Source organism: Ruegeria sp. YTSC106, assembly GCF_059609765.1.
In genome coordinates this window covers 56,581-112,344 of record NZ_JBXWMI010000008.1, presented here as the reverse complement: position 1 = coordinate 112,344, position 55,764 = coordinate 56,581, and the positions used below count along the sequence as shown (strand labels likewise).

The following is a 55,764-nucleotide window of genomic DNA, read 5'->3' as shown; positions in this document are numbered from 1 at the left end:
AATCAGCCGGGTTTTGGCCATGAGCCTGTGAAAACGGTTTGCGGATCGCAAGCAGCGGACTAGGATTCACCTCATGGTTCTGCGCGTATTCCTGTGTGCTCTTTTGTTGCTGCCCTCCTGCGGTCGTCAATTGACAAAGCAAGAGCGTGATTTTGCGGATGCCATTCAGGGCGAAACCCTTAATCTTGACAGCGTGCGATTGGTCCAAGGTGCGCCGGTTGCCAATGTGACGTATTTCCGCGAGGAGCGCCCACGTCTGGCCTGCCGCGAGCGTATCCTTCCTCCGGTGGAACCCGGGCCGGTGACAGGCAGGCCAGCAGCCGTGGCCCTGTTCAACAAGGTTTACTTTGCGCGCGACTGGTATCTGGAAGACTACATGTCTGATTTTCCGGATCAGATGAACCTGGTGGCCGCAATGTTACTGGCCCATGAACTGACGCATGTCTGGCAGTGGCAAAACCGCCGGACCACCGGTTACCACCCGCTGCGTGCTGCGGCGGAACATGGTGGGCGCAGCGATCCGTATCTTTTCGACCTCGAAACGTCGCCGGACTTCCTGTCCTACGGGTTTGAACAGCAGGGCGCCATCGTCGAGGAATACGTTTGCTGCCGTGCGCTGGACCCTCAGGCCACCCGAACCAAACGGCTGCACGCGATGCTGAGCGCGCATTTTGATCTGTCACCGCTTCCGCAAAAAGGGCGTGAGCGCGCAATCTTACTTCCCTGGAGCGAGGCCGAGATCGACGGAATTTGCAGCGGAACCTAGTTCTGCTGCAGTGTTTCAAGATAGGCCACCAGATCCACGATGGGCTGGCTCGTCAGAATAGGCTGACCTTGCGGCGTTTTCATGGATGTGTCCTGCCCGTCAAAATAAGGGCCATAAACCGGCATCGGGCTACCATGACTGACCAATGGGTCCCGACCATCAATGCGGGCGACAACGCTGGCAGTCGGGAACACGCCTTCTTCGTTGGACAAAGTGGTCAGATCGCTAGGTTGAACCACCAACACGGCTGCCATCGGACCCTGCCCCATTGCATCGATCCCATGGCAGGTTGCGCAATGGTGCAAATAAAGTTCTTCTCCGGTCTTCGCGTCTTGTGCCCAAGCGGCCTGCGAGGCAGCAGCCGAAACCCCAAGAACCAGTACTCCGATTGTTGCCTTTAACATCGTATCCTCCTGCCAAGATTGACATTTGCAGGGTTGCCCGATGGGCGTCTTGGCGCAATGATCCAGATCAACGAAAATGCTGCAGAGGGTTCGGGCAATGACACAATACGCCGCCATCATGCTGGCCGCCGGATTTGGAATTCCGATCCTGGCCGCGCTTAACGCGGCGCTGGGCAAAGTCATCGGGTCGCCAACGACGGCTGCTGTTGTGCTGTTTGCCATTGCCTTCATCGCCTCGGCGTTGATCATGGCGCTGTTTCCCGGATTTGCGGCCTTGTCCAAGGTTGCCCAGGCGCCGAAACACCTGTTGCTTGCAGGTGTCCTGATTGCTTTCTATGTCCTGTCGATCACCCACGTCGCACCACATTTTGGCGTGGGCAACGCTGTATTCTTTGTGCTGCTCGGGCAATTGATCAGCGCCGCAGCCATCGACCATTTCGGCCTGTTCGGCGCACAGGTCGAGCCGCTTACTTTCATGCGGATGGGCGGGATCGCTGTCATGGCCATTGGCGTTGCGATCACTCAACTGGCCTGAGGACCCCGCTCTCAAGCCGAACCATCCGGTCCATGCGCGCCGCCAGGTCAAGGTTGTGGGTAGCTATCAACGCCGACAACCCTTCGTCCCGTACCAGCTTCATCAATGTATCAAAGACCTGATCCGAGGTTTCGGGGTCCAGATTGCCCGTCGGTTCATCCGCCAACAAAACACGGGGCGCATTGGCCAATGCCCGGCAAAACGCCACCCGTTGTTGCTCCCCACCAGAGAGCGCTGCGGGGCGGTGGCTGGCGCGTGCGGCCACGCCGACACGGTCCAGCAGGTCCAGCGCTCGGGCCTGTGCGGCCTTGTCCGACACACCATTGGCCAGTTGCGGCAGAGTGATGTTCTCCAATGCCGTGAATTCCGGCAGCAAGTGGTGGAATTGATATACGAACCCGACATCCTGCCGACGCAGTGCGGTTCTGATCCGGTCGCCTTTGCCCGACACATTCCGCCCGCCGATTTCGACGGTTCCTTCGTCGGGCATGTCCAGCAGGCCAGCGATATGCAGAAGCGTTGATTTACCTGCCCCTGAGGGCGCAACCATCGCTACGGCCTCACCCGCGCGCAGATCCAGATCAACTCCGCGCAAGACCTGCACTTCGCCCGGTTTGCCTTTCAGATAGGTCTTGGTCAGACCCTTCAGACGCAATGTGACATCATTCATAGCGCAACGCCTCGACCGGGTTCAGCCGCGCCGCTCGACGGGCAGGAAAATAGGTGACGACAAAGGACAGGCCAAGCGACAGACCGATGGCCTTGAGCACATCGTTCAGGTGCAGCTCGGCGGGTAAAGCATAGATGCCCCGGATCGACGGATCCCAGACGCCGCCGCCCATCACGTAATTCACGAACGAAAAGATCGGATCGATATAGATCGCGAAGAGGCACCCAAGGATGACCCCCAAAGCCGTTCCGATCAGGCCGGCAAAAGCGCCGCAGATGAAAAAGACACGCAGAATCGATCCTTCGCTTAGGCCGATGGTGCGCAGGATGCCGATATCGCGGCCCTTGTTCTTGACTAGCATGATCAGGCCCGAGACGATATTCATCGCGGCGATCAGAACGAGGATCGAGAGGATGATGAACATTACGTTATCCTCGACTTCCAATGCCCGCAGGAACCCACCGGATGCATCCTGCCAGGTCCAGATCTGGCTGCGCTCGCCCGATGCCTCGAGGATGGAAATCAGAATCGGGCCCAGTTCTTCGGGCTTTTCCACCATCACTTCGATCTCATCCGCCACACCTTCGCGATTGAAAAAGCCCTGTGCCTGCGAAAACGGCATGTAGACACGCGTGCGGTCGATGTCATAGCGTCCGGCCGAGAACACATAGACAACGCGATAGGCATTCACGCGGGGCGAAGTACCGAAGGCGGTTTTTACCCCGTTGGGCGAGGTCAACTTGACGACGTCCCCCACGGCGGCGCCTATGCTGCGCGCCACGCCTGACCCAATTGCAATGACATCCTCACCCGTCTGAAATTCTGACAAGTCCCCCACAGCCTGCTCTGCCTGGGCAATACCCGGCAGATCGAGTAGATCGTCGGGGCGGATGCCAAACACTTCAACGCCGCTGCTGCGGTCGCGGTTGGTGATCAGCACCTGCCCCTTCACCAAAGGAGCCGCGCGTTGAACACTGGGCACTTGTGCGATACGGGCGGCGCGTTCCTCATAGTCGGCGATTGTGCGATCCACCCGCCCCTGGGCATCGATCTCGCCTGACGAATAGACCATCACATGCGCGTTGGCGCCCAGAATGGTGCCGACAAATTCCGAACGGAATCCGGACCGGACCGCCAGTGTCGCGATCAGGGCAAACACAGCCAGTGTGATCCCGATCAGGGAAATCCAGGTCATCACACTGACGCCGCCTTCGGCCCTGCGGGCCCGCAGATAACGCCAGGCTATTTTCCATTCAAAAGAGGCAAAGGGCGGGGGGGTCTTGGCCATACCTGCTCCGGGTGTTCTTGTTCGCGGGGACAGTTTCGGCATTTCACCCGATGGTCAAGCCGGTTGTCCCTCTGACCCGACTCCTCAGCCTGAATGAGCCGAATCAACTCGGTGTGCAACTGGAACGATTGAGCAAAACGGATGACTTCGGAAGTTGGCGCTACACCATGAGTTGTGAAGCGCATCACAGACAAACCGATATTGTTTCATGTATGAAGTTAATCATCGCGCTTTGTGAGCTCCTGAATCGAAAAGGCAACAATGGGCGCGAAATTTTATTACTCTTTTTGATTATTTTCAGAAACTTTGTCACCCTGTCTACGGGGGAACACATTTAAGGAGCGGGGGTCGCTCAATGAATTTTCAAATTTCAACCAACGGTGCGGGGGTTATTCCGTCCCGCCAAGCATCGACAGAACTGGATTGCGAGACAGCGGCGCTGCTGCGTGCGGCCATTCGGCCAATCTTTGCCAGCGCGGCAAGCTGGGGCAATCTGACGGATATTCTGAAAGACAAAGGGTACCGTCTGGTTTTCCGGCAAGGTCGTCTGTGTTTAACGGATCGAACCACGGACGCGCGGGTTTGCGGGTTGCAGTTTCTGGGCCTTGAGTTTCGCGAACTGGTCAGTCGACTGGGCCGACCGATCGTGGTGGCACGGGGCGACGGGGCCAATGGGGACATCCTGGCAAAGCGTCCGACAGCGGACCAAAGCTGAAGTCTGAACCGGGTGTCCTGGTCAGGCCGCGAGTGGCGGCCAGAGCAATATCATTGCCGCCTTCATGGATCAGGTCAGTTTAACGTGACAATCAGAGCAGGTACGGATGCTTGTGCTCAGGCAACCTGCTCGTAGATTTCAGCAACTTTGGCAACGGCGACCTCGGGGCTCAGTTCCTCGCTTTCGCCGGTCCGGCGGCAGGTCAGTTCAACAACACCATTCTTCAGACCACGCGGACCGACCGTGATCCGCCACGGCAGACCAATCAGATCCATGGTCGCAAACTTGCCCCCTGCCCGTTCGTTGCGATCATCATAGAGCGGTTCCAGCCCCAAGGCCGTCAGAGCGTTATAGATTTTGTCGCAGGCGGCGTCAGCTTCTTCATCACCTTGCTTCAGATTCACGATGCCACAATGGTACGGGGTCACACCCTCGGGCCATATGATGCCTTTGTCGTCATGGCTGGCCTCGATGATCGCGCCAACCAGACGACTGACGCCGATCCCGTGGCTGCCCATATGCACCGGAACCGGTTTTCCATCAGGGCCCTGCACAGTCGCGCCAAGCGGCTCGGAATACTTCGTGCCGAAGTAGAAGATCTGCCCAACTTCGATACCACGCGCCACGCGGCGGCGTTCTTCGGGGATCTGATTGAACAGCGCCTCGTCATGCGTTTCATCAGTGCGTGCATATTTCGAGGTGAACTCTTCCAGAATGGCCTGACACTGCTCGTGGCTGTCATAGTCAATCTCACGATCACCAAAGGTCAGGTCGGTGACGGCGCTGTCATAGAAGACCTCGGATTCACCGGTATCGGCCAGCACGAGGAACTCATGCGTATCATCGCCGCCAATGGGTCCGGAATCTGCACGCATCGGGATCGCCTGAAGGCCCATGCGCTCATAGGTGCGCAGATAGCTGACAAGATGGCGGTTATAGGCGTGCAGCGCGTCTTCCTTGGTGAGGTCGAAGTTATAGCCGTCCTTCATATAGAACTCACGGCCCCGCATCACGCCGAAACGCGGGCGGATTTCGTCACGGAACTTCCACTGAATCTGATAGAGCGTCAGCGGCAGGTCTTTGTAGCTGTTCACGTGGCCACGGAAGATATCAGTTACCAATTCTTCGGCTGTGGGTGTGAACAGCATGTCACGGTCATGTCGGTCCTTCATCCGCAGCATCTCCTGACCATAATCATCATACCGCCCGGATTCACGCCACAGATCCGCCGACTGGATGATGGGCATCTGAATCGCGATGTGACCGGCCCGCGCCTGTTCTTCGTGGACTATGTTTTCCAACTTGCGCAGCACTTTGAAACCCAGCGGCAGCCAGGAATATATCCCGGCAGAGGCCTGCTTGATCATCCCGGCACGCAGCATCAGCCGATGGCTGACGATCTGGGCCTCGGAAGGGTTTTCCTTGAGAACGGGCAGAAAGTAACGGCTGAGGCGCATGGGTTAACCTTCAAAGGTAAATTTCGACTTCAAAGGTGATTATGTCAAACCACCGCCGGGGGCAATCGGGCATTGGTGTTTTTGCGACTTCGCATCAGTCGGTTTTTTGATTGACCCACCAATCAGGAACTCCAATTGTGGCGCAAACTCAAAACCCATGAGGCCTTGATGCAGACCATTCAGGAACCCGCCCGCAGCATTCCCGTTATCCACTCTACAGACGTGCTGGTCGTCGGGTCCGGTCCTGCCGGTTTGGCCGCAGCACTGGCCGCAGCGCGGACCGGTGTGGACGTCTCGCTGGTTGACCGGTTCGGGTGCATGGGCGGCAACATCACCGCCGTCGGCGTCGAAGGATTCGCGTGGTACCGACACGAGCAAACCGTCGAGGCAGGCGGCATCGGGATGGAATTTGAAACCCGCGCCAAAGAGATGGGCGCGGCGGTGCCCGAAAGCCAGTCGCTCAGCTATGAACTCGACAGTGAGGGGTTCAAGCTGGTGGCGGACAAGCTGGTCGAAGAGGCGGGTGTTTACCCAATGCTGCACCGGCAATTCGTCGCCCCCATCATGGAAGGTGACCGGATCATCGGCATCATCACCGAATCCAAGGCCGGGCGTGAGGCGATACTGGCCAAGGTTTTAATCGATGCCACCGGCGACGCCGATGTGGCCCATCGCGCGGGGGCTCCGACGCATAAAACGCCACGGGAAGACATGATGGCCGCGTCTGTCATGTTCCACCTGGCGGGCGTCGACAAACGTGCCTTTATCGAGGGCGTCAAAGCAGACCCGCAGACCTACAAGGACTGGGGCGGCGGCGGTGAGTGGAATATCGAAACCAGCGGGAAAGAGGACGACATGTTCTCACCCTTCGTGCACAAGCCCTTCCAGCAGGCGATTGATGAAGGTCTGATCCCGCCGAATCTGAACACCATCGCCGGCACCTGGGGCGCGATGCATGACACAGGCGAACTCACCTACATGAACCTCATCCACCTGGCCGAGATCGATGGTACCGACCCCGACAGCCTGACGCGCGGTGAAATCGAAGGGCGCCGCCAATCGATGATGGCTATCGAAGCTTTGCGCCGGTTTATGCCCGGTTGCGAGAACGCGCGGCTGCGGAATTTCGGGATGACCATCGGTATTCGTGACACCCGCAAGATCGATGCGATGTACAACATGACCGAAAACGACGCCCGTCATCAGGGCCGGTTCGAGGACACGATCGGCATCTACCCCGAATTCATCGACGGGTATGGCATCCTGATCCTGCCGACCACGGGGCGGTATATGCAGGTCCCGTACCGCTCGATGCTGCCCAGGGGCATCAAAGGCCTGTTGGTTGCGGGACGGTCACACGGTGCCGACCGGGTGGCCCATGCTGCCACGCGAAACATGGCCTGCTGCGCAGTCATGGGTCAGGGCGCGGGCGTTGCAGCCGCGATGTCGCTGAAGGGCAATCAGGAACTGGATCAATTGAATCTGGCACCTGTACACACGGAACTAGAGCGTCAGGGGGTCAGGATTCACTGATGGACAACATTCCGACAATAGACATCTCGCCGCTGTACGATCATGGCACCGCAGCCTTTGATGCGACGGTACAAAGCATTATTGAAGCCTGCGCGGGGATCGGGTTTCTGTCCATCACCGGGACAGATGTGTCTCAGAAATGTGTGGATTACGTCCGTCAGACCACACGAGAGATCTTTGCCATCACAGACTCCCGCAAATGGGATCAGGCTATCACGCGCGAGAATTATCGCGGTTATATCCCGATGGGTTTTTTCACACCCAACGATGGATCCGGCAAAGCCGACAAATACGAGGGTTACAAACTGCACCACGAGGTTGCCGCCACCGATCCCGTGCGCGCTGAGTGTGCCCTGTACGGCCCGAACCTGTGGCCCGCTGAAGTCCCAGAGGCCAAAGAGGTCATCCTGAGTTATTGGAGTCAAATGGACCGTGTCACTGATCTGTTGCTGGGCGCATTGGAATCCGGCCTGGGCTTGACCTCTGGCATTTTGCGCGACGCGTTCCGAAACCCGATGACCAATATGACACTGCTACACTATCCCCCGCAGGCTGCGGATGAAGCGGGCTATGGCATCCATCCGCACAAGGATACGGACGCACTGACCATCATCGCGCCTGACCCGGTGGGCGGGCTCGAGGTGCAGACCCGCAGCGGCAAGTGGATTTCACCGGACTGCCCACTTGGCGGCTTTGTGGTGAATATCGGCGACATGCTGGAGCTGTGGTCAGGCGGGCGGTTGAAATCCACGCCACATCGGGTGGTGAACAGATCGGGCAAAGAGCGGTACTCGTTCCCCTATTTCGCCGTACCCCGCCATGACGTCATTGTTGAACCATTGTTGCCCGCCCTGCCCGGCTTCGACCGTCCGGCAGTTCATTGTGGTCACTGGTCGGCGGAAATCTGGCGCACCAACTGGCCCGATGAAACCGCGGAAGAAGGCACCCCGGAACTGGGGACGTTGCACGATTGAAGCCGGCAAAGCCCTTCCCAATGAAGCGCTTGCATCATGGGCTTTGATACGCCAAGAACACCGGCAAGGGCCTGAACAAGGGGATCGCCATGGCTTTGCCGGTAAAGGATCAGCTGAGATACTGGAGCGTCGCCGCTGCGGTCTTTGTGTTGATCCTCTGGGCCTTGGGGGATGTCCTGCTGCCCTTCGTCATTGGCGGAGCAATTGCATACTTCCTTGATCCCGTTGCGGATCGGCTGGAGCGGCTGGGCCTGTCGCGTATGGCCGCCACGGCAATTATCACCGTCGTAGGTGTTTTGGGATTTGTACTTGCAATTTTGATGGTGGTACCTGCTCTTATCACCCAGCTGCTGGATCTGATCGACGTTCTGCCCGATCTGTTCAAGCAATTGCGCGGGTTCATTGAAAAACAGTTCCCGTCCTTACTGGATCGAGAGTCGAACACGCATCAGATGCTTTTGTCCTTCGGCGAAACACTGAAATCCAAGACAGGGGATGTTCTGGAAACGGTTATTGCTTCACTTGGGTCTGCGATAAATATTGTTGTCCTTCTGGTGATCGTACCTGTCGTGGCTGTTTACCTGCTGCTGGACTGGGATCGCATGATCGCCCGCATCGGAGAGCTCCTGCCGCGTGACCATGCCCCCACCATCAGGCGGCTGGCCGGTGAGATTGACGCCGTGCTGGCCTCTTTCGTGCGCGGGATGGGAACGGTCTGCCTGATCCTTGGCACCTATTATGCGGTTGCCCTGATGCTTGCCGGTCTGCAATTTGGCCTGATTGTGGGTTTCATTGCGGGATTGGTCACGTTCATTCCTTATCTGGGCGCCCTGATCGGAGGCTCATTGGCCATCGGGCTGGCGCTGTTTCAGTTCTGGGGTGATTGGGCTCATATCGGGCTGATCGCGGGCATCTTTGCCATCGGACAGGTCACCGAGGGAAATTTCCTGACACCCAAGCTGGTGGGCAGCTCTGTCGGGCTGCACCCGGTCTGGCTGCTGCTGGCCCTGTCTGTCTTTGGGGCTTTGTTCGGGTTTGTCGGCATGCTTATCGCCGTGCCCGTGGCCGCAGCATTGGGCGTGCTGACCCGATTTGCCACATCGCTGTACCTGGACAGCCGACTTTATACCGGTCTTGAAGGTCAGGATCAGGAAACCGAGTAAATGGCCCGACAACTCAGCTTTGATCTGCCCGCCAAGACTGCGCTCGGGCGTGAGGATTTCTTTGTGTCGCCAGCCAATGCTTTGGCCGTGGCGATGATCTCGGCCACATCCTGGCCGGGAAACAAGCTCGTTCTGACCGGCCCGGCTGGCGCAGGGAAAACCCATCTGGCGCATGTCTGGGCCGCGGAAACCGGCGGACGCATCATTCAGGCCGCTGACCTGCGGTATGACGATGTGCCGGATCTGGCACGTAGGCCAATTGCCGTCGAAGACGTGCCCATGATCACCAACGATATCGACCAGCAGAAAACGCTGTTTCACTTGCACAACCTGGTTCTGGCCGAAGGGCACGCCTTGTTGATGACAGGTCGGCTTGCCCCGAAATTCTGGGAATTGCCGCTGGCGGACCTGCAAAGCCGGGTCGAAGGCGCCCATCACGTGGCGCTGGATCCGCCCGACGATGCGTTGCTGGGTGCGGTTCTGGCCAAACTGTTCGTAGATCGGCAGCTGAACCCCGGCCCCGAGGTAATCGCCTATCTGGTCAAACACATGGATCGGCGATTTGAAACTGCGGCCGACGTGGTTGCGCAGCTGGATCAATTGGCCCTCATGGAAAAGCGCGACATCACCCGCACTTTGGCCGTGCGGGTTCTGAACATGAGCCCGGAAAGGATCGAGACGGGTGATTGACCCGCACCCGCCAATTTCGCATCCTCACACAGCATTATCTGGAAGACACATGGATCAGACCGCTGCAACCGACATCCCTGATTGGGGGCCTTTCGGAAAGCCACTGTTCGACGAGCCTGGAACCCGGGCATTGTCGCGTGTCGGAGTTGTCGATGTCGGATCCAACTCGGTCCGAATGGTCATCTTTGACGGTGCGGCCCGATCGCCGGCCTATTTCTACAATGAAAAGGTCATGTGCGAATTGGGCGCGGGCCTGTCCGAGACCGGTCGACTGAATCCGCGTGGACGCGAACGTGCGCTGGCGGCGCTGCGACGGTTTCAGAATCTGGCGGTGGATCTGGAATTGCCGGGTCTGCATGTCGTGGCCACGGCAGCTGTACGCGAGGCCAAGGACGGACCGGATTTCTGCAATCAGGTGAAGGCGGAAACCGGGCTGCACGTGGAAGTCATCACCGGAGAAGAAGAAGCCCGTTTTTCAGCTCAGGGTGTGTTACTGGGATGGCCCGGCGCCTATGGCCTGATCTGCGACATCGGCGGATCTTCGATGGAGCTGGCCGAGATCGGGGACGGTCAGGTGGGCCGCCGCCTGACCTCGGCGCTCGGGCCACTGAAACTGCGAGATATCAAGGGCGGACGGCGTGCACGCAAGGCCCATATCAAAAGCACGATGGAAAAGCTGCGCGATGAGATGGGTCCGCAGCGGGATCGTCTGTTCCTGGTTGGCGGTAGCTGGCGGGCATTTGCCCGGCTGGACATGCTGCGGCGAGGCTATCCGCTGATCGTTCTGCATGAATACCGCATGACGACAAAACAGGTCCGCGAAACGATCAAGTTCATTGAAAAGAACGATCATGAAAAGCTGCGCAGCCAGGCCGGTGTATCCAGCTCGCGCATGTCGCTCATCCCCTACGCGATGGATGTTCTGGCCCGGCTGATCCGAACGTTCAAACCAAAGGATATCGCCATTTCCAGCTACGGTATCCGTGAAGGATTGCTGTATGAACAGATGTCGCAGGAATTACGCGACCGCGACCCGTTGATCGAAGCAAGCCTTTTTTCCGAATCCAAGGATGCCCGCCTGCCCGGATTTGGTCGCAACCTCTACGATTTCGTGATGCCGCTGTTCAAAACTGCCCCCCCCAGCAGCGTTCGACTGATCAAGGCTGCGTGCCTGCTGCACGATGTCAGCTGGCGTGCTCATCCCGACTACCGGGCTGAAGTCTGTTTCGACAACGTCACCCGCGCCAATCTGGGTGGTTTGAAGCATTCCGAACGTGTCTTTATCGGGCTGGCCTTGCAGCACCGGTATCGCAACAAACGCGAGGGCAACCGGTTTGCACCCTTGTATGATCTGCTGGACGAAAAAGGCCAGAAAGAGGCCGAGATCTTGGGCAAGGCGATGCGCTTTGGCGCGATGCTGTGGATGCATAATGACGCCAATATGGGGCGCCTGAAATTCTACCCCAAAAAGCGCGAGTTGGAGCTGTATTTGCCCGAAGCAGCGGCCCCCCTATTCAGCGAAGTTGCCGAAGCGCGCCTGAATTCTCTGGCAAACGCCCTGAAATCCGATACGCGCGTGATCATCAGGGGCTGACCATCGATCCGATCAGATATCAGTTGCCCCTTCGGGCAACTCTTCACCCTCGTTTTCAGGCTCTGGCGGTTCCTCGGCCTGCTTCCTGCGGATGATGATGTCGCCATTGGGCAATATCTCGGGCGCTTCATAAGCGCTCCAGTCCTTGATCTCAGCCCCCAGCTCGGCCAGTGCCGGGCCCATTTCCCGCAAGAACGACTGCATCGCCGGGCCAAACTCATCCGCGAGGCCCAGCAGCTCATCCAGCGCCGGTTCCATTTCCTTGCGCAGACCTTCAAAAAACAGTTCAGCCCCCTGCTCCATCAGGGATTTGCTGTTTTCCTCCTGCGACATGGCGGGTGCGGCAATGCCAGCCGTGATCATGCTGATCAGCAAAACGTGTTTCATACCTGATATATAGTCCCCCTGCCGCAGGCGTGAAAGGTCACAAGTCGATGTCCAGCGTGACCGGGAAATGATCCGACGCCGTCAACAGCGCCTGTCGCAGGTCCGGTGCGGACCAGCAGACCGCGTCGCGAAACGGATGCCAAATACGCCAGGCCAGACGGTTTGCACGCAGATCCTGGGTAATCATTATATAATCCAGAAGAGCCTCGAGAAACCTGCCTTCTTTCGGGCGGGCAAAGCGGGCCGTGGAGGGTATCGATCCGGGCCGAAATCCATGAGCAGTCACCGCGTGCGGGTCGAACAACCCCGCTTGCAGCAAAATCTCGACCGAAGACCGGCCGAACAGATGTTCGAACTCATCCAGCCCGGGACCGTCGTTCAGGTCTCCCAGCAAAATGACAGGTTCTTGGCTTGCAACGTGAATCTCGACCCGCCTGGCCAGCCAGACCGCCTGCGCCAGTTGCTTGCGGCGGTTGGCAATCGAGATACGGATCGCCTCATCCCGCGACTCAGCCCCATGCGGAGCCTTGGATTTCAAATGAGCGCCGATCAGCCGGACCTCGCGGCCCGATTGCGTGGTCACCGCCAATTCCATCGGTGGTTTGGAAAACCGCACAACATCCTCGGTCGCATCTATATCCAGATCGATCCTGAACTCGCTATCGAACCGGGGGGCCAACGGGTCGTCGATGTCACCCCTGGGATCATGGCGCGCGGTAAGAACGGTCCTGTCGTAAAGCAGCGCCAGCTCCTGATGCGTGTCGTTGGCAAACCCCATCACCGCGTCAGAGGTGCGCAGATCAAACGCCTCGGCAAAGGTTTGCAGGGCCCGCACCGTATTCTGGCGTTTACCGGTGTTCGGAGCCTCGACGATCAATACCGCGTCTGCATCAATCGCGGTCAGCACTTTGGCAATCGCCTCGACCTGCTGCGCCTTGGTGACGTCATGCCGACCGGACCAGGTGTCATCGACAATCAGACTGTCTTTTTGATCAAAAAGATTTGCGAACCATTCGATATTATAGGTCGCCAGCCGCATCCTGTCAGGCCCGCGCCCCGTTGATCTCATCCCAGGCGCGGTTGATATCGATCATCTTTTTCTCGGCCAGTCTGATCGCCTCTTCCGGGACACCGCGCGCCATCATGGCGTCCGGGTGCGTTTCGCGGACCAGTTGTCGCCAGACTTTGCGGATATCGGGCAATAGCATGTCCTGCGGCACACCCAGAACCGTGTAAGGATCTTTGGGAGCATCCGGCACAAATCGCGCCCGCAATGCTTTGAATTGAGCGTCGGTCTGCCCGAAGATCTTGCTCACTTCTTCCAAAAACGCGTTCTCATTGGGGTGGTAGAACCCATCGGCCATGGCGATGTGAAACAGCCCTTCCATCAGGTCGCAAAGCGTGGTGCTGTCTTCGGCAAACATCCGGGCGATCTTGCGGGCATAGTCCTGATACCCCGCCACATCCGTGCGGGCCATGTTGAAGACCCGCGCGGCACCTTCTTCGTCTTCACGCGCGATCTGAAACACATCGCGGAAGGCCGTAACCTCGTCTCGTGTCACCTGACCGTCTGCCTTGGCCATTTTTGCGCCCAGCGCAATCACTGCAATCGTGAACGCCACCGAACGTTCCGGGGGCGAACGCAGTTTTTCAAAAACTGCGGTCAGGCTTTCGCCTTGGGCCAGCGCACTGAGCGCTTCGGATATGCGGGTCCAGATCGACATGGGCATACACTAGCGTCACAATCCGGGACTGTCAGGTGCGACAGATCACTCAGGCGAAAGAATTTTCTGCATCAGCACAAGATCCAGCCGTTGACCCCATTTGAACCCTACTTCGGGCATTCGACCAACCTGCAAAAAGCCCAGCGCCGCGTGGAACGCCACAGCGCCCGGATTGGCCGAGGAGATGCCTGCAACCAACACATGCAGCCCGTCGGTTCGTGCGGCCTCCTCCAGCGCTTGCATCAAAGCACGCCCAACGCCCTTTCCGCGCCCGTCCGGTGACAGCTGGATCGAGTGTTCGCGCGTCTGCGCGTATCCGGGACCCGCACGAAACGGGGCATAGGTGGCAAAACCAACAACTTGCCCATCATGTTCGGCGACCAGAAATCCGGTGCCCCGCGCCGAGATGTCCTCAGTGATTTGCGTCGTGCTGCGCTCATCGGTCGTGAACGTGATCAAGGACTCGCGAATGATCGCATTGGTGATCCTGGCGATTGCGGGCGCATCCGCCCGCATGGCCGTGCGAATGATCATTCCAGCACCCGAATCCCATGAGGAGTCTCGAATTCCGCCCTGAGCGCGGCCGGGCCGGTGTCGAACACCACATGATCCAATGCACCCAGATGTTTGGCCAGCGTCAATGCATCCGGGTGGTACACAACCAAACGCCGCAGCCGACAGACGCTGTCTTGCAGCAAGTCGACCGGGTGAAGGTCGCCCTGCCATTCGATAAGTGCGGGAAACAGGTTGTCGAACGGCAAGCGCCCGGTTGGCGGAACCGCCATGCGCCATCGTAACGCCCCCCGGGTCAGGTCGATCGGTTTCCCGACACCATCGGGAAACATCGAAAGCGAGGCTTCGATATCCTCGACCCGGCAAATCCAGTTGGTCAGACGCGGGCTGCCCTCAAAGCGGTCCAGATCGAACCACCGCGTTCTGCCCGGAGTTTGCGCCTGCGGGTCGATCGCAATCGCTTCCAGATAGAGCCCTCCCCTGAGACCCAGCAACTTGTTGTATGTCCCGAACGTCTCGTGCTTGCCGCCGGGTTGCAGCGCAACGCCAAGCGCTTGTTCGATATGGGCAGTTGCGTCTTCCAGCGTTTCACCCGCGACGGCCAGATGATCCAGTAACATGCGCCACCTCCTGCAAGTTTTACGGCCAGATCCTTGCGGATCTGGCCGTATGTTTTCGCCAAAGAGGCGCGATCACAAGAGGTTTCGAAGAAAAACCTGACCTTCGTCAACCGCGCGCTTCGCTGATCAGGCGCAGGATGTCCTGAGCGGCCTCGGGAATGTTGGTGCCCGGACCAAAGATGGCCTTGACCCCATGATCGTATAGGAACTGGTAGTCCTGCTGCGGGATCACCCCGCCGCAGATCACGATGATGTCCTCGGCCCTGGCCTTTTTCAGCTCTTCCACCAGTTGCGGGGCCAATGTCTTGTGCCCTGCCGCCTGCGAGGAAATGCCGACCACATGCACGTCATTGTCGACCGCGTCCTGCGCAGCCTCAGCCGGTGTCTGGAACAAGGGGCCCACGTCCACGTCAAACCCGATATCGGCAAAAGCGGTCGCGATGACCTTGGCACCCCGGTCGTGTCCGTCCTGCCCCATCTTGACCACCAGAAGACGGGGGCGGCGGCCTTCGGCCTCGGCGAATTCCTCAATGGATTTCTGGATCGCGGCAAAGCCTTCGTCACCCTCATAGGCCGCGCCATAAACGCCGGCCAGGGTTTTCACCTCGGCGCGGTGGCGGCCGAATTCCTTCTCCATTGCCATGCTGATCTCTCCTACGGATGCGCGGGCACGGGCGGCCTCGACGGCGGCGGCCAGCAGGTTTCCTCCCTCGCGGGTGGTCGTGGTCAGTGCGTCCAGTGCCTGTTGACAGGCGGCCTCGTCCCGCGTTGCACGGATACGTTCCAGCCGTGCGACCTGAGCTTCGCGTACGGCCACGTTGTCGACGTCCAGGATATCGATCGGGTCTTCCTGTTCCTTACGGTACTTGTTGACCCCGACGATGACCTCTTCGCCCCGGTCGATCATGGCCTGACGGCGGGCCGCGCTTTCCTCGATCCGCAGCTTGGGCATACCCGAGGCCACGGCCTTGGTCATACCACCCATTTCCTCGACCTCTTCCATCAGGGCCCAGGCTTTTTCGACCAACTCATTGGTCAGGCTTTCGACATAGTAGGACCCGGCCAGCGGATCGACCACATCGGTTACACCGGTTTCTTCCTGAAGCACCAGTTGCGTGTTCCTTGCGATGCGGGCCGAGAAATCCGTGGGCAGGGCAATCGCCTCGTCCAGCGCGTTGGTGTGAAGCGACTGTGTGCCGCCCAGTACTGCACTCATGGCCTCATAGGCGGTACGGATGACGTTGTTGTAGGGGTCCTGTTCCTGCAAGCTGACACCCGAAGTCTGGCAGTGTGTCCGCAGCATCTTTGAGCGTTCGGACTTTGCTCCGAACTCGGTCATGACCCGGTGCCACAGCGTGCGTGCGGCACGCAGTTTGGCGATTTCCATGAAAAAGTTCATGCCGATGGCAAAGAAGAAGGAAAGGCGACCTGCAAACTTGTCGACGTCCATACCTGCTTCGGTCGCGGCCCGAACGTATTCGCGCCCATCGGCCAGCGTATAGGCCAGCTCCTGAACCAGGTTCGCCCCGGCCTCTTGCATGTGATAGCCCGAGATCGAGATCGAATTGAACTTGGGCATTTCATTCGAGGTGTATTCAATGATGTCCGAGATGATCTTCATCGACGGTTCGGGCGGATAGATATATGTGTTGCGCACCATGAACTCTTTCAGAATGTCGTTCTGAATGGTGCCGGACAGGACAGATTTGTCGTGACCCTGTTCTTCACCCGCAACGATGAAATTCGCCAGAATCGGGATCACCGCACCGTTCATGGTCATCGAGACCGAGACCTTATCGAGCGGGATGCCGTCGAACAGGATCTTCATGTCTTCGACACTGTCGATGGCCACGCCAGCCTTACCAACATCACCAACCACCCGGGGATGGTCGCTGTCATAGCCGCGATGCGTCGCCAGATCGAACGCGACCGAAACCCCCTGCTGACCGGCCGCAAGATTGCGACGGTAGAATGCGTTGGATTCTTCGGCGGTGGAAAAGCCCGCATATTGGCGGATCGTCCACGGACGGCCCGCATACATCGTGGCCTTCACGCCGCGTGTAAATGGACCAAAGCCCGGCAGCGAGCCCATATGCGGCAAAGCGGCGGTGTCTTCCTGCGTATAGAGCGGCTTGACCGCGATGCCTTCCAGAGTCTCTTTGGTCAGGTCGTCCAACGGACGTCCGCGCAGCTCTTTCTCGGCCAGCGCTTTCCAGTCCTTCGTGTCGGTCATTTCGGTTTCCTCTCGTCAATTCGGATGGCGGCAGTCGAAAGCTTCCGCATTGAGGTCTTGCACTTGGCCGTTTCATTCAGGCGCAAGCGCGACATTTTGAGTGTTTGGTACAAATCGTCGGTCGCAATCGGTGGCACAGAGGCTATATTCGAAGGAACAGGAGGCCACATGATACGCACGCTTGCCTTTGTTTTCTCGGCACTAATCCCGCTGTCCGTCTGGGCGGCGGATGGCACAGCGACGACGGATGACAGCTTTGTCCGCCCGGTAGGTGACAGCGAACTCAGCGATTTTCTCTGGGTCAGCCGCCCGATCGTGGTCTTTGCCGACACGCCGGCGGACCCGCGGTTCCAACAACAGATCGACATGTTGCTCGAAGGTGAGGCCGCCATGCGTGAACGCGACGTGGTGGTTCTGACCGATACCGATCCGTCGGCGCGGTCCCCGATCCGGTCACAGTTGCGGCCGCGTGGGTTCCAGATGGTATTCGTCGACAAGGACGGTGTGGTCAAACTGCGCAAACCTTCTCCGTGGAGCGTGCGCGAGATTGGCCGGTCCATCGACAAGACCCCCCTGCGCGAACGCGAAATCCGCGATCGCCGCGAAGGCGGCTGAACGCTTTCGCCACCCCGAAAGACCCCGGCACGGAATGCCGGAGGCTTTGACTGGTATGACAAACGCGCGATCATGATCACTCGAACTCGATGATCACTTCGTCCACAGCGAGGCTGTCGCCGGGGCCCGCATTGATCTTGGCAACGGTGCCCTTCTTCTCGGCGCGCAGGATGTTTTCCATCTTCATCGCCTCAATTGTGCACAGCGCCTGACCTTCCTGCACCTCTTGCCCCACTTCGACGTCGATCTTCACGACAAGGCCGGGCATCGGGCAAAGCAGCATTTTCGAGGTGTCGGGCGGCAGTTTTTCGGGCATCAGACGAGCCAGTTCGGCCTGACGCGGGGTACGTATCTGCACCTTGAGGTCCGCGCCGCGGTTACGGATGCGGAACCCACCCGAGACCTTGCCCACTTTCATGACCAGCGGCGCGCCGTCGACCATCATGGTGGCCAGCTGATCGCCCGGGGTCCAATCGCCCGTCACCCTCATTTCCTGACCATTGTCGAACCTGACCGTGGCCCCATCCTGATCCGCCATCACCTTGACAGGCCACTGGATCTCGCCCCCCAGGGTGACAACCCAATCAGTGCCGACCTTGCGTTCGTGATTGTCCATCCGGCCCGACACACGGGTCCGGCGAATTTCGGCAACGCGATGCATCGCCGCGCAGGACGCTGCAATCCGACGCAGGTCCGGCTCGGGAAGCTCCACGCCTTCGAACCCGTCCGGGTATTCTTCTCCAATGAACGCCGTGGTCATATCGCCGCTGATGAATTTCGGATGATCCATCACGGCGGACAGGAACGGCAGGTTGTGGCCAATGCCTTCAACCTCGAAACTGTCCAGCGCCACGCGCATCGCCTCGATCGCCTGCTCGCGGGTCGGAGCCCAGGTACACAGCTTGGCAATCATCGGGTCGTAATACATGCTGATCTCACCGCCTTCATAGACGCCGGTATCATTTCGAACGGCAACATCCCCTTCGGGCGCATCCCCTTGCCATTTGCCGTTGACCAGCATCGGTCCGGCTGCCGTCTCCTGTGGCGGGCGGTACCGGGTCAAACGGCCAATCGACGGCAAGAAGCCGCGATACGGATCCTCGGCGTACAGGCGGTTTTCGATCGCCCATCCGGTCAGCGCCACGTCATCCTGCGTGATTGAAAGCTTCTCACCCGCTGCGACGCGGATCATCTGTTCGACCAGATCAACGCCGGTGATCAATTCGGTAACAGGGTGTTCCACCTGCAAGCGCGTGTTCATTTCAAGGAAGTAGAAGTTCTTTTCACCGTCAACGATGAACTCGACTGTGCCCGCGCTGGAATAGCCCACGGCCTTGGCCAGAGACACGGCCTGTTCCCCCATGGCCTTGCGTGTCGCTGCGTCCAGAAACGGCGACGGTGCCTCTTCCACGACTTTCTGGTTCCGGCGCTGGATCGAGCATTCGCGCTCGCCCAGATAGATGCCGTTTCCATGACTGTCGCACAGAACCTGAATTTCGATGTGACGCGGTTGGGTCACAAATTTCTCGATGAAGATCCGGTCATCCCCGAACGAGCTTGCGGCTTCGTTCTTTGACGACTGAAAGCCCTCGCGCGCTTCGTCATCATTCCACGCGATCCGCATACCCTTGCCACCGCCCCCGGCGCTGGCCTTGATCATGACAGGATAGCCGATCTGGTTCGAGATTTTGACTGCCTCGTCGGCGTCTTCGATCAGCCCCATGTATCCGGGAACTGTCGATACGTTTGCCTCCTGAGCGATTTTCTTCGAGGTAATCTTGTCGCCCATCGCCTCGATCGCACCTTTCGGGGGACCGACAAAAGCCACGCCTTCGGCTTCCAGCGCTTCGGCAAACTTGGCGTTTTCGGACAGGAAGCCATAACCCGGATGGACCGCCTGCGCGCCGCTCTGGCGGATGGCGTCCAAGACCTTGTCGATCACGATGTAAGACTGGTTGGCAGGTGGCGGGCCGATATGAATGGCTTCATCCGCCATCGACACATGCAGCGCGTTCTTGTCCGCGTCGGAGAAAATGGCGACGGTGCCGATACCCATCTTGCGGGCAGTCTTGATAACCCGGCAGGCGATCTCGCCCCGGTTGGCGATCAGGATCTTATTGAACATGGAACGTCCTTTGGCTTGGTGTTCTGGAAACGCAAAACGCCGCCGCAGAGAACAATCCCCACGACGGCGTGATACGCGATGACGGGCGGGACGACACGCGCCCCGCAAAATATGCGTTAGTTACAGGTGTTCTGTGTTTTGCAGTAAAGCACGTTGCCCGCCGCACCGACTGCTGCGCCAAACAACGGGTCCGCGCTGAGGACCGCTGCCCCCACTGCCCCGGCACCTCCGCCGAGGATTGCCTGTTCGCCCGTGGTGTCTCCGCAGGCGGCCAGGCCCGCGCAGGTCGTCGCAACAAGGATGAAGCGTGAGAATCGCATAGTATCTGCCCTTTTTGGTTTCTTGGTCCTTTTCGGGTCAGATGCGCGAAACACGCATAGTTATTCAATATCAACGGACGCGCAGGCGAATTTTGTGCGGGATTTTGCCTCTTTTTGTCCGCTACAGGCAAAAAGAAAAACGCGGACAGGACTATGTGGGGAACACAAGCCTGCCCGCGCAAGGAAGGGGTACGGAATAGTAGGTGCATGTGCGGCGCAGGCAAAGTAGAGCCGCACGGCTCATCCAGTTTGCACAGCACAATATTGCCAGCAAACACAGTATTGTTTCCAATCGGGATTTCGGCTGGAATCTGCCCACACCGGGAAATGCCGCGCAACTTCGCGCCGATACCCGTTCGATACTGCTCGGGCATTTCAAGCTGCTTTGCCGTCACGGTTTCGTGACAGATCAAGCTGCTGTCAGCGCGTTTCGCAGTTGCAGCATCACGACCCTCTGTCAGCGTTGGGCATACAGAACCGCCTTGCGCCAATGAGTTATCCAAGCGGCTCAAGACGTCGTGTTTCAGCGCCGTGAAAAACACACATATGCTTGAAAAATCAAAGTCTTCACTTCCCATCCTCGTGATTTCCCAAGATTCGCACCTCGTGAAACGGTCCTTGTGCACACTCGCACTCAAAGGAACACCCACATGACGAAGACTAGAAAAAAAGCACTCCTGCTTGCTGCCTCTGCTCTCAGTGTGACCGGCACGCTTGGCTTTGCTCAGGATGCCCAAACCCAAGCCGAGCTTGACGCCTTGCGCGCCCGGGTCGAGGCGCTGGAATCTGGCAAGAGCAGCCCCGCCAACGGAGACTTCCGCATCGGTAACACCGTTCTGGATGTTTATGGCTACGTGAAGGCCGACTTCTTCTACGACTTCGATTTCGATCAGGGGGATACGGCGTTCGTGAATGTCATCGGGGAACCCTCGGCTGCGACCGATGGCACATTTGGTGCCACCGTCCGCCAATCGCGGATCGGCCTGCGCACCACCACCCCAAGCGGCATCGGCGATATCGGCGGGCAATTGGAACTTGATCTGTTTGGTTCGGGCGGAACAGCCGAACTGCGTGTACGCCACGCCAATATCACCATCGGTGACAACTGGCTGATCGGTCAGACCTGGACCAACTTCATGCCGCTGGATACCTACCCGACCTCGGTGGAGTTCAACGGCCCTGTTGGCATTCCCTTCGCACGGGTTCCGCAGGTTCGCTATACCAACTCTTTCGGAACGAACACGTCCTTCGCAGTTTCGATCGAAGAGAATGTCAGCGGTTCGAATTCGGATGATCCGGTTTTGACCGCATCCGCCGAGTACAATGACGGGACGTATATCGCGCGTGTGTCCGGCCTCTACGGCAAGGCGCAATCCGGCAATGTCGAAGTTGATCAAACCGGGTTCACGATATCCGGCTCTGTTCGCCCATGGCAGGGCGGTCTGTTCCAGGTCAACTATGTAAACGGTGAGGCACTCGGCCCGTACCTGATCGGCCTTGGTGATCCCATCGTGAATGGCCTGGCCAACGACGTGGATGGCTACACCATCGAATTCCGGCAGGATCTGAGCCCGAAATGGAATGTTGGCATTGCATACGGAAAAGAAGACTATGACCTGCCGACTTCGACCGGAACCCTGTCGTTTACCGAGCTGGAAACAATCCACGTCAACGCATTTTACAAGGCAACTGAGGATCTGACACTCAGCGCCGAGTACATCTAGGGCGAACGGAACGACGCGCCGACCGGCAGAACCTTTGACGGAAGCCGCGTTCAGCTCGCCGCTCAGTTGAACTTCTGATTCCGCACACGGATCCTGCCCGGCTTCGGGCAGGGTCATCCCGAAACCGGTCTTAAAGGGCTGATATGCGGCGGTTTGAATCACAATCAGCCTGTCCCGTCGATTATGTCCGGAAAAGACGCACGTGCAGCGTTCACATCGATCACCAGTATTGCGTCATAACTTGCGGGATCAAATGGGTCTTCCGCCGGAATGACTTCGCGCCCGAACAACCAGCTGAGACGCCCCGCATCCAGATTGCCCCGCTCGAACGGCTGATCGCCGAAATGGGCCCACAAAGCTTCCATGAACGCGATATCTGCGCGCTTGTCCGCTGGTTTCCGGTCCCGGAATCGTTCCCGCCGTGTCAGCGGTGTAACGCCTTTGGGATTGGCGCGCCGAATTGTGAACTGATAATCGGTGCCCGAAAGACGACCGGGGAACCCGCGATGTTTTAGCATGGCGACACTCCACAGCTGTTTGTCGCAGACAATAATAGTTCGAACCCGAACTGGGATGGGATCATGTTGCGCACCTCCAAAGCCGTACCGTTGGTCTGAGATGCTTTGGAGTCATGACAGCGTAAGTACATGGTCAAAGCCCCTCCCAGATACACCGGGACTGCTCCAGCCGGTAGGCTTCAAAATACTGTGTCGCGTCTGGAGCGGTGTCACCAAATTCCACCGGGCGATCAGACAGAGAAATGACAACTCTAGATGGCTGCAATTCGTGCTGAGCCACATAGGGAACGGCAAGAATCTGGCACAGATGCTCCATGTCCTTCGACGCTACATCATAGCCAATCCGCCCCACTGATGCTCCGATTTTCGGGGCGACAAATCGGAAGCGCACCCAAAGCTCACCCGGGTTGTTGTCCAGCAGGACATCGCTCAGCTGAACCGGCTGACCGGACGGCACTGGCAATGAACTATCTGCCTGGGCAAAAACGGAAGTGCCGAGCGCGCACAACACCAGACACATGGCACGATCCCGGACCCGCCGAAGGCAGGCTCCTCCTTCCGGGATCGCGCGCGCAGTGCTTTTGGCCTGCGCGGTTCTATGTCTGACGGGTCGGATCATTCAACCATTTGTCGCTTTTTGTCAATTCCGCCGCATATTTGAGCATTTTTTGCCTGGAATTGGGTTGCTAGGGCCAAACAAACCGGGACGAACAACACCGCCCCGAATGGTTCAAAGCGGAATATTGTCGTGTTTTTTCCAAGGGTTCTTAAGCTGTTTGCCGCGCAAACTGGCAAAGGCGCGGGACACACGCCGGCGGGTCGAGTGCGGCATGATCACCTCGTCGACAAACCCGCGCTCGGCGGCGACAAATGGGTTCGCAAACCTATCTTCGTAATCTGCGACATGCTGTGCGGTCTTTTCTGCATCATGCAGATCCGCCCGGTGGATGATCTCGGTTGCACCCCTGGCACCCATCACCGCGATTTCGGCGGTCGGCCAGGCATAGTTGAAATCACCACGCAGGTGTTTGGATGCCATAACCACATAGGCACCGCCATAGGCCTTGCGCGTGATCACGGTGACCTTTGGCACAGTCGCCTCACCATATGCATAAAGCAGCTTTGCTCCGTGCTTGATCACACCGCTGTATTCCTGCTGCGTACCTGGCAGGAAGCCCGGAACATCGACAAGAGTCAGGATCGGGATTTCAAAGCAGTCGCAGAACCGTACGAACCGCGCCGCCTTGCGCGAACTGTCGATGTCCAGACATCCCGCCAGTACCATCGGTTGGTTGGCCACGACGCCGACGGTCTGACCTTCCAGCCGGACAAAGCCGGTGATGATATTCTTGGCGAAATCTTCCTGGATTTCGTAAAAATCACCTTCATCCGCTATTTTGGTGATGAGTTCCTTCATGTCGTAGGGCGTATTGGGATTATCCGGAACCAAGGTGTCCAGCGAAGCCTCGATCCGGTGAGGGTCATCAAAGAAAGGGCGGACCGGGGGTTTCTCGCGGTTATTGAGCGGCAGGAAATCAACCAATCGACGCACTTCGGCCAGCGCCTCGACATCGTTTTCGAACGCGGCATCGGCGACCGAGGATTTCCTGGTGTGGGTAGAGGCACCGCCCAGTTCCTCGGCTGTGACGACTTCGTTGGTCACGGTTTTGACCACATCCGGGCCCGTCACGAACATGTAAGAGGTGTCTTTAACCATAAAAATGAAGTCAGTCATCGCCGGGCTGTAGACCGCCCCTCCTGCGCATGGGCCCATGATCACACTGATCTGTGGTACTACGCCGGACGCAGTGATGTTGCGCTGAAACACTTCGGCATAACCCGCCAGAGATGCCACACCTTCCTGGATTCGCGCACCGCCCGAGTCGTTGATTCCGACAATCGGAGCACCGTTTTGGACCGCCATATCCATAATCTTGCAGATCTTCTGGGCGTGCGTCTCGGACAGCGACCCACCAAAGACTGTAAAGTCCTGGCTGAACACATAGACCATACGCCCGTTGATGGTGCCCCAGCCCGTGACAACGCCATCACCGGCAGGCTTTTGATTTTCCATTCCGAATTCAGTGCATCGATGGCTGACGAACATGTCGAATTCTTCAAAGCTTCCCTCATCCAGCAGCAACTCGATCCGCTCTCGCGCTGTCAGTTTTCCGCGCGCATGCTGGGCATCGATCCGCCTCTGCCCACCACCCAATCGTGCGTCGTTGCGGCGGTTTTCCAACTCGGAAAGGATGTCTTTCATGGCGATTATCCCTTGTAAAATTTGCCGGGACCCTACCCTTTCGGCCTTCTTATCCAAAGCCCTTTTCGGCAAATTTGCAAACTTTCAGCAACAACAATCTGGATAACTGTAAACTTGCTAAGTTTTGCGATGGATTTGATGGATGGCTGGCAATCCAAAATTCCGTGACTATACATGTGAACTATGCAGTTCAGCTCTCGCGCGGTTCACCGCACACCACCCACATTGGCGACACTTGTATTGCTCGCGGGCTTGTCCGCGCTAAGCATGAACCTGTTTCTGCCCAGCCTGCCGAATATGGCAGTGTATTTTGACACCGATTACAAGATCATGCAGCTGTCGATCGCGCTGTATCTTCTGGTCAATGCAGTTCTTCAAATCCTGATCGGACCGCTTGCAGACAAGGCTGGTCGCAGGCCAGTTCTGCTGTGGGGGATTGGTTTGTTCCTGCTGGCTACTCTGGGATGCATCTATGCCCCCAACGCTGAAATCTTTCTGGCCTTCAGAATGTGCCAGGCGGTCGTCGTTGTAGGCATGGTTCTCAGCCGTGCCGCTGTCCGGGACATGTACGATCAGGATCAGGCCGCATCCATGATCGGTTACGTAACAATGGGAATGGCCGTGGTTCCGATGATCGGCCCGGCGATCGGTGGACTTCTGGAGGAAAGCTTTGGCTGGAAAGCAAACTTCTGGCTGCCTTTTGCCATCGGGGCTTTGACGCTTGCCTTGACGTTCGCGGATTTCGGAGAAACATCAGCCAAAAGCGGCAAGACCCTGGTTCAGCAATTCAAGGAATACCCCGAGCTTCTGACATCGCCACGTTTTTGGGGCTATTCGTTGTCCTGCGCCTTTTCGTCAGGCACCTTCTTTGCCTATCTCGGCGGCGCACCCTTTATCGGAACCGAATTGTTTGGACTAAGCGCGGCGCAGGTAGGCATTTATTTCGGCGCCCCCGCAGTCGGCTACTTTGTTGGCAACTTTCTTAGCGGTCGTTTTTCCATGCAGATTGGCATCAACCGAATGGTGCTGTGGGGCAGCTTGCTGAACGCGTTGGGCGTTGCGCTTTCAGCATCTTTGTTTCTCACAGGTCAGGGCACCGCACTCAGCTTTTTCAGCTTGATGACCTTTGTAGGCGTCGGAAACGGCATGGCCATCCCCAATGCAACTTCCGGCGCACTGTCGGTTCGTCCGCATCTGGCGGCAACCGCCTCGGGGTTGAGCGGAGCGATCATGCTGGGTGGCGGAGCCGGGCTAAGTGCATTGGCAGGCACCCTGCTGACCCGGGAAACCGGCGCCATGCCCTTGCTCTGGCTGATGCTCACATCCGCAGTTCTGGCGATTTTCGCAATTGGTTCCGTCATTCGGCGAGAGCGTCAATTGGGGCTGTAACGACTTGCCCCGAGAACTTTGCAAAGTTAGTCTTCCAAAATAGGAAACTTGCAAAGGCACCTCATGGCCACCCAAAAGCTCTATGCCGGCGCGAAACTGCGTGAAATGCGCACGCGACTGGCCCTGACACAACGCGAATTCGCGGCGAAACTGGGTGTTTCACTCCCCTATCTGAACCAGATGGAAAACAACAACAGGCCGATCTCGACGACGGTTGTGTTGGCTCTGGCGCAAGAGTTTGGCATGGATGTCACCGAGCTCAGCACCGGTGACAGCGAGCGGTTGGTGTCGGATATGCGCGAAGCTCTGGCCGACCCGGTTTTTGCGGATATTCTACCGCCACTCGCCGATTTACGCCTGACGGCATCAAACGCCCCGGCATTGGCCCGCGCATTTATCGAGCTGCACAAAACCTACCGGCAGACACATGAGCGTCTCGCCTCTCTGGACGAAGCCTTGGGACGGGAAGACGCCCGTATGCAGGCCAGCCCCTGGGAGGAGGTACGGGACTTCTTTCACTATTGCGACAACTATATCGACGCCGTGGACAGGGCGGCAGAACTGTTCGCCAACCGCGCTGAAGGGCCGGGCAATATCCGGCAAGCTGCTTTGAACAGCCTGACGGAGCGCGGCATTCAAGTAATGTTCTCTGACATCGCCCCCTTGCGCACATATGACGCCGAAAGCAAGGTCCTTCGCCTTTCGTCCCGCTCGGCTCCGCAAACGCAAGTGTTTCAGCTGCTGTTGCAAGTCGCACTGATCAGTCAGGACAAACTGCTGGAAGCGACTCTGGATTTTGCCAAGTTCCAAAGCGAAGAGGCGCGGTCCATCGCAAAGATCGGCCTTGCCAATTATTTCGCGGGCGCTTCTTTGATGCCCTATTCCGCGTTTCTGACGGCCGCTCAGGAAGAGCGCCACGATCTGGAGCTGCTCAGCAACCGGTTCGGCGCCTCGATCGAGCAGGTTGCACACCGACTGTCGACGCTGCAACGCCCCGGCGCAAAAGGTATCCCGTTCTTTTTCGTTCGCGTGGATCAGGCCGGGACGATCACTAAACGGCACTCGGCCACGCGCCTTCAATTTGCGCGGTTCGGTGGCGCTTGTCCCCTTTGGAACGTGCATCGGGCCTTTGAAACGCCGGGCCATTTCCTCAGGCAACTGGCAGAAACACCGGATGGTGTGCGTTACATCTCGCTGGCACGGGATGTGTCGAAATCAGGAGGCTCATTCGGCGCGCCGGTCAGACGGTACGCAATTGCGCTGGGGTGCGAGGTACGCCATGCCCCGGCGCTCGTGTATGCCGACAACCTCGACATAAACAACGCCAGCGCCTACGAGCCCATCGGCATTTCCTGCCGCATCTGCGAGCGACAAAACTGCCACCAGCGTTCGGTCCCGCCGCTGGAACGCCGCCTCAGCATCGACACCCATACGCGCGGTACCCTGCCCTACGAAGTCACCTGATCTTCACATGGCCAGAAGTGTGCCGGGGGAGCCCGACCCAGACCGGGACAGGGACAGTGCCCCCGGCACTGTTTTTTAAGCTTTGGACAAAATCGCCCAGATTTCATCTTTCAGAGCTGCCCGCTTCTTGCGCAAATCAACTTCGGCCAGTTCTTCCATTGGTTCGACATTGGTTTCGGCCCGATGCACAATGCGATTGACCTCGTGATACTCATCAGCCAGACGGGCAAAATGCGCGTCCGTTTGCTTGAGCTGGCTCATCAGTTCAACCTTGTCCGGAAACTCTTCGGCCAGTTCATGCGGGGTGTGGGACATGTCTGTTCGCTCCTTCATATGTCGTTGCATATCAGTGGTAGAAGCGTGACGCGTCGCCTTCTTTGACGCGGATCAATTTCATACAGGATTCTTGCAGAATTCAACGTCGCGCAGCACGCCACCCCGCGGCGCGTGCTTCGGCAGCAGAGCAGAACCATCGCTCGCCCTTGGCTGCACTGATCTGGGTCTTGGCATAGTACCTCTGGCCCGGTGCGTGAAAGATCTTTTCGCCCTTTGACGAAACATTTCCCTTGATAAGGCATGTTTCAGAGGATTTCGGCTTCTTGCGTGCCCTGTGCACCCAAGGCACCCGAATCTGTGTCTTGTGCAATCCCCTGTTTCCAATCCTCGCGACCCGCTCGGCGCCTGCATACGCGTCCGAATATTTGCGGTACGCAAAGGCCAATCCCTGCTCTACAATCTGGGCAGCGGCGTCTTCGTGTTCAACGCTGCACCGAGCAACGATGCGCCCGTAGCGATCTCGATCCAGCGGGACACATGTGGTCATCCGTCCTTGAAATTGTTCCTGAACCATATGAGTGACCCACGCCCCGCATGGCCAGCTTGATCCGTTGGAATCCTGACAGGTCTGATCCAGCTCGGGCGCATCAATGCCGTGCAGCCGAACGCGGACGCCGCCGACATCCCAGGTATCCGCATCAATGACATCAACCCGGCCTGTCAGTCGTTCTGCCGCGTGGGTCAGACCTGGCATGAGAAGAACAAAAGCTAGACAAATCCTTAACATGCCCCCGATATGCGCGGTATTCCGTGCGCATTCAACCGGGGGCCGTATGGAAAGGTTAACGTTGCGCCGTTGCCCAGCCGGGGTGGATCCACGGGCGGTCGTTGGCTTTGGGCAACGGATCTTTGCCCAAAAGCGAATCCGACACCTTTTCGCCCACCATGATCGACGGCGCATTCAGGTTGCCATTGGTGATCTGTGGAAAGATCGAACTGTCCGCAACGCGCAGCCCATCCACACCAATCACACGGCCTTCGGGATCGACCACCGCGTTCTTGTCATCCGCGCGCCCCATTCGGCAGGTGCCACAGGGGTGATAGGCGCTTTCCGCATGTTCCGCGATAAACGCATTCAGTTCTTCATCCGTTTGGACAGCGGCCCCCGGCTGAATCTCTTTGCCTGCATAGGGTTTGAAGGCGTCTTGCCCAAAGATTTCGCGTGTCAACCGGATGCAGGTGCGGAAGTCTTCCCAATCCTCTTCATGGCTCATGTAGTTGAACTTGATCACCGGCGCGTCTGCGGCTTGGGCAGACCGCAAGGTGACCGCCCCGCGTGACGGCGACCGCATCGGGCCAACATGCGCCTGGAACCCGTGTCCCTCGGCCGCTGCCTGCCCGTCGTATCGGACCGCAATGGGCAGGAAGTGGTACTGAATATCAGGGTATTCCACACCCGGTTTCGACCGGATGAAGGCCGCACTTTCGAACTGGTTCGATGCGCCCAAACCGGTCTTGGTAAACAGCCATTGCGCGCCGATCAGGCCCTTGCTGATCAGGTTCCAGTGCTTGTAGAGCGTGATCGGTTGCAGCGACGCCTGTTGAATATACAGTTCCAGATGGTCCTGCAGGTTGGCACCAACGCCCGGGCGATCCGCGACAATATCGATCCCATGCTCGGCCAGATGCGCCGCAGGGCCAATGCCCGACAACATCAGCAGCTTGGGCGAATTGATCGAGGACGCCGCCAGAACAACTTCGCGCCGGGCTTTGATGACTTCTTTCTTACCGCCACGGATCAATTCGACGCCAATGGCGCGACCGTTTTCCATGACAATCCGAGATGCCAGGCCGCGCACGATATCGCAATTGTCGCGCTTGAGCGCGGGCTTCAGATAGGCATTTGCCGCAGACCAGCGCCGTCCTTTCCAGACAGTTTGCTCCATCGGGCCGAAGCCTTCCTGCTTTTCGCCGTTATAGTCGCCGGTGACCTCGTATCCGGCCTGCTGGCCTGCGTCCACAAAGGCCTGAAACAGCGGGTTCTCGCGCGGGCCGCGCGACACATGCAGTGGGCCGTCGGTGCCGCGCCATACCGGATCGCCGCCATGACCCCCGTCATGCCAGGTCTCCATCCGTTTGTAATAGGGCAATACATCCGCAAAAGACCAACCGTCAGCCCCCATCCCGGCCCAGGTATCGAAGTCGAGTGCGTGACCGCGAACATAGACCATGCCATTGATCGAGGATGACCCCCCGATCACCTTGCCGCGCGGACAGGCCAGGCGGCGATTGTTCAGGTGTGGCTCGGGCTCGGATTGATAGCCCCAGTCATAGCGCGACATGTTCATCGGATAGCTCAGTGCAGCCGGCATCTGAATGAACGGCCCCATATCGGTGCCGCCGTGTTCGATCACCAGAACCGAGGCCCCGGCCTCGCTCAGACGATATGCCATTGCGCAGCCTGCGGACCCTGCGCCGACGATGACAAAATCTGCTTCCATTTCCACAACTCCTGACCCGCCGAGACGTGATGTGTTCGACGGGAGTATTTTCAAATATATGAAGAGGTTATTCGCCGCGCGGGAACCGGGCGCTTTCCTCTACGGTGTTGAGATCCATGTGATTGCGCATGTAGCGTTCCGACGCCCTTTGCAGCGGTTGATAATCCCACGGATAGTATCCGCCCTGCCTCAGCGCTTCGTACACAACCCAGCGCCGCGCCTGGCTGGCGCGGACATCGGCGTCGAAGCGATCCAGATCCCAACGGGCCTCGGATTTGGCACGCAGAGTTTGCAGCGTGCCTGCGTGTTCGGGACTGCCTGCCAGATTGTTCAGCTCGTGCGGGTCGGCTTCAAGATCAAACAACTGATCTGGGTCCAATGCACAGCGGTTGTACTTCCACTTGCCATATCGCATCGAGACCAGCGGCGCGTAGGATGCCTCGGCCGCGTATTCCATGGCGACTGGCGCGGTTCGTTCCTCGCCTTGCGCCAGTGGCACGAGGTTTTCGCCGTCGGTCCAGGGGGCGATCTCGGCCATGTCTACACCTGCCAGGGCCCCCAGAGTCGGTGTCACGTCGATTGTTGATACCGGAGTATCAATCCGACCTGCTGGCAAATCAGGCGACGCGATCATAAGCGGTACACGTGCCGAGCCTTCATAGAAGTTCATCTTGAACCACAAGCCCCGTTCGCCCAGCATATCTCCGTGATCCGAAACGAACAGGATGATCGCCTCTTGCCGGGTCGTTTCCAGCACTTCGAGGATTTCCCCGATCTTGTCGTCCAGATAAGTGATATTGGCGAAATAGGCGCGGCGGGACTTGCGAATATCATCTTCGGTGATGTCGAAACTGCGCCAGTCATTGGCATCAAAAATCCGCTGAGCATGCGGGTCCTGATTGTCATAGCCGATGTCAGAAACCTCGGGCAGAAGATGCTCGCAATCCTCATACAGATCCCAGTACTTGCGACGGGCTACGTATGGGTCATGCGGATGCGTGAAGCTGACGGTCACGCACCATGGGCGGTCATCCTTGCCGCGTGCCAGATCATAAAGCTTGGCTTTGGCATTGTGGGCGACCTCGTCGTCATATTCCATCTGGTTTGAAATCTCGGCAATGCCAGCGCCGGTGACGGACCCCATGTTGTGATACCACCAGTCGATCCGTTCCCCCGGCTTGCGGTAGTCCGGGGTCCACCCGAAGTCGGCCGGGTAAATGTCTGTGGTCAGGCGATCTTCGAACCCGTGCATCTGGTCAGGTCCTACGAAATGCATCTTTCCGGACAAACAGGTGTAATACCCGGCCCGACGCAAGTGATGTGCGTATGTGGGGATATCGCTGCGAAACTCGGCTGCGTTGTCATAGACGCCGGTGCGCGACGGCAATTGACCGGACATGAAGCTGGCCCGCCCTGGCGCGCATAAGGGCGACGCCGTGTAAGCATTGGCAAACCGGGTTGACCGTTCCGCCAGTTTCTTCAGGTTCGGAGCGTGAAGCCAGTCAGCGGGACCGTCTGGAAAGAGAGTCCCGTTGAGCTGATCCACCATCAGGATCAGAATGTTCGGTTTTGTCATTTTTCAGCCTCGAGCAGAGTGTTGAGCACACGCATCGCGTGGTTCACGGCCAGTTGCGGTTCTTCAGGGGCGCTGAGTGCGGCGCGGATGTACAGACCGTCAATCAAGGCAACCATGTTCTCGGCCGCCTCCTGAGGGTCGGCCAACTTGTGCCGCAGGGCGTCAGTCAGGTTGGATTTGATCCGAGCCTGATAGATCTGCCACAGGCGCAGGGCGTCATCATTGGTCTGAGCCAGCACGTAGAAGGTCATCCAGGCCGCAATCACATCGGGTGTGAAACAAGAGGGCGCAAAACACGCCCTGACAATTGCCTGCGCCCTGTCGTCCGGCGCGGCTGCTTTCAGTTCGCCCCGCGCCTCTTTGCCGAAGTCCGACAGGATCTGCCGCATTGCAGCCAGAAAGATCTGATCCTTGCCGCCGAAGTAGTGGTGCGCCAGAGCGCTGGACATGCCCGCACGCTTGGCAATCTGACTGACTGTTACATCAAGGGATTTCTTCACGCCCAATTCAGCGATTGTCGCACGAACAATCGCATCCCGGCGGATTGGCTCCATTCCGACTTTTGGCATCGTTCTCCCCTTGAGCAGGCGTCACAGGACCACGCTAGGGGGTTTTTATTGACTCGTCAATTAATGAAAAATCGGGGAGCAGTGTCGTTACAGCTTCGGCGCAATACTCGGAGGCGTCAAGTCCCTGCGGTTCAGCACGAATTCGCGCCATGAGATAAAGCTTACGGCGGCAAGGATCAGTGTGCCGCCCGCGACAACCCACACGTCAACGCTTTCATGGAACACTGCAGCGCCCAAGATCGTGGCCCATATCAGCTGAAGAAACGTTACTGGCTGTGTAACGGCCACCGGTGCCGCCTGAAGCGCCAAGGTCATGAAATAGTGCCCAGCTGTCGCAAAGCTGGCCACCAGAAAAAGAACCCCGAGATCCCGCAGGCTTGGCTGCGTCCAAACGGCAATCGCAAAAGGTATCAGGGCAACGGTCACCCAGATCGACAGATGCGCCACGACGACGGATGGCGGTACATCACGCACCAGAAGCTTGGCCAACAAATACGACCCCCCCAGCGTCAGGGCCGTTCCCAGCATGGCCAGATGACCCGGTGACACTTCGCGAAACCCTGGTCGCAGAATGATCAGGACGCCACCCAGAGCGACCAGAATCGCCGCAATCCGGCGAAAGGCCAGCTTTTCGCCCAGAAACAGGGCTGCCCCCAGGGTCACGTAAACCGGCGTCATGTAATTCATAGCTGTGACCTCGGCCAATGGTATCTGTGTCATGGCAAAGAACCAGAGCATGACCGCAACCGCATGCACGACCCCTCGCAGACCGAACAGCGTCAACAGGCGGGGTGTCAGATGTGTCGCCATGATCGACCGCATGGCTGGCAAAAGAAACACCAAACCCAGCACATACCGCAGAAAGGCGGCCTGGATGGAATTCATCGATGTTCCCAGCGACTTCACCAGCGCGGTCATCACAACAAAGGACAAGCCGGCGGCAAACATCCAGAACATTCCGGCAAGCGGGCGAGACGATACGGCGAGTGTTGACATGGTTTAGGTTGAACACCGAAATCCAACCGGGAACAACCCTTCACATGATAACAAGTTTCAGTGCGATACCCAACATGACCACGCCGATCCCGGCGTCCAGAACCTGCCACGCCCGGGGACGCGCAAAAACCGGGGACAGAATACCCGCGCCGTAACCAAGCGAAAAGAAGAACACGAAGCTGGATGTCATCGCGCCAAGGGCGAAACCCAGCCGGTCGCCATATTGGGCCGAGATCGAGCCGATGAGCACGACCGTATCCAGATACACATGCGGATTCAGCCAGGTGAACGCGAATACCGTCAGCAGCGCAGCCTTGAGGCTGGTTCGCTCACCATTGCCGATTTCCATCACCGAACTACCCAGCCAGGACGACCGGAGGCTGCGCGCGCCGTACCAAATCAGAAATGCCGCCCCTCCGTATCGCATCACAGCCTCAAACCAGGGTGCAGCCTGTGCCAGAGTGCCAAAACCTGCCACGCCCGCTCCGATCAGAATGGCATCAGACACTGCACAAGTCAGGCACAGAATAAAAACGTGCTCGCGCCGCAAGCCCTGCCTCAGAATAAAGGCGTTCTGCGCCCCGATGGCGAGGATCAGGCTGAAACCCAGCGCAAAACCGGCGATCACGGATGTAGGCATGGTATCTCCTGCGTTGCCATTGCGTTGACTAATGGCCGCGATACGATCTATCAAATTAAAGATGTTTCCCTTGGTTAAGCTCTGCTAATGTTGCTGGACCCTCACCAATTGGCCGCTTTGTCAGCCATTCTGCGCCATGGCAGTTTTGATGCAGCGGCGGCGGAACTGGCCGTGACCCCGTCAGCGATATCCCAGCGGATAAAGGCGCTAGAGGATCGGGTGGGTGCCTCGCTCATACATCGGGGAACCCCTTGCACCGGAACGCCGGCAGGTCAGCGCATCGCGCGATACGCCGAAGATGTCGGGCTGCTGGAGGCACAACTGGCCCGTGAATTGGCGCTGGTACAAGAACCCGGGTCCGCGCGGGTTCGCATTGCGGTTCCCGCCGACATTCTGGCGACCTGGTTCATTGACGCGATGGCGCGTGTTCCCGACATGCTGTTCGACCTTGTGATCGACGATCAGGACCATTCGGCAGACTGGCTGAGGCGAGGCGAGGTCAGCGCCGCCGTCACCGTCGGCGGACAAACCATAAGCGGTTGTGACGCGATTGAACTGGGCGTGTTGAGGTATCTGCCAACCGCCAGCCCGGACTTTATCAATGCGTGGTTCAAGGACGGCGTGACCGAGAAGACGCTCAGCAAAGCACCTTGCCTTGTCTTCAACAGGAAAGACGGTCTGCAAAAAGCGTGGATCGCACATCGCAGCGGCAGTCGTCTTTCACCGCCTTCGCACTTCCTGCCATCTTCTCAAGGGTTCGTTGATGCCGCGATCGCTGGGATTGGCTGGGGCATGAACCCGGCAGCCCTTGTGCAAAACGCCATGGAGCGTGGACAGTTGCGCCCTATCGTTCCCAATGCGCCACTGGACGTCGCCCTTAGCTGGCAGGTCGGACGGGTTCTTGCGCCAGCGCTCAAACCCCTTACACAAGCGGTCCAGCATGCTGCGCAACGGGTTTTGCTCCCGTCGCAAGGCAAATAGTCAGACTCATTCGATCGGAGGAACCAATGCTCTCACGCGACGCCCTCAGTTATGACCCCATTCCCCTGCCCGACCGATGCGAGATCAGTGATGCAGACATGCTGGGCGCGGCCGTGGCTTTTTTTGAAAAGATGCGCCGGCGACATACCGTTCGGGATTTCTCCACGCGCCCGGTGGCTCGCGATGTGATCGAAACCTGCCTGCGCACCGCGGGAACAGCGCCGTCAGGTGCAAACCATCAACCCTGGCACTTTGCTGCCATCTCGGACCCAAAGCTGAAACTGCGCATCCGCGAGGAAGCCGAAGAAGAAGAGCGCCGGTTCTATGCGGGAGGGGCGGGCGATGAATGGATCAAGGCGTTGGAACCCATCGGGACCAACGCGGTCAAAGAGCACCTGACCACCGCCCCGTGGCTGATTGTGGTCTTTGCCCAACGCTGGGGGCAATTCGAAGACGGTACGCGGTACAAGAATTACTACGTGCCCGAGAGTGTGAACATTGCCATCGGCTTTCTGTTGGCCGCGCTACATCACGCCGGCCTCAGCACCCTGACCCATACCCCGAACCCGATGCGCTTTCTGAACGACTCACTGGACCGGCCCGCATCAGAGAAACCAACCATGATCATCGCAGTTGGTCATCCCTCGGAAACCGCGACCGTACCTTCTGTGGCAAAGCTAAAGAAGCCTTTGGAAGAGATTTCCTCGTTCTTCTGAATGTACCTGCATTAGCTCTGTGGCCGGGGAGAATCTTCCCGGTCGGGCGACATCGTTAGGTAGCACGTCACGCAAGCCATCAGACTGGCCGCGACTATGAACGCGACCGCCAAGGCAACCTCATGCATATGGGCGACTGCGGCCAGCGCTGCCGAAAGCAGCACCGCCAACAATCGAGTAAACGATTTGATAGCTGCGGATCCCTGAACGCGTTGCTCTTTGGGCGCGACGTCCAGGAAATAGAGCTTGCGCACGCTGCTGATCCCGGTCACCGCGACGGTGACAACAAACAGCGCTATCGCATGCAGGTGCACATCGTGATCGATACCCATGTAGTGGAATGCCAGCAGAACACCTCCGGTAGCGGCGACCATGAGTGTCCCGACCACCATGACGGCACGATGAGATTTCATGTTCACGACCTGCCACAACGGCCCCGAGACAAGATAGCCCGAAGCAGATGAAACAATCATCGCGGTCAGACCCCTGGCCGAGCCATGATGCGCCTCTGCCGCTATCAGCGCGAAGAACGGGACGGATAGCGACACAGCCACCAAAGGTATACGCATTACCATGTAACGCCGAAACCAGGTGTATTCGAACATGCCAAGGATACCCCGGGCATTGGCCGTGAACGACAGCTTGGGTTTGGTTCCAGTCTTTTTTACCGGTTCCGCAGAGCGGGTATTCTCTGTCATTGCCAGCATCAAAACTCCTGAAAGCATGAAAAACGCAACCGATACGCCGATCATGGTTGAATGGCGTGAAAAAGGTGGGTGTTCCTTGGTGATCTGATGCACCAGCAAGGCTAGACCGATGGCACAAAGGCCCCCGCCCCCAAGTTGCAGGTAACGCATGACCATGCGCGAACGCGAATGGACATGATCGCCCAACAGATCGGTGAGCATCAGGTTCTGAACTTCATCCACCAGGCCGATCACGAAAAAGACCGCCACGAAAACCACTGCGATCAACGGAACGTTCCCGGTCGCGGCAGCCACCATCGCCAGAACAAGACAGGCACCGATAACGGCTTCGGTCAGAGCAATGGCGCGCTTCTTTTGCGATTTCGCCGCTATGGGTTGCGCCAGGAAAAAGTCGGAAATCATGCTGCCAATCATCCGCACCGAAACCAGCGCTCCCGCCACGAACATCGGCAATTCGAATGACACGGCCAGAAATGGCAAAACCACCGATGGGCTGCCCAGAGTCCACGCAACCTGAGACACGATACTCTGCCCAGCAAGAACCGGCACGTTTCGCTTGGTCTTATCAGCAGTCACATCCGTCATGGATCTTTCGGTGGCATCGTCCCAGAACTTCCAAGTTGTACCAGCCTAAGCGTTTCGAAGGGTTCAGCCAACACCTCTTCGAAACTGTCCGAAAACGAAAAAACCCGGCCTGTTGAGCCGGGTCTCACAATCAGGTTCCGTAACAGCTCAGAGCTGCGCCATCACCTCATCAGTGGCTTCGAAGTTGGTCGTGACACGCTGTACGTCGTCATCGTCTTCCAGCGCATCCACCAGTTTCATCAGCTTTTGCATGTCTTCCAGACCCAGCTCGGTCGTGGTGGTCGGTTTCCAGACCAACTTGGTGGATTCCGATTCACCCAGCACAGCCTCCAACGCGTTCGAAACTTCGTTCAGATCCGTATCTGCACACCAGATGACGTGACCATCCTCTGAACTTTCGACATCTTCCGCGCCGGCCTCGATTGCGGCTTCGAAAATGGTGTCTGCGTCACCCGCAGTAGCCGGATAGAAAACTTCGCCCTTGCGTTCGAACATGAACCCGACCGAGCCCGTCTCACCCAGATTGCCGCCGTTCTTGGAAAAGGTCGAACGCACAGTCGAGGCGGTGCGATTGCGGTTGTCTGTCATGGTTTCAACGATCACGGCCACGCCGTTGGGGCCGTAGCCCTCATAGCGGATTTCTTCGTAATCGTCGCCTTCGCCTGCAACGGATTTCTTGATCGCGCGGTCAATCACGTCCTTGGGGACCGAGTTCGACTTGGCCTCTTTCACCGCCAGACGCAGGCGCGGGTTCTTTTCCGGATCCGGGTCGCCCATCTTGGCGGCAACGGTGATTTCTTTCGACAGTTTGGAAAACAGTTTGGACCGCGCGGCGTCCTGACGCCCCTTGCGGTGCTGGATGTTGGCCCATTTGGAGTGGCCTGCCATAATGCGTCCTCGTCATCGTGATTGCGTGTTCGGCGCTCATATAGACGTTTGCGGGGGGCAGGATCAAGAGAGTGGCTTGCGACGGCTTCACTGGCTTGTATGGTGACGGCATGACGACAGATCAGATCATTCTTTTTGCGCTTTTCATCACGGTCTTCGGAATGCTGCTTTGGGGTCGGTTTCGATACGACCTTGTGGCCTTTGCTGCGCTGATGATCGGCGTCGTGCTGGGCGTCGTGCCGGTGGATGATGCCTTTGCCGGGTTCGGCCATCCCGCCACCATCATCGTGGCCTTGGTGTTGGTAGTCTCTGCTGGTCTGGTCAGGTCGGGAGCCGTTTTCCTGATTACCCGCACTTTGGTTGATGCCTCGCGTGGCCTCGGCGCGCATATTGCGCTGATGGGCGGGATCGGCGCAGTGTTGTCTGCCTTCATGAACAATGTGGCAGCCCTTGCACTGCTGATGCCCGTGGACATTCAGACCGCACGCAAAGCAGGCCGGTCTGTGGGTCTGACCCTGATGCCGCTGAGCTTTGCGACCATTCTTGGGGGGATGGCCACGCTGATCGGGACCCCCCCGAACATCATCATCGCTTCGATCCGGCAGGAAACACTGGGCGAACCCTTCCACATGTTCGATTTCGCCCCTGTCGGTGGGCTGGCCGCGATCGCCGGCCTTGCCTTTGTCGCTCTGGTAGGATGGCGCCTGATCCCCAATCGCGGGCCGCAAGCCGAGACATCTGAGGCACTGGCCGAATACATCGCCGAACTGACCGTCCCACCCGACTCTGCTCATATCGGTAAACGGGTCAGCGAGCTTTATGAAGTTGCCGAGAAATCAGACGTGGCGATCATCGGCCTTATCCGCGATGGCAAACGTCGCTATGGCAGGTCGGCGCACGCCACTCTCAAAGAAGGTGATGCGCTGGTATTAGAAGCCCGTCCGGAAGCGTTGGATGAGTTTCGTGCCGCCCTCAACCTCGATTTCTCGGACACCCGACGGCAGGAACTGTTGACGGCCGAGGGCGATGGATTGGAGGTAATCGAGATCGTAGTCCCGGAAAACGCCCGCATCGCCGGACGCACGGCACAAGGTGTCGGGTTGGCTTGGCGCCAAAGCACCGTCCTGATGGGCATCTCTCGACAAGGGCGTCGCATTACCGAGCAGGTCCGCAAGACCGAGGTGGAGCCGGGCGATATCCTACTTTTGCTTTGCCCCCGAGATCGTTCTGCCGATGTGACCGATTGGCTTGGCTGCCTGCCGCTTGCTGAACGTGGGCTGAGCGTAACTGCAAATGAAAAGGCATGGTTGGCTATTGGTCTGTTTGCTGCGGCTGTTTTGGCGGCAAGTGTTGGGCTGATTTACCTGCCTGTCGCATTGGGGCTGGTCGTCATTGCCTATGTATTGACCAAGATCATGCCAATCGCTGACATCTACAATCATATCGAATGGCCTGTGGTCGTCTTGTTGGGCTCAATGATCCCGCTGGGCAGTGCACTTCAAACATCCGGCGGCACCGAACTGATCGCAAACGCTCTGATCCAATTGACCGACGGCTTGCCTGCCTGGGCCATTCTGACGGTACTGATGGTTGTCACGATGACGTTGTCGGACGTGTTGAACAACACCGCCACTGCCATTGTCGCCGCGCCGGTCGGGATACAAATGGCACGTACCCTTGAGGTATCGCCCGACCCGTTTCTGATGACCGTGGCCGTTGCGGCCTCGGCTGCGTTCCTGACCCCCATCGGGCACAAGAACAACACGCTGGTTCTGGGCCCCGGCGGCTATCGATTCGGTGACTACTGGCGCATGGGATTGCCGCTGGAGATGCTGATCATCGCCGTTTCTGTTCCTGCCATTCTTGTGTTCTGGCCGCTGTGACAGGTAAAGGCTGCGCATGAAACGCTTTTTGATCCTGCAACTGCGCCCCGAAACCGATGCGTCCGACGCCGAGTACGCCTCGATCCTGAACCGGAGCGGGTTGTCGCCCGATCAGACCCATCGCGTCCGTCTGGACTGCGAAAACCTACCCGAGGGGTTGGATGTCACGGACTACGCCGGTGTCATCGTAGGAGGCGGACCGGGATGCGTCAGTGACAACCCGGCGACCAAATCCCCGTTGGATGCCCGGATCGAGACGACGATCATGGGGTTGATGCCGCAGATCATCGCACGGGATCACCCGTTCATGGGTTGCTGCTATGGCCTTGGTATTCTGGCTGCGCATCTGGGCGGCGACGTCAGCAAGGCCCGATATGGCGAACCCGTCGGACCATCCACTTGCCATCTGACCCCGGAAGGCCAGCAGGACCCGTTGACCGCAGGGTTGGAGGCCACCTTTGACGCTTTCGTTGGTCACAAGGAAGCGGTTCAGGCTCTGCCGAAAGGGTGCGTGCACCTTGTCGCGTCAGACCCCTGCCCGTTCCAGATGATCCGCTGGGGGCAGAACGTATATGCCACGCAGTTCCATCCCGAAGCCGACGCCAGGGATTTTGAACAGCGCATCAATATCTACAAGAACCACGGCTATTTCCCGCCTGAAGACGCGCAGAAACTGATCGACCACTGCCATTCTGCCGATGTCACACAACCCGGCGAGATCCTGCGCCGGTTCGTCAGACGATACGAGTGACCCAACGGCGCGGTTGCCTGAGCCTTCCCGCCTCGCTTAGGCTGATCTGACGCAACTTTGGGAGGAGTTGTCCTTGGATCTGCTTATTAACGTCGGCCTGCCGGTTTCACTGGCCGTTATCATGCTGTCTCTGGGTATCGGACTGGAGGTCGCAGATTTCCGCCGTGTCCTGAGCCGACGTCGCGCCTTTGCCATCGGGGCGGCAAGTCAGGTTGTTCTATTGCCGGTGGCGGCCTTTGTGACGGTCAAAATTTTTGCTTTGCCGCCTGAAATCGCGGTTGGTTTCATGCTGCTCAGTTTTTGTCCAGGCGGCGTAACCAGCAATATCCTGTCAAAGCTCGCCAAGGCCGATGTCGCGCTTTCAGTCAGCCTGACCGCCGTGATCAGCCTTCTGTCGATCGTAACCGTACCAATATTGGCCGCCTGGTCGATCGCGCATTTCATGGGCGACGAAGCCCCTGACGTTTCCATCACCGGGCTGGCTGTTGCTCTGTTCCTGATCACTACGTTACCGGTGGCCATTGGTGTAGGGATTCGCAACTTTGCAACGGGGTTTGCAAACCGTGTGGAGCCGGGGTTGTCGGCGCTCGCGACCGTTTTGTTCGTGCTGATCGTTGCCGCTGCACTGGCCGGGAACTGGCAACTGTTCGTCGAAAATCTCGGCATCATGGGCGCCGGCTTGATTTCTCTGAATATCGTATTGCTTTTCTGTGGATTAGGGCTGGCGAGGATATCAAACCTGTCCTGGAATGAGTGCAAGACGATTTCAATCGAAACCGGAATTCAAAATTCCACGCTGGGCATTACACTGGCGGCGCTGATTACGAATACCGAAGGCGGGTTCAGCCCGCTGGCCCTGCCCTCGGCGGTTTATGGTATTACGATGTACGCCGTGGTTCTGCCGTTTCTTGTCTGGTTCCGCAGGCGCTGAAAGGACCGTTATGACAAACAACACTGCTGATGCGATCGTTGTCGGTGCTGGTCTGGCCGGATTGGCCGCCGCAGCTGAACTGGGCGACCGAGGTAAAAAGGTAATCATACTCGATCAGGAACCAGAAGGCTTTCTGGGCGGTCAGGCATTCTGGAGCCTGGGTGGCCTGTTTATGGTCAACACCCCGGAACAACGCCGTATGGGTATCCGCGACAGCCACGATCTGGCGTTGCGCGACTGGATGAGCAGCGCGCAGTTTGACCGGGAAGAAGATACCTGGCCTCGCAAATGGGCCGAAGCCTATATCGAGTTCGCAGCTGGCGAAATGCGCCCCTGGCTGCACGAGATGGGGCTGCGCTGGTTTCCGGTCGTAGGCTGGGCCGAGCGCGGCGGGTCCTACGCAAACGGGCACGGCAATTCTGTCCCGCGCTTTCACATCACGTGGGGCACCGGCCCCGGCGTGCTGGAACACTTCATCCGTCGCGTCCGCGACCATGCCAGTGCCGGGCTGATCCAGATGAAGTACCGTCATCAGGTCAGCCATATCATCATGCAGAATGGCACCGCCAAAGGCGTCTCCGGCGAGGTTCTGGCCGATGACACCGCCCAGCGCGGCGGCAAAACTAACCGCGACGAGGTCGGCGAGTTCGAGGCTTATGCGCCTTCTGTGATCGTCACCTCTGGCGGTATTGGTGGCAATTTTGAGTTGGTGCGCCAGAACTGGCCCAGGGATCGTCTAGGGGAACCGCCACAGGACATGGTGGCCGGGGTACCGTTTCACGTCGACGGTCGTATGATCGCTATCAGTGAAAAAGCAGGTGGCCATGTCATCAATGGTGACCGCATGTGGCATTACACCGAAGGCGTTCGCAACTGGGACCCGATCTGGCCCGCCCATGGCATTCGCATTCTGCCCGGCCCCAGCTCTATGTGGTTCGATGCACGCGGAAACCGGTTGCACCCCCCCTGCCTGCCCGGGTTCGATACGCTCGGGACACTGCGCGAAATCCTGAAAACCGGGTATGAATACAGTTGGTTTGTTCTGACCCAGAAAGTGATCAAGAAGGAATTCGCCCTCTCCGGGTCCGAACAGAACCCAGACTTCACGTCAGGCAGCTGGAAAGAGGTTATTCGTCAACGCATTCTGTCCGGGTCCAAAGCGACCGCCCCGGTCGAGGCATTCAAGGAGAAGGGCGAGGATTTTGTTGTTGCCAACACGTTGACCGAGTTGGTCAACGGAATGAACCATTTGGGTGGCGGGCTGATAGACGAGGCCCATTTGCGTGCCCAGATCGAAGCGCGGGATTCTCAGGTCGACAATCCCTTCTCAAAAGACGCGCAGATGATGGCGATCCTTGCAGCCCGCAATTATCGTGGAGACAAACTGATCCGCACCGCCAAACCTCACAAGTTCCTTGATCCGTCCAACGGCCCGTTGATCGCGGTCAAGCTGCATGTTCTGACACGCAAGACGCTGGGCGGTTTGCAGACCAATCTGGACAGTCAGTTGATCGGTGCCGACGGTCAAGTGGTGCCCGGCCTTTTCGCTGCCGGCGAAGTCGCCGGGTTCGGTGGCGGTGGCTATCACGGTTACAACGCGCTGGAGGGAACGTTCCTGGGTGGCTGCATCTTTTCAGGTCGCAACGCAGGGCGATCGAGGGCCGTCGCCTGACAACCCTGCCCTTTTACTTGCGTACCAGTTTGATCACCGGCTCACCCTGAGCATCCAGCAAGGCCAGCGCGTTGCCTTGCACCGCGAAGGTCGTGACACTTTGCATCGCTTTCAGAAACTGCCGCTCGACCTCATCCAGCGGGGGTGGGCACGCCATGAGCGTTGCGGCCATATTGTCCGGGAACTCGATCCGATTGGCAGAAATCTCGGCCTGGCCACTGAACCGGTTGCAACCGCCGTTTCCTGAAAAGGCCCCGCCCTGCCCGAAAGCAAGTTCAGGACGTTTCTCTGTCTCAATAGGCGCACCATTGAGGCCCGAGGCGTACCACTCGGTGTTTTCCAGCATCGCGGCACCTTGGTGTTGCACCTGTATCATCAGCAGGTCAGCTGAATTCTCGGCCCCATGTGTCAGAACCGGATAGACAGTATCGGTGGTGAACAACAGCTTTTGCCCCTGCATGACCGAAGCGCGCACGGCATAGCTGCGCCCGTCCTGAATCAACGCATCATCATAGGTCAGTTCAAACTGCGCCGGCACACCGGTCAGGGCATATCTCTGCGCGGCAAGCGTTTCGGCCGGCGCATCCGCCAATGAGATATCCTGAAGCTCGACGAACAAGGTCGTGTCGGGCGAGAGCGCAATACGCTCTCGGTAGGTTGCAGTTCCTTCGACGGTTCCAGCAAGCGATGTGCCGCTCAAAACGGTGGCGAAAGCAACCGCAGGAAACGTGGTGCGGACGAGTGTCAGCATAGCAGTACCCTTTAAATATCAGTTCTACAAAAGATTGCTGTTCATCCGACATTTACAAGTACGCCGCGAGCAAAGCGGCAAATCTGTGCCGATGTCATAACGGCCAGATCAATGGGATCAGCAGGGACGCCAACAATCCGACCGTCAGGTTCAGCGGCACGCCTACCTTCATGAAATCGGTGAACCTGTAGCCTCCGGGACCATAGACCATCATGTTTGTCTGGTATCCGATCGGTGTTGCAAACGATGCCGAGGCCGCCACCATAACCGCAACGACCAGCGGACGCGGATCTATCCCGACAGCCTGCGCCAGACCGATGGCGATCGGAGTGACGACAACCGCAACGGCGTTGTTGGAGACCAGTTCGGTCAGCACCGAGGTCAGCAGATAAATCGCCCAGATAATCAGGAATGGCGGCAAGGCACTGAGCCCCGGCGCAACAGCTTCGACGATCAGAGAAACCGCGCCAGAGCTGTCCAGCGCAGCCCCTATGCCCAGCATCGCGAAGATCAACGCCAACAGGCGGCCTTCAACAAAGGAAAACGCCTCATCCGCGTCGATACAGCGGGTCAGTAGAACCACGGCGCAGGCCACAATCGACAACAACAGGATGGGCGCAATGCCCAGCGCGGCGAGGACGACAATCCCTACAAGAGCACCAATCGCAATGGGTGCATGGCTTCGACGGAATGCTCGAGCCGATGGTTGTGTGACGTCCACCATGTCCATATCAGCCGCAAGCCGCTGGATATCCGCCGGGGCACCTTCCAAAAGCAACGTATCCCCAACCCTGACCACCAAATCATCCAACTGGCGACCAATGTTCTGGTTACGGCGGTGCACCGCCAGCACGTAAACGCCATAGCGACGCCGAAGCCGCATCATTCCAAGGGTCCGACCCACCAAACGGCACCCGGGTGTGATCAACACCTCAACCGTCTTGGTTTCAACGGCAGATACCTGATCCACACGTTTGAGTTCCCTGTTGCTCTGAAGGCTCAGAAGTTCGGTCATCTCGGTGCGTAAAACCACCCGATCGCCTACTTTCAGCTCGACGCCTTTCAGATTACGCCGCAACGACTCATCCCCCCGGATGACATCTATCAGGCGCACGCCGGGGCGTTTGAACAACTGCACACCGGTCACTTCGCGCCCGATCAGGTTGCTATCCGGCGGAATGACGGCCTCGGTAAAGAACTTCATCTTGGACCGGTCACTGAGCAGCGACGCCATGCTGTCCCGCTCGGGCAACAGTTTGGGCGCGATGAAGCGCAAATAAATCATGCCGTAGATCACCAGCGCGATCCCCAGAGGCGTGATTTCGAAAATCGTAAAGGCTTTCATCCCCTGCGCGCGAGCCACGCCATCCACCAGCAGGTTCGTGGACGTGCCGATCAACGTCAGCGTGCCGCCCAAAATGGCTGCGTAACTCAACGGAATCAGCAATTTGGATGCGGGAACATTCAGCGTGCGGGCAATTTGCACAAAGACCGGAATCATGACCACAACCACTGGCGTATTCGACACCACCGCCGAGGCCAGCACGACAAACCCCATAAGCAAAGCGATGGCAATACGCGGGTTTACCTGAGCCTGCTTCTGTGCGGTCGAAGTGAATGAGTCCAAGGCTCCGGTCCGCACCAAGGCCCCCATGATGATGAACATCGCGGCAATCGTCCAGGGTGCCGGGTTGGACAGAACCGCAAGCGCGCTTTGATAGGGCAGGATGCCAGTTACAAGCATCAGAGAGACACCGCCAAGGGCTACGACTTCGGTCGGATAAACCTCGCGCAGGAACATGATGAACATGCCCGCAACGATGAGCAGCGCCAGAACTGCGCTTCCTGTGTCTGTCAGTGAAAGGAAATTCATTCGTGGTATTCTGTCCGAACCCCGGCCCAAGCGCCTGATGACATGCAGTTTCACGCATTGCGCCCGACAGAGCAAGCCTAACGATGACTATTCGGGCCCGGCTTGTTCCAGACGCCCTCCGACCCGCACCATACGCACGGATTTGGCCTGTCCGTCACGGTCGTCGGTTTCCACGAACACGCCGCTCAGAGTGGCTTCACCGGTTGCGGGGGTAAAGCGTGCCTTGGGCATACCGGTGATGAACCGGCGCATAGGCTCCTGCTTGTCCATGCCGATGACCGAGTCGTAGTCTCCGCACATGCCCGCATCCGTCAGATACCCGGTGCCACCCGGCAAAATCTGGGAATCCGCCGTTGGCACATGGGTGTGCGTCCCCACCACAAGGCTTGCGCGCTTGTCACAATAATGGCCCATCGCCATCTTTTCGGACGTGGCCTCGCAATGCATATCCACGATAATGGCCTGCGCCTGCCCGCCTCTCGGGTGAGACTTCAGAATCGGCTCAATGGCTGAGAACGGGTCGTCAAACGGCCGTTTCATAAAGACCTGACCCAGCACCTGCACCACCAGAACCTTGCGTCCACCCGGCGCCGTGAACAGCCGATGACCCCGTCCCGGCGCGCCTTTGGCAAAGTTCACGGGCCGTACGATTCGCTGTTCTTTCTCGATAAATTGCAGCATGTCTTTCTGATCGAAGGCATGATCGCCCAGCGTCAGGCAATCTGCCCCGGCATCAAGCAACAGCCTGGCGTGATCCCCGCTCAGCCCCATGCCGTTGGACGCGTTTTCACCGTTGACCACAACAAAATCCAGCCGCCATTCGTCGCGCAGACGCGGCAAGTGCTGCTGAACGGCAGCGCGCCCCGCGCGCCCCATGACATCACCAAGAAACAAAATCCTCATGATCCGGGTCGTAGGGGCTGCGCAGGGCAATAACAAGGCGGAAGCATGAAATTTCCGGCAGGCTTCGGGGTTGAAATCAAATTCTGCCGCGGCAATGTTCCGAGACATCTCTTGAATACGGAAGGAATTCTTCGTGAAGTCTTCATTTGTTCTGACAGGCTGCTTTCTGGCGGCAACTGCTGCCGCGGCCGAAGGCACCAAGACATCCATGCCCAACCCCGCTGCGACCTTTTGCATTGAAAACGACGGGACCTACCAACTTCGAAAAAACGAAGACGGCAGCGTCTATGGCATCTGCATCCTGAAGGACGGCACCGAGGTGGAGGCCTGGGACTACTTGCGCAGCCATTTCGAGAAGTAGCAGCTAGAAGGTCAGCACGCGGCTTTCCGTGACAACCATATCCAGCGGTTGGTCGGTCAGCTCGAGCGGTAGGTCCGCTGCCTCTTGCGCATCAAAAGCAAAGCCGATGGCAAGCGTCGGGCGTTTGGCGCGCAGACCTTCCAGTGTCCGGTCGTAAAACCCGCCGCCATAACCCAGGCGACCACCATTTGCATCGAAGGCGACCAGCGGCACGATCAGAATTTCGGGGCCGAAATAGTCATCCACCTGGGGCACTTTTGCACCAAAGGGACCATCCCTGAGCGCGCCTTCTGGTGTCCAGCGAGAGAATTTCAGCGGCAGACCGGCTGCCTGAATGACAGGCACACCCACCGGGCCATAGGCCGACGCCTCGGCCATGGTGGGGACCGGGTCGATCTCGGTCCGGATCGGCATATAACCTGACAGGGGCACACCGCGATGGCCTGCCAGAACCTCGGACAAGCGCCCGGCTGCACCCGGCAAGCGGGCATCAAACGCGGCCTTGCGGCGGGCAAAGGCCGCTTTGCGCGCTGCGGCTTTGATTTCGGTCAGATCGGTCACAGTAGCACCACGCTGGCAAGCCCAAGAAAGATGAAGAACCCCATGACGTCCGTCGTGGTTGTCACAAAGGTCCCCGATGCAAGCGCCGGGTCGATGCCCAAGCGGTCAAGCACGACCGGTACTACCGTACCTGCAAACCCTGCGATGATCATGTTCACGACCAAGGCCGACCCGATCACGACACCCAGCCAAGGAGAATCGAACCACAGCATCCCCACGGTCCCCAGCACGATGGCAAAGCAGAGCCCGTTCAGCATGCCCACCAGCAGTTCCCGGCGAATAACGCGCATCACGTTTGCATTGGTCAGGTCGCGCGTCGCCAACGCGCGCACCGCAACGGTGAGGGATTGTGTTCCCGCATTGCCGCCCATCGACGCGACAATCGGCATCAGGATGGCCAGCGCGACCAGTTGATCAATCGCCGCTTCGAATTGCGAAATCACCAACGAGGCACAAATAGACGTGCACAGGTTCACCGCCAGCCACGGCAACCGCCGCCGGCTGGTCGCCGCCACGCTGTCGGACAGTGAGCTTTCGTCGCTCACACCGGCAAGGCGCAGGATGTCTTCTTCGTGCTCTTCGTCCAGAACCACCATCGCATCGTCGATTGTAATGACACCGACCAGACGCCCATCGGCATCCACCACCGGGGCCGAGATCAGGTGATACTGGTTAAAGGCATAAGCCACGTCTTCCTCGTCCTGATCGACGGGGATACTGTGGAATTCCTCTTCTGCCAGATCAAGCAGCGGCACCTCACGCCGTGTCGCCATCAGCTTGCCCAACGTCACCTGCGCCACCGGCTTCAGGCGCGGATCGACCAAAACAATGTGATAGAACTGTTCCGGCAGATCGTCATTGGCGCGCATGAAATCAATGGCTTGTCCAACGGTCCAATGCTCAGGCGCCATGACGACTTCGCGCTGCATGAGACGACCGGCAGAATTCTCGGGGTAGGACAGCGCCTGTTCGGCGGCGATCCTCTCGGAATCCTCCAACGCGTCCAGAATGGTTTCCTGCTGCGGCTCTTCAAGGTCTTCCAGCAGGTCAACGACATCGTCGCTTTCCATCTCGCGCACGGCTTCTGCCAGAACGTCCGGCTTCAGAACCGAGATTACCTCTTCACGAACCGATTCATCCAGTTCAGACAGGATATCGCCGTCAAATTCCTTGTCGTACAGGCGGATCAGGCGGGAACGGTCAAACGGGTTGATCTGCTCAAGAAGGTCAGCAATATCGGCCGAATGCAGCGGCTCCATCAACTCGATCAGCTTGTCGCGGTCGTCAATATCCACTGCATAAAGGATCGCGGCCACAGCCTTGGGATCGAGCGCATAGACGTCCTCATCCCGGGGCTGATCGTGTCCGGCTTCGTCACTGCCTGTCGTCATGCTCTGCCCCTTTTTTTCGATTTGCCCTTAAATAGAAGAAGCAGCTACCAGAAAACAATGACAATGCGCCGATTTACCCACTTCTTTCGTCCGCCTATGCTGGTGCGCGGTTCCAAACAGGTGGAGAACAGGGAAAATGGCGCAAAAGACGCTTTTGAAAGGGCGTGTTCTGAGTTTCACAGGCTCACCCTTTGACGGAGAGCCGACCGAGGCGACCCGGCTGGACGAAGCAGTCGTGGTCGAACACGGGCGAATTGCAGAGGTCGGCACCGTCGATACACTGAAAAAAGCCCACCCTGACGCAGTCACGAAGGATCACGGAACGCGCTTGATCATGGCTGGGTTCGTCGACCCGCATGTGCATTATCCACAGACGGCGATGATCGCCAGCTGGGGCAAACGGCTGATCGAGTGGCTGAACACCTACACCTTCCCGGAAGAGATGAAGTTCGGCGATTTCGACTATGCGACCGAGATAGCCAACCGGTATCTGGACCTGACGACCGCCCACGGCACCACGACCATGTGCAGTTTTTGCACGATCCACCCTGAAAGCGTGGATGCCTTTTTCACCGCGGCGCAACAGCGTGGGCAGCGTGTCGTCGCCGGCAAGACCTGCATGGACCGGAACGCGCCCGAAGGATTGCGCGACACCGCGCAGACGGCTTATGACCAATCCGCCGCCCTGCTGGAAAAATGGCATCGCGTCGATCGCTTGTTCTATGCGATCACGCCGCGCTTTTCACCGACCTCGACCCCGGAACAGCTCGAGGCCATGGGCGCGCTTTGGGCCGAGCATCCGCATTGTCTCATGCAAACTCATCTGAGCGAGCAAACGGATGAAATCGAATGGGTCCGGTCCCTGTTCCCTGATGCAAGGGATTATCTGGACACCTACGAGAAATTTGGCCTGTTGGGCCAGAACGGCCTGTATGGCCATGTCATCCATCTGGAAGACCGGGAACGGGATCGGCTGCGCGAGGTCGATGCCTCTTTGATTCATTGCCCCACGTCGAACACGTTCATCGGATCGGGATTGTTTGACATGAACGGGCTGATCCATGATGGCCACCGGATCGGTCTGGCCACGGATACCGGCGGCGGGTCCAGCTTTTCGATGCTGCGCACCATGGCCGCCGCCTATGAGATTGGCCAATTGCGCGGCCGCCCTCTGCACCCGGCTCAATTGCTGTGGTTGGGCACGGTCGGATCGGCCCGGAGCCTGCGTATGGACGACTGCATCGGAAACATCGCCCCGGGGATGGAGGCGGATTTGGTCGTGATCGACCTCGCCTCGACCCCCGCCATCGCCCAGCGCGAGGCCCACGCGGAAGATGTTTGGGAAGCGATCTTCCCGACGATCATGATGGGCGATGATCGGGCCGTGGCAGAGGTCTGGATCGGCGGGCGGCAGGCGGCTTAAGCCTGCAACGCCCGGGCAAGCATGTTTTGGCGTTCGATCACGCGGGGCAGATCAATGGTTGTTATGTACCCATCACGTACGATCTGGCGGCCTTCGACGAACAAGTGTTTCACAGACATCGGCCCCGCCAGAAGCAGGGCCGCCGGATCCCAACTGCCCGCGCTTTCGATGCCGCGGGTATCCCACACCGCAATATCGGCACGTTTTCCGGGCATCAGCCGTCCGCAATCGGGACGTCCCAACACATCCGCCCCGCCGCGCGTCGCAATCTCAAGCGCTTCGCGGGCCGACATGGCATCTGCACCATTGGCAACCCGTTGCAGCAACATGGCCTGGCGCGCCTCAAGCATGAGGTTGCCGTTGTCATTGCTGGCCGATCCATCCGCGCCGAGGCCAACCTTGATACCGGCATCCCGCATTGCCCGTACCGGAGCTATACCTGATCCGAGACGACAATTTGAACAGGGGCAATGGGCCACACCTGTTTTGGTGCGTGAAAACAGATCGATCTCGGCCCCGTCCAGCTTGACGCAATGGGCGTGCCAGACATCCGGGCCGGTCCAACCCAATTCCTCGGCATATTGCCCCGGGCGGCAGCCGAATTGCGCCTGCGAATAGGCGATATCCTCATCATTCTCGGCCAGATGGGTATGCAGCATCACGCCCTTGTCCCGCGCCAGCAACGCTGCATCCCGCATCAGGTCCCGGCTGACGGAAAACGGTGAACACGGAGCAAGGCCAACGCGGCACATTGAACCCTCGGATGAAACATGAAACGTATCAACAACCCGGATCATGTCGTCCAGAATGGCGGCTTCCTTTTCCACCAGACTGTCCGGTGGCAGGCCGCCGTCGCTTTCACCAATGCTCATCGCGCCACGCGTCGGATGGAACCGCATTCCCAACTCGGACGCGGCAGCGATCGTATCCCCAAGCCGCGCGCCATTGGGGTAGAGGTAAAGGTGATCGGAACTGAGCGTGCACCCCGACAGCGCCAGTTCTGCCAAACCGATCTGGGCCGAGGTGAACATTTCTTCCGGCCCAAAACGCGACCAGATCGGATAGAGCGTTTGCAGCCACCCAAACAGCAACGCATCCTGTCCGCCCGGCACCGCCCGTGTCAGAGTTTGATAGAGATGGTGGTGGGTATTTACCAGGCCGGGTGTCACCACACAGCCCGAGGCATCGTGCACCTCACCCTGTGTTTCCAGCCCCCGCCCGATCCGGGAAATCTGCCCGTCGCGGACCAGAACATCAGCCCGGGACAACTCTTGCCGGGACTCGTCCATCGTCAGGACCAGATCAGCATTCTTGAGTAGGATTTCCGTCATTTCGCGCTCCTGCATCTGCCCGTCTCATGCAAGAAGTGCGTCGACCGGTGGAAAACGGGCTCAAGAACCGGCCATCACAGGTTTAGTTGCCTTTGGCGCACTGGGCAACAGAATTCAGAACTGGCGGAGTATCTCAAGCGCTGCGGCATGAAGGTCAGCGTTTGCCGCAGCCAAGGCCCGGCCACCTTCATGAGCAGGGCCACCCTGCCAATCGGTTACAATACCGCCGGCCGCCTGAATAACGGCAATCGGCGCCTGAATATCATAAGAGTTCAAACCCGCCTCGATCACCAAATCCGCCTGCCCGGCAGCCAGAAGCGCATAGGCGTAGCAATCCATTCCATAGCGCGTCAGTTGCACCCGCTCGGACACGGCCTGAAACCCTGCGCGGTCCTTCGGGGTTCCAACCTCGGGGAAGGTGGTAAACAGAGTTGCCTGATCCAGCGTTCTGATCTTGCGCGTTTGCATTCTGCTGGTGCCCTGCGGACCGGTCAGGTGAGCACCGGAAGACGATCCAACAAAACGCTCTCCGATATAAGGCTGGTCGATCACCCCCATGAACGGCCCATCGTGATCGCTCAGCGCTATCAGAACGCCCCAGGTTGGCGTGCCACTGATAAACCCGCGAGTCCCATCGATGGGATCCAATACCCAAGTGCGGCCACTGGTGCCCTTATGCTCGCCGAACTCTTCGCCCAGAATACCGTCATCCGGGCGTTGCCGCGCCAGAACTTCCCGCATCGCTTGTTCAGCGGCCCGATCAGCCACGGTGACAGGGTCAAACCCGTCGGCCAGTTTGTTGGCAGTTTCTAGGTTTGTTTGACGAAAAAAAGGGAGTATGGCCGCTCGCGCTGCTTCGGCCATTTCTTCGGCAATTTCGATATCGCTCGGTGTCGTCGGTTGCATGCCCTTGAGGTGCGGGCAATCCGCGACAAAGTCAAGTCAGTCAGGCAACGTCGCTGAGAACCCGCGCCAGCTCGAAAAGGCGGCGACGCTGGTTTTCCGGAATCGCATAGTAAGAGCGCACCAGATCCAAAGCTTCTTTGTCACCCATCAGGTCAGCAGGGACAGATTTCTTGTCCGCGTCGCTTTTCTGGGCTTCTTCCAGACCTTCGAAGAAAAAGCTGACCGGAACATCCAACGCCTCGGCGATGTCCCACAGGCGGGATGCGCTGATTCGGTTGGCACCGGTCTCATATTTCTGGATTTGCTGAAACTTGATACCAACTTGCTGTGCCAACTGCTGCTGGGTCATCCCAATCAGCCAGCGGCGATGCCGAACGCGCTTGCCCACATGGACATCGACGTGATGAGTCATTGGTATTCTCCTATACTACACAAACATCTGCACGGGATTTTGCGACGTCCGATATCGCAATTCTAGAGAGCTCCCCTTAACCGCTCCCTAATACGGACTGTACCGCCCCCCCGTTTGCAGCACTGACTGTATATAATGCCGGTTTTGAGATTTTTTTCAAGCTGGTTGAGTCCAGCACACCTTACAGGGATTTGTGGTTGTATTACCTTGGGCCTTTGCGCATCTCTTTTTCGGCCACTTGATTTCGCCCCCCCCGGAAACTTCGGTCCTTTCCCTCGTCGAAGCAAACGGATTGACTTTTCTGACGGCGCACGCGCCTATGTCGCAAACTGTTGAGGAACCGTATGCGGGCCTATTGCATTCCATCCGACGGGGCGTCTGCCCAGCTTTGTGACGTGAATAAACCTGAGCCGGGAAAAGGCCAGGTGCGAGTCGCGATAAAAGCTTGTGGCCTGAACTTCGCTGACCTGCTGATGCAGAAGGGCTCGTATCAGGACACTCCACCTGCCCCGTTCACTCTGGGAATGGAGGTCGCCGGCGTCGTGGATACAGTCGGACCCGGAGTTTCAACGCTGAGGCCGGGCGACCGGATCGCGGTCTATTCAGGTCAGGGCGGGTTGGCGGAATACGGCGTTTTCGACGCGGACCGCGCGATCCTGCTGCCGGACAGCACCAGTTTCGAAGATGCCGCCGCCATCCAGATCGCATATGCGACAAGTCACATGGCCCTTGAACACAGGGCGCGTCTGCAACCCGACGAAACCCTTCTGGTCACGGGTGCTGCAGGTGGCGTTGGCCTGACCGCCGTCGAAATCGGTAAACTCATGGGCGCCACAGTTATCGCCCAGGCACGAGGCGAGAACAAGCTAGCCGTTGCCCGAGCTGCCGGTGCCGATCATCTGATCGATGCTTCCGAAGACTTGCGGGAACGGGTCAAGTCTCTGGGCGGCGCGGATGTCGTCTATGACGTCATCGGCGGAGATGTGTTCAAGGCCGCTTTCCGCGCCACCAACCCCGAGGGACGCTTGCTGCCCATCGGATTTGCCGGGGGTGACGTTCCGCAGATCCCCGCCAATCATCTGCTGGTCAAAAACCTGAGTGTGATCGGGGTTTATATCGGCGGATATCTGAAGTTCCGCCCCGAAGCTGTGCGCAACAGCTTTGAAACCCTGTTCACATGGCATTCAGAGGGCCGGATAAAACCGCACATCAGTCATGTCCTGCCACTTGAAGACGTCGCACACGGAATGCAGCTGTTGAAAGAGCGCAAATCGACAGGCAAGATCGTGATCACGCCCTGATCGCGATCACCCAACCACTGCCCGCAATTGGGTACCGCCCAGCAGTCTGAAGTTCTGACGTACCAACTGGGCCAGAGCCTCGACAACCGCATCCCGGCCCGGCTCCCCACCGTATAGATTGATCATATGCGCTGGCAAATCCGGCAGAGCACCGCCCGAGTCGATCTGTTCAAGATGTGCGGCCTCGGTCCCGTCCAGCATTGCGTGTACGGCAAGATCGGCACTGACCGTGGCTTCTATTGTACGGTCGTTTTCGGTTTCTACCGACAGTTCCCACGATATTCCGGCGGCATCCAGTGCTGAAATGACCTGCGGTCTGAACAGACAGCGCCGTCCAAGTGCCAGAGGCAACGGACGTTTGCGCCATGCAGATCCGCCCGGCGCACCAATCCAGCGCAACGGCAACTCTGCTATGGTCTCCGCGCCATCGGCCGAAGACGGTTCGGTCGTCAGGATCACATCACATTCGCCCCGCTTGTACATGTCTTTCAATTGCAGTGAATAGGACGACACCAACTGCACCCTGACACGGGGAAAATCGGCGTTGAACCGCTGTAGGACCCGAGGGATCGCGGGGTAGACGATGTCATGGGGAACGCCCAGAACCACCTCACCCTCAAAAGCCTGGTCGGTGAGTTTCGAGATAACTTCGTCATTCAAGGCGATCATACGGCGCGCGTAAGCCAACAGCTGCTCACCGGATGCGGTCAGGGCAATTGTTCTGCCGCTTCGGTCCAGCAACTCCAGGCCCAACAGCTCCTCCAGCCGTTTCAGCTGCATGGAAACCGCAGATTGCGTCAGGTGCAGAAATCCGGCAGCGCGGGTAACGCCGCCTTGATCCGAAACCGCCACAAAGGAGCGCAGGGTGGTAATGTCCAAGTTTCGCATCTTCACGATTCCTTATGTGTTCTATCAAAAATATTCGTTTTAAAAATATGTCATACTCACCCATATCAATCAAGGAAATTGATGACAACCGGCGAAACCATCGAGAATGCAGAAAGGACAAGTTATGACCCAACTCGCGATCCATCATCCTTGCAAACCAGCCAAACGTTCTTTTGTGACCCTGATCTCTCAAGCCTTCGAGCTGACCAGACAGCGGCGGAAGCTGGCACTGCTGGACGACGCCGTGCTGGAAGATATCGGCGTGACCCGGGAAGAAGCATCTGCAGAAGCAAATCGCTTTTTCTGG

General features: G+C 58.3%; 56 protein-coding genes (2 of these 56 cut by a window edge). 23 read left to right on the top strand and 33 right to left on the bottom strand.

The annotated features are described in order from the left end of the window. Both AC2FEB_RS12925 and AC2FEB_RS12920 read left to right on the top strand, forming a co-directional pair. A protein-coding gene (locus AC2FEB_RS12925; RefSeq protein ID WP_496675598.1) for a DNA-3-methyladenine glycosylase I crosses the window boundary here: on the top strand, positions 1–31 show its end. It extends 632 nt beyond the left edge of the window; 31 of the gene's 663 nt are visible here — the last part of the coding sequence; its start codon lies off the left edge, out of view; its stop codon occupies positions 29–31. Positions 32–73: 42 nt separating this feature from the next. Next, complete coding sequence (locus AC2FEB_RS12920) at positions 74–766, top strand: hypothetical protein (protein WP_117868293.1); 693 nt, start codon at positions 74–76, stop codon at positions 764–766. Here AC2FEB_RS12920 and AC2FEB_RS12915 read toward each other — a convergent pair. Further along, entirely contained in the window at positions 763–1,170 is a 408-nt protein-coding gene (locus tag AC2FEB_RS12915; protein ID WP_496675595.1) for a c-type cytochrome, read from the bottom strand. The two genes, AC2FEB_RS12920 and AC2FEB_RS12915, sit on opposite strands and share 4 nt — an antisense overlap. Before the next feature lie 97 nt (positions 1,171–1,267). On the opposite strand from AC2FEB_RS12915, the gene AC2FEB_RS12910 reads away from it, so the two are divergent. Next, the gene (locus tag AC2FEB_RS12910; protein WP_117868292.1) at positions 1,268–1,705 is read left to right on the top strand and encodes a DMT family transporter; all 438 of its coding nucleotides are present in this window, start codon (positions 1,268–1,270) and stop codon (positions 1,703–1,705) included. On the opposite strand, the gene AC2FEB_RS12905 is transcribed toward AC2FEB_RS12910, so the two are convergent. Further along, a complete protein-coding gene (locus tag AC2FEB_RS12905; RefSeq protein ID WP_496675593.1) occupies positions 1,689–2,375 on the bottom strand; it encodes an ABC transporter ATP-binding protein in 687 nt (228 codons plus the stop codon). The genes AC2FEB_RS12910 and AC2FEB_RS12905 overlap by 17 nt on opposite strands. Next, complete coding sequence (locus AC2FEB_RS12900) at positions 2,368–3,663, bottom strand: lipoprotein-releasing ABC transporter permease subunit (RefSeq protein WP_496884092.1); 1,296 nt, start codon at positions 3,661–3,663, stop codon at positions 2,368–2,370. The genes AC2FEB_RS12905 and AC2FEB_RS12900 overlap by 8 nt, the downstream gene beginning before the upstream one ends. Before the next feature lie 355 nt (positions 3,664–4,018). Between AC2FEB_RS12900 and AC2FEB_RS12895 the strand changes: the two genes are divergently transcribed. Further along, positions 4,019–4,378 carry a hypothetical protein gene (locus AC2FEB_RS12895; RefSeq protein ID WP_299641745.1) on the top strand — a complete coding sequence of 120 codons (360 nt, stop codon included), beginning with the start codon at positions 4,019–4,021 and terminating at the stop codon, positions 4,376–4,378. 116 nt (positions 4,379–4,494) lie between these two features. Here the strand turns inward: AC2FEB_RS12895 and proS are convergent, their stop codons facing one another. Beyond that, a complete protein-coding gene (gene proS, locus AC2FEB_RS12890) occupies positions 4,495–5,835 on the bottom strand; it encodes a proline--tRNA ligase (RefSeq protein ID WP_496884091.1) in 1,341 nt (446 codons plus the stop codon). Positions 5,836–6,003: 168 nt separating this feature from the next. Here proS and AC2FEB_RS12885 point away from each other — a divergent pair, with 168 nt between their 5' ends. From AC2FEB_RS12885 to AC2FEB_RS12865, 5 genes are all read left to right on the top strand, one after another. Further along, positions 6,004–7,368 carry an FAD-dependent oxidoreductase gene (locus tag AC2FEB_RS12885; RefSeq protein WP_496884090.1) on the top strand — a complete coding sequence of 455 codons (1,365 nt, stop codon included), beginning with the start codon at positions 6,004–6,006 and terminating at the stop codon, positions 7,366–7,368. Next, complete coding sequence (locus AC2FEB_RS12880) at positions 7,368–8,342, top strand: isopenicillin N synthase family dioxygenase (protein WP_496884089.1); 975 nt, start codon at positions 7,368–7,370, stop codon at positions 8,340–8,342. The genes AC2FEB_RS12885 and AC2FEB_RS12880 overlap by 1 nt, the downstream gene beginning before the upstream one ends. Positions 8,343–8,431: 89 nt before the next feature. Continuing rightward, on the top strand, positions 8,432–9,505 hold the full coding sequence (locus tag AC2FEB_RS12875; RefSeq protein WP_117868285.1) for an AI-2E family transporter: 1,074 nt from the start codon (positions 8,432–8,434) through the stop codon (positions 9,503–9,505). Further along, the gene (locus AC2FEB_RS12870; RefSeq protein WP_496884088.1) at positions 9,506–10,195 is read left to right on the top strand and encodes a P-loop NTPase family protein; all 690 of its coding nucleotides are present in this window, start codon (positions 9,506–9,508) and stop codon (positions 10,193–10,195) included. Positions 10,196–10,244: 49 nt separating this feature from the next. Beyond that, positions 10,245–11,789, top strand: a complete 1,545-nt coding sequence (locus AC2FEB_RS12865; protein WP_496675586.1) for a Ppx/GppA family phosphatase — start codon at positions 10,245–10,247, stop codon at positions 11,787–11,789. A gap of 12 nt (positions 11,790–11,801) precedes the next feature. Here AC2FEB_RS12865 and AC2FEB_RS12860 read toward each other — a convergent pair whose 3' ends face one another. The 6 genes from AC2FEB_RS12860 to scpA form a co-directional block, all read right to left on the bottom strand. Next, positions 11,802–12,176 (bottom strand): hypothetical protein, encoded by a 375-nt coding sequence (locus tag AC2FEB_RS12860; RefSeq protein WP_496675584.1) that lies wholly within the window; start codon positions 12,174–12,176, stop codon positions 11,802–11,804. 37 nt (positions 12,177–12,213) lie between these two features. Continuing rightward, positions 12,214–13,215 (bottom strand): endonuclease/exonuclease/phosphatase family protein, encoded by a 1,002-nt coding sequence (locus tag AC2FEB_RS12855; RefSeq protein WP_496675582.1) that lies wholly within the window; start codon positions 13,213–13,215, stop codon positions 12,214–12,216. A 4-nt stretch (positions 13,216–13,219) separates the two neighbouring features. Then, positions 13,220–13,900, bottom strand: coding sequence for a molecular chaperone DjiA (locus AC2FEB_RS12850; RefSeq protein ID WP_299894896.1), 681 nt, complete (start codon positions 13,898–13,900; stop codon positions 13,220–13,222). A 45-nt stretch (positions 13,901–13,945) separates the two neighbouring features. Continuing rightward, positions 13,946–14,434, bottom strand: coding sequence for a GNAT family N-acetyltransferase (locus tag AC2FEB_RS12845; protein WP_496675840.1), 489 nt, complete (start codon positions 14,432–14,434; stop codon positions 13,946–13,948). Continuing rightward, positions 14,431–15,033, bottom strand: a complete 603-nt coding sequence (locus AC2FEB_RS12840) for a VOC family protein (RefSeq protein ID WP_496675838.1) — start codon at positions 15,031–15,033, stop codon at positions 14,431–14,433. The genes AC2FEB_RS12845 and AC2FEB_RS12840 overlap by 4 nt, the downstream gene beginning before the upstream one ends. Before the next feature lie 106 nt (positions 15,034–15,139). Further along, the gene (gene scpA / locus AC2FEB_RS12835; protein WP_117868277.1) at positions 15,140–17,266 is read right to left on the bottom strand and encodes a methylmalonyl-CoA mutase; all 2,127 of its coding nucleotides are present in this window, start codon (positions 17,264–17,266) and stop codon (positions 15,140–15,142) included. 168 nt (positions 17,267–17,434) lie between these two features. On the opposite strand from scpA, the gene AC2FEB_RS12830 reads away from it, so the two are divergent. Then, positions 17,435–17,881 (top strand): DUF4174 domain-containing protein, encoded by a 447-nt coding sequence (locus AC2FEB_RS12830; protein ID WP_117872598.1) that lies wholly within the window; start codon positions 17,435–17,437, stop codon positions 17,879–17,881. A 76-nt stretch (positions 17,882–17,957) separates the two neighbouring features. Here the strand turns inward: AC2FEB_RS12830 and AC2FEB_RS12825 are convergent, their stop codons facing one another. Further along, complete coding sequence (locus AC2FEB_RS12825; RefSeq protein WP_496675834.1) at positions 17,958–20,006, bottom strand: acetyl-CoA carboxylase biotin carboxylase subunit; 2,049 nt, start codon at positions 20,004–20,006, stop codon at positions 17,958–17,960. A gap of 116 nt (positions 20,007–20,122) precedes the next feature. After that, the gene (locus AC2FEB_RS12820; RefSeq protein WP_117868275.1) at positions 20,123–20,326 is read right to left on the bottom strand and encodes a hypothetical protein; all 204 of its coding nucleotides are present in this window, start codon (positions 20,324–20,326) and stop codon (positions 20,123–20,125) included. 650 nt (positions 20,327–20,976) lie between these two features. On the opposite strand from AC2FEB_RS12820, the gene AC2FEB_RS12815 reads away from it, so the two are divergent. Then, positions 20,977–22,050, top strand: coding sequence for a DcaP family trimeric outer membrane transporter (locus tag AC2FEB_RS12815; RefSeq protein ID WP_496884087.1), 1,074 nt, complete (start codon positions 20,977–20,979; stop codon positions 22,048–22,050). Positions 22,051–22,214: 164 nt separating this feature from the next. Here the strand turns inward: AC2FEB_RS12815 and AC2FEB_RS12810 are convergent, their stop codons facing one another. The 3 genes from AC2FEB_RS12810 to AC2FEB_RS12800 form a co-directional block, all read right to left on the bottom strand. Continuing rightward, on the bottom strand, positions 22,215–22,568 hold the full coding sequence (locus tag AC2FEB_RS12810; RefSeq protein ID WP_496675829.1) for a hypothetical protein: 354 nt from the start codon (positions 22,566–22,568) through the stop codon (positions 22,215–22,217). A gap of 133 nt (positions 22,569–22,701) precedes the next feature. Then, positions 22,702–23,088 (bottom strand): DUF6497 family protein, encoded by a 387-nt coding sequence (locus AC2FEB_RS12805; RefSeq protein ID WP_496675826.1) that lies wholly within the window; start codon positions 23,086–23,088, stop codon positions 22,702–22,704. A 210-nt stretch (positions 23,089–23,298) separates the two neighbouring features. Beyond that, on the bottom strand, positions 23,299–24,831 hold the full coding sequence (locus tag AC2FEB_RS12800; RefSeq protein WP_299894919.1) for an acyl-CoA carboxylase subunit beta: 1,533 nt from the start codon (positions 24,829–24,831) through the stop codon (positions 23,299–23,301). A 183-nt stretch (positions 24,832–25,014) separates the two neighbouring features. On the opposite strand from AC2FEB_RS12800, the gene AC2FEB_RS12795 reads away from it, so the two are divergent. Both AC2FEB_RS12795 and AC2FEB_RS12790 read left to right on the top strand, forming a co-directional pair. Beyond that, complete coding sequence (locus tag AC2FEB_RS12795) at positions 25,015–26,220, top strand: multidrug effflux MFS transporter (RefSeq protein ID WP_496675824.1); 1,206 nt, start codon at positions 25,015–25,017, stop codon at positions 26,218–26,220. Between the two features lie 63 nt (positions 26,221–26,283). After that, positions 26,284–27,684 carry a helix-turn-helix domain-containing protein gene (locus tag AC2FEB_RS12790; RefSeq protein WP_299894925.1) on the top strand — a complete coding sequence of 467 codons (1,401 nt, stop codon included), beginning with the start codon at positions 26,284–26,286 and terminating at the stop codon, positions 27,682–27,684. 75 nt (positions 27,685–27,759) lie between these two features. On the opposite strand, the gene AC2FEB_RS12785 is transcribed toward AC2FEB_RS12790, so the two are convergent. The 7 genes from AC2FEB_RS12785 to AC2FEB_RS12755 all read right to left on the bottom strand — a co-directional run bounded on the left by AC2FEB_RS12785 (position 27,760) and on the right by AC2FEB_RS12755 (position 34,242). Beyond that, on the bottom strand, positions 27,760–27,999 hold the full coding sequence (locus AC2FEB_RS12785; RefSeq protein ID WP_496675822.1) for an HP1242/YdcH family protein: 240 nt from the start codon (positions 27,997–27,999) through the stop codon (positions 27,760–27,762). Between the two features lie 100 nt (positions 28,000–28,099). Then, entirely contained in the window at positions 28,100–28,714 is a 615-nt protein-coding gene (locus AC2FEB_RS12780; RefSeq protein WP_496675819.1) for a thermonuclease family protein, read from the bottom strand. Between the two features lie 88 nt (positions 28,715–28,802). Continuing rightward, on the bottom strand, positions 28,803–30,461 hold the full coding sequence (gene betA / locus AC2FEB_RS12775; protein WP_496675817.1) for a choline dehydrogenase: 1,659 nt from the start codon (positions 30,459–30,461) through the stop codon (positions 28,803–28,805). A 67-nt stretch (positions 30,462–30,528) separates the two neighbouring features. Then, complete coding sequence (betC, locus tag AC2FEB_RS12770) at positions 30,529–32,037, bottom strand: choline-sulfatase (RefSeq protein WP_496884086.1); 1,509 nt, start codon at positions 32,035–32,037, stop codon at positions 30,529–30,531. Beyond that, positions 32,034–32,606, bottom strand: coding sequence for a choline-binding transcriptional repressor BetI (gene betI / locus AC2FEB_RS12765; RefSeq protein ID WP_117868265.1), 573 nt, complete (start codon positions 32,604–32,606; stop codon positions 32,034–32,036). The genes betC and betI overlap by 4 nt, the downstream gene beginning before the upstream one ends. Positions 32,607–32,693: 87 nt before the next feature. Next, positions 32,694–33,602 carry a DMT family transporter gene (locus tag AC2FEB_RS12760; protein ID WP_496675811.1) on the bottom strand — a complete coding sequence of 303 codons (909 nt, stop codon included), beginning with the start codon at positions 33,600–33,602 and terminating at the stop codon, positions 32,694–32,696. 40 nt (positions 33,603–33,642) lie between these two features. Then, positions 33,643–34,242: a LysE/ArgO family amino acid transporter gene (locus AC2FEB_RS12755; RefSeq protein WP_496675809.1), complete on the bottom strand. Its 600-nt coding sequence runs from the start codon at positions 34,240–34,242 to the stop codon at positions 33,643–33,645. Between the two features lie 87 nt (positions 34,243–34,329). On the opposite strand from AC2FEB_RS12755, the gene AC2FEB_RS12750 reads away from it, so the two are divergent. Together AC2FEB_RS12750 and AC2FEB_RS12745 are read left to right on the top strand one after the other, a co-directional pair. Next, positions 34,330–35,223: a LysR family transcriptional regulator ArgP gene (locus tag AC2FEB_RS12750; protein WP_496675807.1), complete on the top strand. Its 894-nt coding sequence runs from the start codon at positions 34,330–34,332 to the stop codon at positions 35,221–35,223. Positions 35,224–35,249: 26 nt separating this feature from the next. After that, positions 35,250–35,939, top strand: a complete 690-nt coding sequence (locus AC2FEB_RS12745) for a nitroreductase family protein (protein ID WP_496675805.1) — start codon at positions 35,250–35,252, stop codon at positions 35,937–35,939. Positions 35,940–35,950: 11 nt separating this feature from the next. Here AC2FEB_RS12745 and AC2FEB_RS12740 read toward each other — a convergent pair whose 3' ends face one another. Next, on the bottom strand, positions 35,951–37,231 hold the full coding sequence (locus tag AC2FEB_RS12740; protein WP_496675803.1) for an MFS transporter: 1,281 nt from the start codon (positions 37,229–37,231) through the stop codon (positions 35,951–35,953). A 147-nt stretch (positions 37,232–37,378) separates the two neighbouring features. After that, positions 37,379–38,119 (bottom strand): YebC/PmpR family DNA-binding transcriptional regulator, encoded by a 741-nt coding sequence (locus AC2FEB_RS12735; protein ID WP_117868259.1) that lies wholly within the window; start codon positions 38,117–38,119, stop codon positions 37,379–37,381. 110 nt (positions 38,120–38,229) lie between these two features. Between AC2FEB_RS12735 and AC2FEB_RS12730 the strand changes: the two genes are divergently transcribed. The 4 genes from AC2FEB_RS12730 to AC2FEB_RS12715 all read left to right on the top strand — a co-directional run bounded on the left by AC2FEB_RS12730 (position 38,230) and on the right by AC2FEB_RS12715 (position 43,356). Further along, positions 38,230–40,002, top strand: a complete 1,773-nt coding sequence (locus AC2FEB_RS12730) for an SLC13 family permease (RefSeq protein ID WP_117872594.1) — start codon at positions 38,230–38,232, stop codon at positions 40,000–40,002. 16 nt (positions 40,003–40,018) lie between these two features. Then, complete coding sequence (locus AC2FEB_RS12725; RefSeq protein WP_117868258.1) at positions 40,019–40,753, top strand: glutamine amidotransferase; 735 nt, start codon at positions 40,019–40,021, stop codon at positions 40,751–40,753. A gap of 73 nt (positions 40,754–40,826) precedes the next feature. After that, positions 40,827–41,684 (top strand): bile acid:sodium symporter family protein, encoded by an 858-nt coding sequence (locus tag AC2FEB_RS12720; protein ID WP_496675799.1) that lies wholly within the window; start codon positions 40,827–40,829, stop codon positions 41,682–41,684. A 10-nt stretch (positions 41,685–41,694) separates the two neighbouring features. Continuing rightward, positions 41,695–43,356: an FAD-binding dehydrogenase gene (locus AC2FEB_RS12715; protein ID WP_496675796.1), complete on the top strand. Its 1,662-nt coding sequence runs from the start codon at positions 41,695–41,697 to the stop codon at positions 43,354–43,356. 13 nt (positions 43,357–43,369) lie between these two features. Here the strand turns inward: AC2FEB_RS12715 and AC2FEB_RS12710 are convergent, their stop codons facing one another. The 3 genes from AC2FEB_RS12710 to AC2FEB_RS12700 form a co-directional block, all read right to left on the bottom strand. Then, entirely contained in the window at positions 43,370–44,107 is a 738-nt protein-coding gene (locus AC2FEB_RS12710; protein WP_496675793.1) for a YbaY family lipoprotein, read from the bottom strand. A gap of 94 nt (positions 44,108–44,201) precedes the next feature. Further along, the gene (locus AC2FEB_RS12705) at positions 44,202–45,980 is read right to left on the bottom strand and encodes an SLC13 family permease (protein WP_117868254.1); all 1,779 of its coding nucleotides are present in this window, start codon (positions 45,978–45,980) and stop codon (positions 44,202–44,204) included. 87 nt (positions 45,981–46,067) lie between these two features. Beyond that, positions 46,068–46,883, bottom strand: coding sequence for a TIGR00282 family metallophosphoesterase (locus AC2FEB_RS12700; RefSeq protein ID WP_117872592.1), 816 nt, complete (start codon positions 46,881–46,883; stop codon positions 46,068–46,070). A 133-nt stretch (positions 46,884–47,016) separates the two neighbouring features. On the opposite strand from AC2FEB_RS12700, the gene AC2FEB_RS12695 reads away from it, so the two are divergent. After that, complete coding sequence (locus AC2FEB_RS12695; protein ID WP_496675790.1) at positions 47,017–47,244, top strand: putative hemolysin; 228 nt, start codon at positions 47,017–47,019, stop codon at positions 47,242–47,244. A 3-nt stretch (positions 47,245–47,247) separates the two neighbouring features. Here the strand turns inward: AC2FEB_RS12695 and AC2FEB_RS12690 are convergent, their stop codons facing one another. Beyond that, positions 47,248–47,805, bottom strand: coding sequence for a 5-formyltetrahydrofolate cyclo-ligase (locus tag AC2FEB_RS12690; RefSeq protein WP_496675787.1), 558 nt, complete (start codon positions 47,803–47,805; stop codon positions 47,248–47,250). Continuing rightward, positions 47,802–49,196 carry a magnesium transporter gene (gene mgtE / locus AC2FEB_RS12685; RefSeq protein WP_117868252.1) on the bottom strand — a complete coding sequence of 465 codons (1,395 nt, stop codon included), beginning with the start codon at positions 49,194–49,196 and terminating at the stop codon, positions 47,802–47,804. The genes AC2FEB_RS12690 and mgtE overlap by 4 nt, the downstream gene beginning before the upstream one ends. Before the next feature lie 136 nt (positions 49,197–49,332). On the opposite strand from mgtE, the gene guaD reads away from it, so the two are divergent. Continuing rightward, a complete protein-coding gene (guaD, locus tag AC2FEB_RS12680; RefSeq protein ID WP_496675784.1) occupies positions 49,333–50,619 on the top strand; it encodes a guanine deaminase in 1,287 nt (428 codons plus the stop codon). Here guaD and AC2FEB_RS12675 read toward each other — a convergent pair. From AC2FEB_RS12675 to AC2FEB_RS12665, 3 genes are all read right to left on the bottom strand, one after another. After that, complete coding sequence (locus AC2FEB_RS12675) at positions 50,616–51,950, bottom strand: 8-oxoguanine deaminase (protein ID WP_496675781.1); 1,335 nt, start codon at positions 51,948–51,950, stop codon at positions 50,616–50,618. The two genes, guaD and AC2FEB_RS12675, sit on opposite strands and share 4 nt — an antisense overlap. A gap of 114 nt (positions 51,951–52,064) precedes the next feature. Continuing rightward, positions 52,065–52,856, bottom strand: coding sequence for a histidinol-phosphatase (gene hisN, locus AC2FEB_RS12670; protein ID WP_496675778.1), 792 nt, complete (start codon positions 52,854–52,856; stop codon positions 52,065–52,067). A 40-nt stretch (positions 52,857–52,896) separates the two neighbouring features. Beyond that, complete coding sequence (locus tag AC2FEB_RS12665) at positions 52,897–53,268, bottom strand: helix-turn-helix domain-containing protein (protein WP_170343628.1); 372 nt, start codon at positions 53,266–53,268, stop codon at positions 52,897–52,899. 344 nt (positions 53,269–53,612) lie between these two features. On the opposite strand from AC2FEB_RS12665, the gene AC2FEB_RS12660 reads away from it, so the two are divergent. After that, complete coding sequence (locus AC2FEB_RS12660; RefSeq protein ID WP_496675776.1) at positions 53,613–54,569, top strand: NADPH:quinone oxidoreductase family protein; 957 nt, start codon at positions 53,613–53,615, stop codon at positions 54,567–54,569. Between the two features lie 6 nt (positions 54,570–54,575). Here the strand turns inward: AC2FEB_RS12660 and AC2FEB_RS12655 are convergent, their stop codons facing one another. Beyond that, positions 54,576–55,457: a LysR family transcriptional regulator gene (locus AC2FEB_RS12655; RefSeq protein ID WP_496675773.1), complete on the bottom strand. Its 882-nt coding sequence runs from the start codon at positions 55,455–55,457 to the stop codon at positions 54,576–54,578. 124 nt (positions 55,458–55,581) lie between these two features. Here AC2FEB_RS12655 and AC2FEB_RS12650 point away from each other — a divergent pair, with 124 nt between their 5' ends. Next, positions 55,582–55,764: the 5' portion of a DUF1127 domain-containing protein gene (locus tag AC2FEB_RS12650; RefSeq protein WP_117868246.1), read on the top strand. It continues 27 nt past the right edge of the window; only the first 183 of its 210 coding nucleotides appear in the window; its start codon is at positions 55,582–55,584; the stop codon falls past the right edge of the window.

Bases quoted from the DNA above. Each gene is read 5' to 3' on its own strand.
- AC2FEB_RS12920 (WP_117868293.1), top strand. From the start codon at position 74: ATGGTTCTGCGCGTATTCCTGTGTGCTCTTTTGTTGCTGCCCTCCTGC.
- AC2FEB_RS12915 (WP_496675595.1), bottom strand. From the start codon at position 1,170: ATGTTAAAGGCAACAATCGGAGTACTGGTTCTTGGGGTTTCGGCTGCT.
- AC2FEB_RS12910 (WP_117868292.1), top strand. From the start codon at position 1,268: ATGACACAATACGCCGCCATCATGCTGGCCGCCGGATTTGGAATTCCG.
- AC2FEB_RS12905 (WP_496675593.1), bottom strand. From the start codon at position 2,375: ATGAATGATGTCACATTGCGTCTGAAGGGTCTGACCAAGACCTATCTG.
- AC2FEB_RS12900 (WP_496884092.1), bottom strand. From the start codon at position 3,663: ATGGCCAAGACCCCCCCGCCCTTTGCCTCTTTTGAATGGAAAATAGCC.
- AC2FEB_RS12895 (WP_299641745.1), top strand. From the start codon at position 4,019: ATGAATTTTCAAATTTCAACCAACGGTGCGGGGGTTATTCCGTCCCGC.
- proS (WP_496884091.1), bottom strand. From the start codon at position 5,835: ATGCGCCTCAGCCGTTACTTTCTGCCCGTTCTCAAGGAAAACCCTTCC.
- AC2FEB_RS12885 (WP_496884090.1), top strand. From the start codon at position 6,004: ATGCAGACCATTCAGGAACCCGCCCGCAGCATTCCCGTTATCCACTCT.
- AC2FEB_RS12880 (WP_496884089.1), top strand. From the start codon at position 7,368: ATGGACAACATTCCGACAATAGACATCTCGCCGCTGTACGATCATGGC.
- AC2FEB_RS12875 (WP_117868285.1), top strand. From the start codon at position 8,432: ATGGCTTTGCCGGTAAAGGATCAGCTGAGATACTGGAGCGTCGCCGCT.
- AC2FEB_RS12870 (WP_496884088.1), top strand. From the start codon at position 9,506: ATGGCCCGACAACTCAGCTTTGATCTGCCCGCCAAGACTGCGCTCGGG.
- AC2FEB_RS12865 (WP_496675586.1), top strand. From the start codon at position 10,245: ATGGATCAGACCGCTGCAACCGACATCCCTGATTGGGGGCCTTTCGGA.
- AC2FEB_RS12860 (WP_496675584.1), bottom strand. From the start codon at position 12,176: ATGAAACACGTTTTGCTGATCAGCATGATCACGGCTGGCATTGCCGCA.
- AC2FEB_RS12855 (WP_496675582.1), bottom strand. From the start codon at position 13,215: ATGCGGCTGGCGACCTATAATATCGAATGGTTCGCAAATCTTTTTGAT.
- AC2FEB_RS12850 (WP_299894896.1), bottom strand. From the start codon at position 13,900: ATGTCGATCTGGACCCGCATATCCGAAGCGCTCAGTGCGCTGGCCCAA.
- AC2FEB_RS12845 (WP_496675840.1), bottom strand. From the start codon at position 14,434: ATGATCATTCGCACGGCCATGCGGGCGGATGCGCCCGCAATCGCCAGG.
- AC2FEB_RS12840 (WP_496675838.1), bottom strand. From the start codon at position 15,033: ATGTTACTGGATCATCTGGCCGTCGCGGGTGAAACGCTGGAAGACGCA.
- scpA (WP_117868277.1), bottom strand. From the start codon at position 17,266: ATGACCGACACGAAGGACTGGAAAGCGCTGGCCGAGAAAGAGCTGCGC.
- AC2FEB_RS12830 (WP_117872598.1), top strand. From the start codon at position 17,435: ATGATACGCACGCTTGCCTTTGTTTTCTCGGCACTAATCCCGCTGTCC.
- AC2FEB_RS12825 (WP_496675834.1), bottom strand. From the start codon at position 20,006: ATGTTCAATAAGATCCTGATCGCCAACCGGGGCGAGATCGCCTGCCGG.
- AC2FEB_RS12820 (WP_117868275.1), bottom strand. From the start codon at position 20,326: ATGCGATTCTCACGCTTCATCCTTGTTGCGACGACCTGCGCGGGCCTG.
- AC2FEB_RS12815 (WP_496884087.1), top strand. From the start codon at position 20,977: ATGACGAAGACTAGAAAAAAAGCACTCCTGCTTGCTGCCTCTGCTCTC.
- AC2FEB_RS12810 (WP_496675829.1), bottom strand. From the start codon at position 22,568: ATGCTAAAACATCGCGGGTTCCCCGGTCGTCTTTCGGGCACCGATTAT.
- AC2FEB_RS12805 (WP_496675826.1), bottom strand. From the start codon at position 23,088: ATGTGTCTGGTGTTGTGCGCGCTCGGCACTTCCGTTTTTGCCCAGGCA.
- AC2FEB_RS12800 (WP_299894919.1), bottom strand. From the start codon at position 24,831: ATGAAAGACATCCTTTCCGAGTTGGAAAACCGCCGCAACGACGCACGA.
- AC2FEB_RS12795 (WP_496675824.1), top strand. From the start codon at position 25,015: ATGCAGTTCAGCTCTCGCGCGGTTCACCGCACACCACCCACATTGGCG.
- AC2FEB_RS12790 (WP_299894925.1), top strand. From the start codon at position 26,284: ATGGCCACCCAAAAGCTCTATGCCGGCGCGAAACTGCGTGAAATGCGC.
- AC2FEB_RS12785 (WP_496675822.1), bottom strand. From the start codon at position 27,999: ATGTCCCACACCCCGCATGAACTGGCCGAAGAGTTTCCGGACAAGGTT.
- AC2FEB_RS12780 (WP_496675819.1), bottom strand. From the start codon at position 28,714: ATGCCAGGTCTGACCCACGCGGCAGAACGACTGACAGGCCGGGTTGAT.
- betA (WP_496675817.1), bottom strand. From the start codon at position 30,461: ATGGAAGCAGATTTTGTCATCGTCGGCGCAGGGTCCGCAGGCTGCGCA.
- betC (WP_496884086.1), bottom strand. From the start codon at position 32,037: ATGACAAAACCGAACATTCTGATCCTGATGGTGGATCAGCTCAACGGG.
- betI (WP_117868265.1), bottom strand. From the start codon at position 32,606: ATGCCAAAAGTCGGAATGGAGCCAATCCGCCGGGATGCGATTGTTCGT.
- AC2FEB_RS12760 (WP_496675811.1), bottom strand. From the start codon at position 33,602: ATGTCAACACTCGCCGTATCGTCTCGCCCGCTTGCCGGAATGTTCTGG.
- AC2FEB_RS12755 (WP_496675809.1), bottom strand. From the start codon at position 34,242: ATGCCTACATCCGTGATCGCCGGTTTTGCGCTGGGTTTCAGCCTGATC.
- AC2FEB_RS12750 (WP_496675807.1), top strand. From the start codon at position 34,330: ATGTTGCTGGACCCTCACCAATTGGCCGCTTTGTCAGCCATTCTGCGC.
- AC2FEB_RS12745 (WP_496675805.1), top strand. From the start codon at position 35,250: ATGCTCTCACGCGACGCCCTCAGTTATGACCCCATTCCCCTGCCCGAC.
- AC2FEB_RS12740 (WP_496675803.1), bottom strand. From the start codon at position 37,231: ATGACGGATGTGACTGCTGATAAGACCAAGCGAAACGTGCCGGTTCTT.
- AC2FEB_RS12735 (WP_117868259.1), bottom strand. From the start codon at position 38,119: ATGGCAGGCCACTCCAAATGGGCCAACATCCAGCACCGCAAGGGGCGT.
- AC2FEB_RS12730 (WP_117872594.1), top strand. From the start codon at position 38,230: ATGACGACAGATCAGATCATTCTTTTTGCGCTTTTCATCACGGTCTTC.
- AC2FEB_RS12725 (WP_117868258.1), top strand. From the start codon at position 40,019: ATGAAACGCTTTTTGATCCTGCAACTGCGCCCCGAAACCGATGCGTCC.
- AC2FEB_RS12715 (WP_496675796.1), top strand. From the start codon at position 41,695: ATGACAAACAACACTGCTGATGCGATCGTTGTCGGTGCTGGTCTGGCC.
- AC2FEB_RS12710 (WP_496675793.1), bottom strand. From the start codon at position 44,107: ATGCTGACACTCGTCCGCACCACGTTTCCTGCGGTTGCTTTCGCCACC.
- AC2FEB_RS12705 (WP_117868254.1), bottom strand. From the start codon at position 45,980: ATGAATTTCCTTTCACTGACAGACACAGGAAGCGCAGTTCTGGCGCTG.
- AC2FEB_RS12700 (WP_117872592.1), bottom strand. From the start codon at position 46,883: ATGAGGATTTTGTTTCTTGGTGATGTCATGGGGCGCGCGGGGCGCGCT.
- mgtE (WP_117868252.1), bottom strand. From the start codon at position 49,196: ATGACGACAGGCAGTGACGAAGCCGGACACGATCAGCCCCGGGATGAG.
- guaD (WP_496675784.1), top strand. From the start codon at position 49,333: ATGGCGCAAAAGACGCTTTTGAAAGGGCGTGTTCTGAGTTTCACAGGC.
- AC2FEB_RS12675 (WP_496675781.1), bottom strand. From the start codon at position 51,950: ATGACGGAAATCCTACTCAAGAATGCTGATCTGGTCCTGACGATGGAC.
- hisN (WP_496675778.1), bottom strand. From the start codon at position 52,856: ATGCAACCGACGACACCGAGCGATATCGAAATTGCCGAAGAAATGGCC.
- AC2FEB_RS12665 (WP_170343628.1), bottom strand. From the start codon at position 53,268: ATGACTCATCACGTCGATGTCCATGTGGGCAAGCGCGTTCGGCATCGC.
- AC2FEB_RS12660 (WP_496675776.1), top strand. From the start codon at position 53,613: ATGCGGGCCTATTGCATTCCATCCGACGGGGCGTCTGCCCAGCTTTGT.
- AC2FEB_RS12655 (WP_496675773.1), bottom strand. From the start codon at position 55,457: ATGCGAAACTTGGACATTACCACCCTGCGCTCCTTTGTGGCGGTTTCG.